The sequence below is a fragment of the Armatimonadota bacterium genome, from assembly GCA_016125185.1.
GTDB lineage: Bacteria > Armatimonadota > Fimbriimonadia > Fimbriimonadales > Fimbriimonadaceae > Fimbriimonas.
Genome location: WGMG01000006.1, coordinates 339,783 through 396,140 on the forward strand (window position 1 = coordinate 339,783; position 56,358 = coordinate 396,140).

General features: G+C 56.0%; 58 protein-coding genes and 1 tRNA gene (2 of these 59 running past the window's edge). 38 read left to right on the top strand and 21 right to left on the bottom strand.

The window, feature by feature from the left end; all coding sequences use genetic code 11:
* Window positions 1–797 carry the start of a DUF1592 domain-containing protein gene (locus GC165_09380; GenBank protein ID MBI1333077.1) on the bottom strand. 1,501 nt of this gene lie to the left of the window's left edge, so the window shows 797 of its 2,298 coding nt (coding positions 1–797); the start codon lies at window positions 795–797; its stop codon lies off the left edge, out of view.
* A gap of 203 nt (window positions 798–1,000) precedes the next feature.
* Here GC165_09380 and GC165_09385 point away from each other — a divergent pair, with 203 nt between their 5' ends.
* On the top strand, window positions 1,001–1,249 hold the full coding sequence (locus GC165_09385) for a hypothetical protein (GenBank protein ID MBI1333078.1): 249 nt from the start codon (window positions 1,001–1,003) through the stop codon (window positions 1,247–1,249).
* On the opposite strand, the gene GC165_09390 is transcribed toward GC165_09385, so the two are convergent.
* From GC165_09390 to sufC, 3 genes are read right to left on the bottom strand one after another with little or no spacing between them, the layout of a single operon-like run.
* The gene (locus tag GC165_09390) at window positions 1,246–1,518 is read right to left on the bottom strand and encodes a hypothetical protein (protein MBI1333079.1); all 273 of its coding nucleotides are present in this window, start codon (window positions 1,516–1,518) and stop codon (window positions 1,246–1,248) included. The genes GC165_09385 and GC165_09390 overlap by 4 nt on opposite strands.
* Window positions 1,518–2,849, bottom strand: a complete 1,332-nt coding sequence (sufD, locus tag GC165_09395) for a Fe-S cluster assembly protein SufD (protein ID MBI1333080.1) — start codon at window positions 2,847–2,849, stop codon at window positions 1,518–1,520. Before sufD ends, GC165_09390 begins: the two co-directional genes overlap by 1 nt.
* Before the next feature lie 17 nt (window positions 2,850–2,866).
* The gene (gene sufC / locus GC165_09400) at window positions 2,867–3,625 is read right to left on the bottom strand and encodes a Fe-S cluster assembly ATPase SufC (protein MBI1333081.1); all 759 of its coding nucleotides are present in this window, start codon (window positions 3,623–3,625) and stop codon (window positions 2,867–2,869) included.
* A gap of 188 nt (window positions 3,626–3,813) precedes the next feature.
* Here sufC and GC165_09405 point away from each other — a divergent pair, with 188 nt between their 5' ends.
* The 8 genes from GC165_09405 (at window position 3,814) to GC165_09440 (ending at window position 9,831) form a co-directional block, all read left to right on the top strand.
* Window positions 3,814–4,251: a hypothetical protein gene (locus GC165_09405; GenBank protein ID MBI1333082.1), complete on the top strand. Its 438-nt coding sequence runs from the start codon at window positions 3,814–3,816 to the stop codon at window positions 4,249–4,251.
* Window positions 4,252–4,443: 192 nt separating this feature from the next.
* Window positions 4,444–4,908, top strand: coding sequence for a winged helix-turn-helix transcriptional regulator (locus GC165_09410; GenBank protein ID MBI1333083.1), 465 nt, complete (start codon window positions 4,444–4,446; stop codon window positions 4,906–4,908).
* 94 nt (window positions 4,909–5,002) lie between these two features.
* The gene (locus GC165_09415; protein ID MBI1333084.1) at window positions 5,003–6,067 is read left to right on the top strand and encodes an aminotransferase class V-fold PLP-dependent enzyme; all 1,065 of its coding nucleotides are present in this window, start codon (window positions 5,003–5,005) and stop codon (window positions 6,065–6,067) included.
* Window positions 6,068–6,435: 368 nt separating this feature from the next.
* Window positions 6,436–7,461, top strand: coding sequence for a sigma-70 family RNA polymerase sigma factor (locus GC165_09420; GenBank protein MBI1333085.1), 1,026 nt, complete (start codon window positions 6,436–6,438; stop codon window positions 7,459–7,461).
* Window positions 7,462–7,730: 269 nt separating this feature from the next.
* Window positions 7,731–8,219, top strand: coding sequence for a sigma-70 family RNA polymerase sigma factor (locus GC165_09425; GenBank protein ID MBI1333086.1), 489 nt, complete (start codon window positions 7,731–7,733; stop codon window positions 8,217–8,219).
* Window positions 8,216–8,653 carry a hypothetical protein gene (locus GC165_09430; GenBank protein MBI1333087.1) on the top strand — a complete coding sequence of 146 codons (438 nt, stop codon included), beginning with the start codon at window positions 8,216–8,218 and terminating at the stop codon, window positions 8,651–8,653. Before GC165_09425 ends, GC165_09430 begins: the two co-directional genes overlap by 4 nt.
* A 46-nt stretch (window positions 8,654–8,699) precedes the next feature.
* Window positions 8,700–9,254 carry a PEP-CTERM sorting domain-containing protein gene (locus tag GC165_09435; protein ID MBI1333088.1) on the top strand — a complete coding sequence of 185 codons (555 nt, stop codon included), beginning with the start codon at window positions 8,700–8,702 and terminating at the stop codon, window positions 9,252–9,254.
* Window positions 9,255–9,360: 106 nt separating this feature from the next.
* Entirely contained in the window at window positions 9,361–9,831 is a 471-nt protein-coding gene (locus tag GC165_09440) for a hypothetical protein (protein ID MBI1333089.1), read from the top strand.
* On the opposite strand, the gene GC165_09445 is transcribed toward GC165_09440, so the two are convergent.
* The 5 genes from GC165_09445 to GC165_09465 form a co-directional block, all read right to left on the bottom strand.
* Window positions 9,828–11,762, bottom strand: coding sequence for a hypothetical protein (locus GC165_09445; GenBank protein ID MBI1333090.1), 1,935 nt, complete (start codon window positions 11,760–11,762; stop codon window positions 9,828–9,830). The two genes, GC165_09440 and GC165_09445, sit on opposite strands and share 4 nt — an antisense overlap.
* Window positions 11,763–11,838: 76 nt before the next feature.
* Complete coding sequence (locus GC165_09450) at window positions 11,839–12,456, bottom strand: hypothetical protein (protein MBI1333091.1); 618 nt, start codon at window positions 12,454–12,456, stop codon at window positions 11,839–11,841.
* Between the two features lie 2 nt (window positions 12,457–12,458).
* Window positions 12,459–13,010 carry a hypothetical protein gene (locus tag GC165_09455; GenBank protein ID MBI1333092.1) on the bottom strand — a complete coding sequence of 184 codons (552 nt, stop codon included), beginning with the start codon at window positions 13,008–13,010 and terminating at the stop codon, window positions 12,459–12,461.
* Between the two features lie 162 nt (window positions 13,011–13,172).
* Entirely contained in the window at window positions 13,173–13,439 is a 267-nt protein-coding gene (locus tag GC165_09460; protein ID MBI1333093.1) for a hypothetical protein, read from the bottom strand.
* A 320-nt stretch (window positions 13,440–13,759) separates the two neighbouring features.
* A complete protein-coding gene (locus GC165_09465) occupies window positions 13,760–14,392 on the bottom strand; it encodes a hypothetical protein (GenBank protein ID MBI1333094.1) in 633 nt (210 codons plus the stop codon).
* Window positions 14,393–14,439: 47 nt separating this feature from the next.
* Here GC165_09465 and GC165_09470 point away from each other — a divergent pair, with 47 nt between their 5' ends.
* The 11 genes from GC165_09470 (at window position 14,440) to queG (ending at window position 26,946) form a co-directional block, all read left to right on the top strand.
* Entirely contained in the window at window positions 14,440–15,414 is a 975-nt protein-coding gene (locus tag GC165_09470) for an NAD-dependent epimerase/dehydratase family protein (protein MBI1333095.1), read from the top strand.
* Entirely contained in the window at window positions 15,411–16,007 is a 597-nt protein-coding gene (locus GC165_09475) for a UbiX family flavin prenyltransferase (protein ID MBI1333096.1), read from the top strand. Before GC165_09470 ends, GC165_09475 begins: the two co-directional genes overlap by 4 nt.
* Window positions 16,008–16,064: 57 nt before the next feature.
* Window positions 16,065–17,636, top strand: coding sequence for a diguanylate cyclase (locus GC165_09480; GenBank protein MBI1333097.1), 1,572 nt, complete (start codon window positions 16,065–16,067; stop codon window positions 17,634–17,636).
* Between the two features lie 93 nt (window positions 17,637–17,729).
* Complete coding sequence (locus GC165_09485) at window positions 17,730–19,349, top strand: diguanylate cyclase (GenBank protein MBI1333098.1); 1,620 nt, start codon at window positions 17,730–17,732, stop codon at window positions 19,347–19,349.
* Between the two features lie 18 nt (window positions 19,350–19,367).
* On the top strand, window positions 19,368–20,246 hold the full coding sequence (locus tag GC165_09490; protein MBI1333099.1) for a TIGR01777 family protein: 879 nt from the start codon (window positions 19,368–19,370) through the stop codon (window positions 20,244–20,246).
* Window positions 20,247–20,306: 60 nt separating this feature from the next.
* A complete protein-coding gene (gene tig / locus GC165_09495; GenBank protein MBI1333100.1) occupies window positions 20,307–21,692 on the top strand; it encodes a trigger factor in 1,386 nt (461 codons plus the stop codon).
* A gap of 147 nt (window positions 21,693–21,839) precedes the next feature.
* Entirely contained in the window at window positions 21,840–22,331 is a 492-nt protein-coding gene (locus tag GC165_09500; GenBank protein MBI1333101.1) for a helix-turn-helix domain-containing protein, read from the top strand.
* Window positions 22,332–22,413: 82 nt separating this feature from the next.
* On the top strand, window positions 22,414–24,306 hold the full coding sequence (locus GC165_09505) for a hypothetical protein (protein MBI1333102.1): 1,893 nt from the start codon (window positions 22,414–22,416) through the stop codon (window positions 24,304–24,306).
* A gap of 236 nt (window positions 24,307–24,542) precedes the next feature.
* Window positions 24,543–25,187, top strand: a complete 645-nt coding sequence (locus GC165_09510; protein ID MBI1333103.1) for a hypothetical protein — start codon at window positions 24,543–24,545, stop codon at window positions 25,185–25,187.
* Window positions 25,112–26,011, top strand: coding sequence for a ribosomal RNA small subunit methyltransferase A (gene rsmA / locus GC165_09515; GenBank protein MBI1333104.1), 900 nt, complete (start codon window positions 25,112–25,114; stop codon window positions 26,009–26,011). The genes GC165_09510 and rsmA overlap by 76 nt, the downstream gene beginning before the upstream one ends.
* Window positions 25,966–26,946, top strand: coding sequence for a tRNA epoxyqueuosine(34) reductase QueG (gene queG, locus GC165_09520; GenBank protein ID MBI1333105.1), 981 nt, complete (start codon window positions 25,966–25,968; stop codon window positions 26,944–26,946). The genes rsmA and queG overlap by 46 nt, the downstream gene beginning before the upstream one ends.
* Here queG and GC165_09525 read toward each other — a convergent pair.
* On the bottom strand, window positions 26,915–28,429 hold the full coding sequence (locus GC165_09525) for a glycosyltransferase (protein MBI1333106.1): 1,515 nt from the start codon (window positions 28,427–28,429) through the stop codon (window positions 26,915–26,917). The two genes, queG and GC165_09525, sit on opposite strands and share 32 nt — an antisense overlap.
* A gap of 79 nt (window positions 28,430–28,508) precedes the next feature.
* Here GC165_09525 and GC165_09530 point away from each other — a divergent pair, with 79 nt between their 5' ends.
* Window positions 28,509–29,255: a hypothetical protein gene (locus tag GC165_09530; protein MBI1333107.1), complete on the top strand. Its 747-nt coding sequence runs from the start codon at window positions 28,509–28,511 to the stop codon at window positions 29,253–29,255.
* Here GC165_09530 and GC165_09535 read toward each other — a convergent pair.
* From GC165_09535 to GC165_09545, 3 genes are all read right to left on the bottom strand, one after another.
* Window positions 29,252–30,304, bottom strand: coding sequence for a response regulator (locus GC165_09535; protein ID MBI1333108.1), 1,053 nt, complete (start codon window positions 30,302–30,304; stop codon window positions 29,252–29,254). The genes GC165_09530 and GC165_09535 overlap by 4 nt on opposite strands.
* A complete protein-coding gene (locus GC165_09540) occupies window positions 30,301–32,727 on the bottom strand; it encodes a response regulator (GenBank protein MBI1333109.1) in 2,427 nt (808 codons plus the stop codon). Before GC165_09540 ends, GC165_09535 begins: the two co-directional genes overlap by 4 nt.
* An 87-nt stretch (window positions 32,728–32,814) precedes the next feature.
* Window positions 32,815–33,999, bottom strand: coding sequence for an acetyl-CoA C-acyltransferase (locus GC165_09545; protein MBI1333110.1), 1,185 nt, complete (start codon window positions 33,997–33,999; stop codon window positions 32,815–32,817).
* Between the two features lie 107 nt (window positions 34,000–34,106).
* Between GC165_09545 and rpoZ the strand changes: the two genes are divergently transcribed.
* The 4 genes from rpoZ to GC165_09565 are packed head-to-tail and all read left to right on the top strand — an operon-like array spanning window position 34,107 to window position 37,271.
* Window positions 34,107–34,625 (top strand): DNA-directed RNA polymerase subunit omega, encoded by a 519-nt coding sequence (gene rpoZ / locus GC165_09550; GenBank protein ID MBI1333111.1) that lies wholly within the window; start codon window positions 34,107–34,109, stop codon window positions 34,623–34,625.
* Window positions 34,626–34,633: 8 nt separating this feature from the next.
* Window positions 34,634–35,752 carry a molecular chaperone DnaJ gene (gene dnaJ / locus GC165_09555; GenBank protein MBI1333112.1) on the top strand — a complete coding sequence of 373 codons (1,119 nt, stop codon included), beginning with the start codon at window positions 34,634–34,636 and terminating at the stop codon, window positions 35,750–35,752.
* Window positions 35,749–36,582 carry a 50S ribosomal protein L11 methyltransferase gene (gene prmA, locus GC165_09560; GenBank protein ID MBI1333113.1) on the top strand — a complete coding sequence of 278 codons (834 nt, stop codon included), beginning with the start codon at window positions 35,749–35,751 and terminating at the stop codon, window positions 36,580–36,582. Before dnaJ ends, prmA begins: the two co-directional genes overlap by 4 nt.
* Window positions 36,579–37,271: an RsmE family RNA methyltransferase gene (locus GC165_09565; GenBank protein MBI1333114.1), complete on the top strand. Its 693-nt coding sequence runs from the start codon at window positions 36,579–36,581 to the stop codon at window positions 37,269–37,271. Before prmA ends, GC165_09565 begins: the two co-directional genes overlap by 4 nt.
* Here the strand turns inward: GC165_09565 and GC165_09570 are convergent.
* A complete protein-coding gene (locus tag GC165_09570) occupies window positions 37,268–38,239 on the bottom strand; it encodes an exonuclease (GenBank protein ID MBI1333115.1) in 972 nt (323 codons plus the stop codon). The two genes, GC165_09565 and GC165_09570, sit on opposite strands and share 4 nt — an antisense overlap.
* Before the next feature lie 44 nt (window positions 38,240–38,283).
* Between GC165_09570 and GC165_09575 the strand changes: the two genes are divergently transcribed.
* The 6 genes from GC165_09575 to GC165_09600 all read left to right on the top strand — a co-directional run bounded on the left by GC165_09575 (window position 38,284) and on the right by GC165_09600 (window position 42,973).
* Window positions 38,284–38,532, top strand: coding sequence for a hypothetical protein (locus tag GC165_09575; protein MBI1333116.1), 249 nt, complete (start codon window positions 38,284–38,286; stop codon window positions 38,530–38,532).
* A 136-nt stretch (window positions 38,533–38,668) separates the two neighbouring features.
* Complete coding sequence (locus tag GC165_09580) at window positions 38,669–39,037, top strand: hypothetical protein (GenBank protein ID MBI1333117.1); 369 nt, start codon at window positions 38,669–38,671, stop codon at window positions 39,035–39,037.
* A complete protein-coding gene (locus tag GC165_09585) occupies window positions 39,038–41,467 on the top strand; it encodes a hypothetical protein (GenBank protein ID MBI1333118.1) in 2,430 nt (809 codons plus the stop codon). It begins immediately after the preceding gene.
* Complete coding sequence (locus tag GC165_09590) at window positions 41,445–41,807, top strand: aspartate 1-decarboxylase (protein ID MBI1333119.1); 363 nt, start codon at window positions 41,445–41,447, stop codon at window positions 41,805–41,807. The genes GC165_09585 and GC165_09590 overlap by 23 nt, the downstream gene beginning before the upstream one ends.
* Before the next feature lie 195 nt (window positions 41,808–42,002).
* Window positions 42,003–42,530 (top strand): 50S ribosomal protein L10, encoded by a 528-nt coding sequence (locus GC165_09595; protein MBI1333120.1) that lies wholly within the window; start codon window positions 42,003–42,005, stop codon window positions 42,528–42,530.
* 59 nt (window positions 42,531–42,589) lie between these two features.
* The gene (locus GC165_09600; GenBank protein MBI1333121.1) at window positions 42,590–42,973 is read left to right on the top strand and encodes a 50S ribosomal protein L7/L12; all 384 of its coding nucleotides are present in this window, start codon (window positions 42,590–42,592) and stop codon (window positions 42,971–42,973) included.
* Between the two features lie 246 nt (window positions 42,974–43,219).
* Here the strand turns inward: GC165_09600 and GC165_09605 are convergent, their stop codons facing one another.
* Window positions 43,220–44,566, bottom strand: coding sequence for a hypothetical protein (locus tag GC165_09605; protein ID MBI1333122.1), 1,347 nt, complete (start codon window positions 44,564–44,566; stop codon window positions 43,220–43,222).
* 92 nt (window positions 44,567–44,658) lie between these two features.
* Between GC165_09605 and GC165_09610 the strand changes: the two genes are divergently transcribed.
* Complete coding sequence (locus GC165_09610) at window positions 44,659–45,594, top strand: hypothetical protein (GenBank protein ID MBI1333123.1); 936 nt, start codon at window positions 44,659–44,661, stop codon at window positions 45,592–45,594.
* Between the two features lie 2 nt (window positions 45,595–45,596).
* Entirely contained in the window at window positions 45,597–45,983 is a 387-nt protein-coding gene (locus GC165_09615) for a hypothetical protein (protein MBI1333124.1), read from the top strand.
* Between the two features lie 19 nt (window positions 45,984–46,002).
* Here the strand turns inward: GC165_09615 and GC165_09620 are convergent, their stop codons facing one another.
* Entirely contained in the window at window positions 46,003–47,313 is a 1,311-nt protein-coding gene (locus GC165_09620) for an aminotransferase class I/II-fold pyridoxal phosphate-dependent enzyme (protein MBI1333125.1), read from the bottom strand.
* 189 nt (window positions 47,314–47,502) lie between these two features.
* Between GC165_09620 and pgk the strand changes: the two genes are divergently transcribed.
* The 3 genes from pgk to GC165_09635 all read left to right on the top strand — a co-directional run bounded on the left by pgk (window position 47,503) and on the right by GC165_09635 (window position 50,248).
* Window positions 47,503–48,681 (top strand): phosphoglycerate kinase, encoded by a 1,179-nt coding sequence (pgk, locus tag GC165_09625; protein MBI1333126.1) that lies wholly within the window; start codon window positions 47,503–47,505, stop codon window positions 48,679–48,681.
* A gap of 50 nt (window positions 48,682–48,731) precedes the next feature.
* On the top strand, window positions 48,732–49,460 hold the full coding sequence (locus tag GC165_09630) for a dienelactone hydrolase family protein (protein ID MBI1333127.1): 729 nt from the start codon (window positions 48,732–48,734) through the stop codon (window positions 49,458–49,460).
* 80 nt (window positions 49,461–49,540) lie between these two features.
* A complete protein-coding gene (locus tag GC165_09635) occupies window positions 49,541–50,248 on the top strand; it encodes a hypothetical protein (GenBank protein MBI1333128.1) in 708 nt (235 codons plus the stop codon).
* Between the two features lie 55 nt (window positions 50,249–50,303).
* On the opposite strand, the gene GC165_09640 is transcribed toward GC165_09635, so the two are convergent.
* A complete protein-coding gene (locus GC165_09640) occupies window positions 50,304–50,792 on the bottom strand; it encodes a hypothetical protein (protein MBI1333129.1) in 489 nt (162 codons plus the stop codon).
* A gap of 121 nt (window positions 50,793–50,913) precedes the next feature.
* A complete protein-coding gene (locus GC165_09645; GenBank protein ID MBI1333130.1) occupies window positions 50,914–52,932 on the bottom strand; it encodes a hypothetical protein in 2,019 nt (672 codons plus the stop codon).
* Window positions 52,933–52,995: 63 nt separating this feature from the next.
* On the opposite strand from GC165_09645, the gene GC165_09650 reads away from it, so the two are divergent.
* Together GC165_09650 and GC165_09655 are read left to right on the top strand one after the other, a co-directional pair.
* Window positions 52,996–53,071: transfer RNA gene (locus GC165_09650), tRNA-Ile, on the top strand.
* A 73-nt stretch (window positions 53,072–53,144) separates the two neighbouring features.
* Complete coding sequence (locus GC165_09655) at window positions 53,145–53,612, top strand: hypothetical protein (GenBank protein ID MBI1333131.1); 468 nt, start codon at window positions 53,145–53,147, stop codon at window positions 53,610–53,612.
* Between the two features lie 50 nt (window positions 53,613–53,662).
* Here the strand turns inward: GC165_09655 and GC165_09660 are convergent, their stop codons facing one another.
* The 3 genes in view from GC165_09660 to GC165_09670 are tightly spaced (at most 53 nt apart) and all read right to left on the bottom strand, a layout consistent with a single transcriptional unit that may run on beyond the window.
* Complete coding sequence (locus GC165_09660; protein MBI1333132.1) at window positions 53,663–55,159, bottom strand: hypothetical protein; 1,497 nt, start codon at window positions 55,157–55,159, stop codon at window positions 53,663–53,665.
* A gap of 53 nt (window positions 55,160–55,212) precedes the next feature.
* Window positions 55,213–56,166: a signal peptidase I gene (gene lepB, locus GC165_09665; protein MBI1333133.1), complete on the bottom strand. Its 954-nt coding sequence runs from the start codon at window positions 56,164–56,166 to the stop codon at window positions 55,213–55,215.
* 10 nt (window positions 56,167–56,176) lie between these two features.
* Window positions 56,177–56,358: the 3' portion of a 50S ribosomal protein L19 gene (locus tag GC165_09670; protein MBI1333134.1), read on the bottom strand. 172 nt of this gene lie beyond the right edge of the window; 182 of the gene's 354 nt are visible here — the last part of the coding sequence; the start codon falls outside the window, past its right edge — the gene reads right to left on this strand; its stop codon occupies window positions 56,177–56,179.

A 56,358-nucleotide genomic window follows, 5' to 3' on the forward strand; every position in this document is an offset into this window, starting at 1 on the left:
AGCTTCAGTTCCAGGCGGGCGTTTTCGGGGCCTGCGTGCATTTCGCCGGCTCGAACCTGGATTCGATACCAGCCGCTCTGCTTAACGGAGAACTTTGTGGAGGCAGTACCGTTGGAGAACATCGACATCATGCCTTCGCGAGCGGTGCCGCCAGAGGTGACGTTGAGAGCCTCGCCGGAGACGGTCTGGATTTTGGTTTTAGGAAGTCGAATGGCGTCCTTGACGACCTTTTCCGAAGCCGAGAGGTACTTCTCCATGAGCAGCGGAGACATGGAGAGGACATCGCCGATGTTATCGAAACCGTAGCCCACGTCGTCGTTGGGGAAGTCGTCTGCGGGTCGGATCGAGACGCCAAGGAGGTCACGGACCGAGTTGTTGTATTCCTCACGATTAAGGCGGCGGAGGGTGACTCGACCGGGGTCGGCAAGGTCGCAGTTCTGTTTGAAAGCGGTGTCGATCCACTCCACCATGCGCTGACGCTGGGCGTCGGATGGCGCTGGCGATTTGGGTGGCGGCATGTGCTTGCTCGCCACATTTTTGGCGATGCGCTGCCAAAGGGCGGGGTCTTTGAGGGCGAGTGTGCCCGTCATGCCTTTCGTCAGGCGAACGCCGCCTGGAGCGTCTTTGTCGTCGTGGCAGTCAACGCAATACTTGTTGACGATCGGTGCGACGTCTTGCTCAAAGCTCGGGACGTGAGTCGCCGGTTTTTTCTTTTGAGCGGGCGACGTGAAGGGAATTGCGACAGCGGCGCAAATGAGTAGCGAAGCTACAGACAGAGTCAGGCTGCCTCGTTGCATGTCCCCAAAAGCATTCTACTGAACCTTTTCGGTTGAGAGTTGCAGAACTGGACCAAAAAGCCCTTTGTTGGAGGCGAGACCATGGTGTATTCGACTCCGAACCTAGCGAAATTACTATAAGTCGTAAGAAATTAGTAATAAAATGCTCTGGCCCTGCTCAATGGAGGAACATTTGCCGAAAGATCAATATTCAAAGGAAGCAAGTGACCTACTGGAAGCGGGACAACGGAGATTGGATCGTTTTTGAGAAGTACGAAGGGGAGCAGAAAGCCCATTATTTTGGGTACGAGTTCTTCCTATTCTTCTCGGAGAATTTTCGCGCCTGGTTCCTGATGTACGACGACACCGGCGAGACCTTGGATGCCGGCGACGTTGAGCGGTGGGACGAGATGCCTTCGGCTGAGCAAATCCGTACCGCCGTCGAGAACTTCCTCGTTTTGAAGATGGCCTAAGGCTTCTTCAACGATTTGATCGCTTCGCCGATCACGATTCCGACTCCAGCTATGAGCCCAATCCAGGCTCCGTTTGCGAGCCCCAATCCGATGCCGAGTTGTTGGCTGTTGTAGGTATGGGGGCCATACATTGCCTCGCGAGCAGGATTGACCAGCAGAACCGAGCAGAAGTCCGGCGCAACGGTGCCAATCAGAACCCCAAAGAGGAAACCCAATCCAATTCCACCGATCACGCAACCGAGGACGATGGCGATGGATCGGGTAGGCATTATGCTAGCTTATCGAATAGTCGAGCTTCGAGGGCTTCGCGGACCGAGTCGATCTCGATCTTCTCGAGGACTTCGGCAGCAAAGGCATAGACGAGTAGAGCTTGCGCTTTCGATTTTTCGACGCCGCGAGCACGAAGGTAGAACAGCGCATCTTCGCGAAGCTGGCCGATGGTCGCGCCGTGGGTGCACTTGACGTCGTCGGCAAAGATTTCGAGCTGAGGCTTGGTGTTCATCGTCGCGGTAGGCGACAAAAGGATGGCCTGATTGGTCTGCTTTGCGTCGGTCTTCTGCGCATCTTCGTAAACGAAGATTTTGCCGTTGAAGACGCCTTCAGCCTTGTCCTTCAAGATCGACTTATAGACCTCGAACGACTGACAATTCGGCATCGCGTGGTCGATTCGAGTATGGTTGTCGATGACCTGGGCACCGACGCCGACATTCGCGCTATTGAGCCACGTTTCGGCGTATTCGCCGTTCACGTAGGCGTTGATGTCATTGCGGGCGACCTCGCCGCCAAAATTGACGTTGTTCGACGTGTAAACCGACTGCGATTCCTGGTGCACGTAGGTGTTGGCAACGTGGATGGTTTCGAGCGACTCGTCTTGGTAGCGGGTGTGCTCTAGCCGGGCCGAGCGGTCCAGTCGGACTTCAGTCACTGGGCAAGTGAAGCCGAATCCGGCCAGCGTGACGTAGCTCTCAATGACCTTCGCTTCCGCGTTCTCGCCAAGAATCACGAGTGAGCGGGGGGCCGAGAAGACGCCTTCTTCGCGGTCAGCGGTGATGAATTGAAGGTGGATCGGCTTCTCGCAAGTCACGCTCTTGGCGATGTGAACGACGGCGATGTCACCCAGGTACGCGGTGTTGAGGGCGACAAAGCGCTCGTCGTTAGTCGAGCCGAGCTTGCCCTGGAGCGTCGCGATCTTGCCGAAGTGAGCTTCAACCGCATCAGAGAGGTCGTCAGGAAGTTCGGAAATCGGTCCGGCGAAAACGCCTTTCGGCAGATGATCGTGGGTTGAAATCTCAGGGGCGTACTGGCCATTCACGAAGCTGACCGTGATGGCGTCGATTTGGCCGAGGGTGAAGTCGGCGAGGTCTTCGCGCTGAGTGTTGGCGCCAAAGCCAAAGCGGAACTTCTTCTCTTCGAGGGCTCGAAGCGATGTGTACTTGAACTCCTCGTCGTGGCGGTTCGGCAAGCCGAATTCTTGATAGGTTCGGATCGCTTGCTCGCGAAGCGGGCCAAACCAAGCGGGCCCCTCGATATCGAGAAGCGACTTGATGTCGGCGTAGCCCGCAACAAACGGATCAGAATTTCGTTCCAAGGAAACCATCATTATGCTTTAGTTTCGCCCTACGCCTTGGCGGCGAGTTCCTCTTTGATGAAGTCGTAACCCTTCTCTTCGAGTTCGAGGGCGAGTTCCTTGCCACCGGACCGAACGATGCGGCCATCGACGAGGACGTGCACGAAGTCGGGAACGATGTAGTCGAGGAGGCGCTGGTAGTGGGTGATCACCAACGTCGCGCGCTCAGGCGAGCGGAGTGTGTTGACGCCGTTGGCGACGATCTTCAGGGCGTCGATGTCGAGGCCAGAATCGGTCTCGTCGAGAACGGACAGCTTAGGATCGAGGACGGCCATCTGGAAGATTTCGTTTCGCTTCTTTTCTCCGCCAGAAAAGCCTTCGTTGACGGATCGGGTGAGCATCGACGCATCGAGCTCCATCAGGGCGGCCTTCTCCTTCACCAAGTTCATGAATTCCTTGGCCGAGATGTCTTCCTGTCCGTGGTACTTGCGGATGGAGTTGACGGCGGAGCGAAGGAAGTAGGTGTTGGTCACGCCCGGAATCTCAACCGGATATTGGAAGGCGAGGAAGAGGCCCTCGGCGGCTCGCTCTTCAGGATCGAGTTCGAGCAGGTCCTTGCCGTCGAAATCGACACTACCTTCGGTGATCTCGTAGTCGTCTTTTCCAGCGAGGACGCTTGCCAGGGTCGACTTGCCGGATCCGTTCGGGCCCATGATTGCGTGGACTTCGCCGGCCTTGATGACCAGGTTCACTCCCTTTAGGATCTCTTTTTCCTCGACCGAGGCGTGCAAATTGGTAATCGTCAGCATAGGGGGACTTTTGTTTCCTACGTTATATTGCGCCGAAAAGTTGACAAAAAAGTCAAGGTGGGCGAGTCCCCTCGATGAACCTCATCTGAAGCGAAAAGATTTGAGACCTAAACTGGTAATAATCGATTTCCCTCGAAGTCAAATTCAGCGTATGATGAGGGCATGTTTGTTTGGGGTTGGATAGAAGAATGATGATGGTTGCGGAAGCCTTACGGCAGGTTATCGAAGGTGACGACTTTGCTTCGCCGCGAGGGCTGCTCCGATCGATCAAGGCGGAAACCGCCGTGATTGTGCCGCTGGGCGCTCCTTACTCGATTGCCACCAATGTGGCTCACGCCAAGATTTGGCAGGAAGCTTGGCTTTGCCGCTTGCGCGGGGTTCAACTGCCAAAGATTGTGATGGGGCAGGACTTTCCTGAGGTTTCGGAGAAAGAATGGGCGGATGTGCGCAAGGAGTTTTGCGATGGCTTGGATCAGGCGTACGAAATTGCCCAGCGCGACCCGTTTACTCACTTTGCGAAGGATGACGAGGCGGCGGTGCGGACCCTGCTTCGTATTGCCGCGCATGGGGCGTACCATGTGGGCCAGGTTGCTTTGCTCAAGCGAATGATTACGGCGAGCAACTGATTTTCGGTCCAGCCTCGGTCTATTTTGCGAAATTGACAGGAATGCCACACGATCTTAGGATCAAGGTCGCGGGTAACGTCGTCCAACTTCGAGGGTGGACCATAATTTGTTAAGATTCGACGATCCCGGCCTTAGGACCTCATTTCTCGACGGTGAGAGACGAAAAGTAAACTTTCTGGAAACCGAAGCGAAATGAAAACACAGCTCGACGAGACCGACATTCAGATTCTGGGCATTTTACAAAAGGATGGGCGGATCACCAACGCCGATTTGGCGAAGGCGGTCGGGCTGAGCGCGCCGAGCGTCCTTCAGCGCGTCCGGATCCTTGAGAAGTCGGGGATCATCAAGAATTACGTGGCCATCCTGGACGCGGAGCGGCTTGGCCGCAAGCTGATCGCATTCGTGAATGTGTCGCTCGCTCTGCACGAGAGTCAGCCGATCGAGCGATTTCGCAAAGCGGTGCAGGAGATTCCCGAGGTTGCCGAGGTTTACAACATCACCGGCGAGTACGACTTCATGCTGAAGGTTCAGGCGCGGGATATGCGCCACTACGAAAGCATTCTTCGAGATAAGATCACCAAGATTCGAGGCATCGGCAAGCTGAACACGTCGATCGTGTTGGGCACATCGAAGCACACAACAGAAATTCCTCTGTAGATTGCAGACTGTCCTTCGCGGGATTGGAAGCCGACTTACGAAATTCAGAGAAGTGTTTCAGTATCGGATGAGCGCAAATATCTCATAATAAGGCATGCATGAGCGGTATTTCGACAATGCGGCAACGACGCCGGTCGATCCTCGGGTTGTGGCAGAAATGCTCCCTTACTTCACCGAGTTTCCGGGCAACGCGGCAACCATCCACCACTATGGCCAGAAGGCCAAGGCGGCCATCGACCTCGCCCGCGAACGCATCGCCGCACTGATCGGAGCCGAAGATCCTTCGCAGGTGACCTTCTGCTCGGGTTCGTCAGAAGGGAACAACTGGGTTCTTTCCAACTTTTATGAGGGTCGCGTAGCGGTCTCGCCGTACGAGCACAGCAGTATCATCAAAATCGCCAAACGCGACGGGTTTACGATCCTGCCTCCTTTTGAGGAGTGTTTGCCCGAGGGGTTCGACATCGTGGCGCTCATGTCAGTGAACAATGAGGTCGGCACGATCTTCGATACCGAGCTCATCCGCACTCGCACCCATAGCAAGAATCTTTTGGTCGATGTAACCCAATCGGCAGGCAAACTTCCGACGACGGTCGGCAACATCGACTACATGTCGGCGAGCGGCCACAAGTTCTATGCGCCCAAGGGTGTGGGCTTCCTCTATCAGAAGGAAGTGAATCTAAAGCCCTATTTGTTGGGTGGCGGACAAGAAATGGGACGACGGGGTAGCACGGCCAATGTTCCGGGCATCGTGGCCCTCGGCGCGGCGGCGGCGATCGCCATGGATGAGTTGGACGAAAGGGTGGCTCACGCGACCCAATTGAAGGCGATTGTGACCGAAGCGATCAGCAAAATTTCGGACACGCAGATCAACGGTCCGGGCGTCAAATCGCCGTACGTTTTGAATGTCAGTTTCAAGGGAATTCAGGGTGAAACTCTGCTTGTCGAACTCGATCAGGCGGGGTATTGTTGCAGTGCCGGGGCGGCGTGCAGCAGCACCAGCAAAGAGCCTTCTTCGGTTTTGATCGCGTTGGGCTTGTCTCCCGAATGGATGCGGGGTACAGTGAGGATCAGTTTTGGTAAGTTCAACACTCCCGAGGCCGCGGCAGACCTCGGTCGAGACATCACGCGAATCGTGGAAAAACTACGGGCTTTGAAATAAAGTCGTTTGAACTTGAAACTTTACGCCGACTAGAGTGCGTCATATAGAATTGCTGCAAAAACCGGTAGGACTTTGGTATTCAGAAGACCCCGGTCTTTTTGGCACGCGTTTAGCTTGACAAATCCTGGAAAAGCGTGATTGAATTAGCCGATCACGGAGTCGCAAGGGCTTGTTCCAGGGAACCGGATATTACAGGCGAAGCTTGCGCGACATTTGGAGTAGATAAAAGTAAGATGCCGATTGAAAATGGATTGCCGACGCAGCCGCGACGAGGCCGAGCGATTACCGTTCGAACACCTGGACGCACCTCAGGGTTTATGGACCCCAATGTTTCTGCGCTCGAAGATCCTACGCTAGATGGCGAAGACATGATGGATGTCGATGCCAGCGACGAAGAGCTTGAAGAGCTTGAGGCCGAGGGTGTCCAAGACGATTCTGAAGAGCTAGAGATGTGGATGCGGCAGACTCGCCGCGCTCAGCTTTTGACGCCGGAGCAGGAAGTTCACCTCGCCGTTCTCGTCATGGCCAAAGAACTGGCCGAGAAAGGAAAGGAGAAGGAGCTTCTGAAGCTTCTTCAGCGCCGAGATATCACGCACCCGGTCGGAAAACCGACGGAGTTGAATCAGTTTATCATCACTCGCGTAGTGAACGAGGGTATCGAGGCGAAGCGCCACCTGATCGAGTCGAACCTTCGACTGGTTGTGTCGATCGCCAAGAAGTACAACGCTCGTGGAATTCCGCTTGCCGACCTGATCCAGGAAGGCAACCTCGGTTTGATCCGCGCGGTTGAGAAATTCGACTGGTCGAAGGGCTTCCGCTTCTCGACTTACGCGACTTGGTGGATTCGACGTGCGATTGCTCGCGCGATCATCAACCAGGGCCGAACGATCCGCATTCCGGTGTACGTGGCCGAACTGATCAACAAGGTTGTGAAGACGGCGTCGCGACTTCAGCAGGAGCTGCAGCGCGAGGCGACCGAGGAAGAGATCAGCCGTGAGGTTGGCCTGTCGGTTGATCGTGTCCGCGAAATGATGCGCGTGGCGGTCGAGCCGATCTCGCTTGAGACTCCGGTCGGTGAGAAGGACAACTCGTCCATCGGCGACTTCGTGCAGAGCCAGAACATGCCGACGCCGGGCGACGTCACTTGGAGCCTTATCCGACGCGAAGAGATCGACGGCATTCTCGGACGACTGACTGGCCGCGAGCGCGACGTGGTTCGCCTACGGTTCGGTCTAGACGATGGCCGCGCCCGAACCTTGGAAGAGGTCGGCGCTGAGTTGAACGTCACCCGCGAGCGAGTTCGACAGATCGAGCTTCGAGCGATGAAGAAGCTTCGCCACATCGGGCAAGAGCTTTCTTCGCAGGGCTTCACGGTTACGTCGAACCCGAACTAAGTTGACATGACAAGGGCCGCGCGAATGCGCGGCCCTTGTCATGTCTGAGGCTTCTGGCTTCAGCTTTGAATCTAGAATTGTTCGACGACACCATTGTTGTGACGTCCTAGGGTGTAAATTCGAGAAAATTGAAAATTTTTCGATCCATCCCAACTTTTCCCGCAAAGCCTGCGACTGATAGTCAGGTGCAAAACTCGGAAACCTTTGGGTTGCGCGAATGGGTGGAGTGGAAAGTTACAGGTCGATCCAAGAAAGAACTGCATGCTGAGATGCCTCCCTTCGAGGAATTGATTCGGACCTATGGAACCGAACTGCGCCGTTTTGTCTATCTGAAGGTCGAAGCCGAAGCGGTGGAAGATGTTCTTCAGGAGGTATGGGTTGCCGCTTGGCAGGGATATTCGGGAGTTCAGAACCCTACTACCATCCGGGCCTGGATCTACGGCATCTGTCTTCACAAATGCCACGACCATTATCGAGATAAGGCGAGGGAGAGTAGCCATGTGGCTATTGCCGGTCTCGAAATCCTGGATCCGGGCCCTTCACCAGAGGGGTTGGCGGTTGATTCGGCACGGGTATCGGCCTTGCTCAAGAATCTGGACGACTCGCAACGCGAGGTTGTCGAACTGTATTACTATGCGCAACTGACGCTGGCCGAGATATCCGAACTTCTGAAGCGAAACATGAACACGGTGAAGTACCAATTCTATCGGGCGCATACGACCCTGCTCGAGGTCGGACGGCGGGAGGAGCTTCTATGAACTGCCAGCAGCGCGAAACGGACCTGCTGATGCTGGTCCATGGCGAAGCCAAGGGATGGGTGAATCTGCGAACCCGCCTGCACATTCTCGGTTGTCGGCGCTGCCGAAGCAAGCTAGCCGAGTTTTACGTTTTGTCACAGGGTCTAGCCAACGATTTGGAGAATCCCCGCTTGGGCTCGCGGCGCATTATTCGGCCATCGTTGGCTGGTTTTGCCGCCGCGATGGTGGGGCTACTCGTGCTTTTGATTGCGGCGGGCGGTTTGGTTACGGTTTGGGTGCGGAGCACGACCGTCACGCCACCCTGTAGCTCGGAGCCGCCCAGCGCAAGGAGGGGACCGATTGCAGTTAACGAAGCGTCACCCGTGATGCCGATGGTCCCGAAGAAGAAGGAAGTTTTGGCACCATCCAACTTTTTTCGCAAAACCTGCGACTGATAGCCCGTGGGAGGGACGCAGTCTCTCCTCGCCATAGGTAGAAACCATGACTCGATCAGTCCTTACTTTGACGGCTTTATTTGCCTTAGCGGCCGCCTCTCTTGCGCAAACGAACGCAGAGGGCTTCATCACCTATACGCAGAACAACTCGCTGTTCACTTACGACATCACGCTCCACAATACGGGCACGACCAATATCGGAACCCTTTGGTATGCCTGGGTGCCGGGCCAGGACTACCTGCCTGTACCGCCTTCCTCAACTTCTAGCCCTTCCGGTTGGACGTTTACGCAGACGACCAGCCTAGGCTTTGGAACTGGTCTACGATGGACGGCTCCGGGAGCCTTGGAGATCGCGCCCGGCGACACAATGTCCGGCTTCGAGTTCACCACGACAACGACCCCAGCCGAGTTGGCGGGGCTGTCGATTTTTGGGGCTCATCCTCCGGTAGGGACAAGCTTTGTGTATGAGCATGCTTTCTCTGGCTTGAACTCGTCGGGTGGCTTTACATCGATTGTGATCAATCCGGTGCCGGAGCCGGCGACCTTCGGTGCGCTTGGACTCGGTGCCTTCTGCCTGGTGCGCCGTCGCCGACGAGGATAAGACTTCAACGTTCCGGTTTGCCCATCGGAACTCCTGCCTCCAAAAAGAAAGGGGCGTTTACTCAGCAGACTATCTGGCCAAACCATTCGGATGATATGCTCACAGCATGATTCCGATCCTGCTGATGGCAGCCTGGCTGCCAACGCCCCAAAACCCTACGGCCAATACCGAGGACGTCAAGAGTGAAGACGCCATCATCAAGGCCGTGTATGACGTCATTTCCGGACCGGCGGGCAAGGCCCGCGATTGGGACCGTTTTCAGTCGCTTTTCGATGCTAAAGGCACCCTTTGCGCCGTGGTGAAGAATCGCCAGGGCAAGAAGGTTGCGATCACGATGACGCCGGACGACTATGTGAAGAATTCGGGTCCGTACTTGGAGAAGAACGGCTTCTTTGAGCGTGAATCGAAGCGAAAGTCGATGCGCTCGGGAGATTTGGTGATGGTGTTCAGCGATTATGAGTCGCGCAACAAGCCTGACGACAAGAAGCCGTTCGAGGTTGGGACGAACTCGCTTCAGTTATTCACCGATGGGACTCGGTGGTATGTTCATTCGATTTTGTGGCAGGGCTCAGACTAACTCGCAGTTTCATCGTGCGGGATGAAGTTGAGGGTGAGGAGGCCCGGTATAGCGAAGAGCAGGGCGGCGAGGAAGACGGTTCGATATCCCTCGCTTGATGCCTGGATGACGCCGCCGATAATGCCGGAGAGGGCAATGAACGTGGCTCCGAGACCGGTACCGATGGCGTAATGAGCGGTTCGGTGGTTGCCGCGTTGGGCGACAGACATCAGGTACACGGCATAGCCAGCGTAGCCGAGACCGTAGCCGAATTGGTCCATGAATTCGACGAAGCCAATGAAGGCCATGTTCGATGGCTGGGCCATGGCGGCGTAGAGGTAGAGGAAGATGGGCAGGTGCATGAGGATGGCGATCACCCAGAAGCCCCGCTTGAGTCCGATTTTGCTCGCGAGGACGCCGCCGACAATGCCGCCAAGGATGATGCCGCCGACGCCGATCGTGCCTTTGATGAAGCCGAACTGAGCGTTGTTGAGGGCGAGGCCGCCTTTGGCGAGATCGTCCTTGAGGAATAAGGCAGACATCTTGGCGACCATCGCCTCGGAGAACCGGTAGAAGGTGAGGAATCCCAGGATAGGGATGACACCGGACTGCCGGAAGAAGCTTGAGAAAGCCTCGCCCATGGCAGTGCCCCGCAGGGATTTTCGAAGAATGATCACGAGAGCGACGGCGATGGGGATGCAAACGAGGACCTGAATGATCTCGGCGGTGAGGCCGGACATATGGACGTCGATGCCGAAGGCCATTGCTTTCATGGGGAGAAGCCAACCTTTCAGGGCCACCGGATTGAGGCTGGCGAGCGTGTTCGCGGCGATTTTCCATGTCCCGCTGAGGGCGAAGTAGGTTGCCGCGTAGAAGCCGAGGATGGCGAGGGTGCGATTGAGGTTTCCCCGGAATTGGCCGAGCTGAGCCTCGTCTGGGCTCTTGTCCTGCGACGGGGCGGGAACGAGGAAGCGAGCCGGGACCATGAGCAGAGCGTAGAGGACGGCGACGGCAAAAAGCGAAATGAACCAGGCGGTTGGCGCGGACATCGCCCGGGTGGCGGGTTGTCCGGTGAACGAGTCGGCGGGATCGCCGGTTGGGTAGCTGGTGAGTTTGGCCGTGCTGTCGGAGGGCTTGTCGGAGATGACCTTGCCGAGTTGGTACAGCCCAAGAGTGACCTGCTTGCCCGCAACTTCCAGTTTGCCGTTCTGAATATTGAACTGATTTTCGACGCCGGGAATCGCGACGGGAGAGCCCTTGTCATCCAAGAGTTTCTGCCCTTGGTCGGTGGTCAATTCGCCTTGGTCGAGGTGGAAAGTGGCGGTCTTGAGGTAGCTCGGCGACTTGTCGGCTGGCCCCTTGACGGAGAAGTAAAGATTGCCCTGAGTCTGAACCGTGACGGGGTTGAACCGCATGAAATACCCGACCAGGAAGGGAACCAACGCCATGCAAATGAGGCGTCCGGCACGGTAGCAGGCGGTCTGAATTCCTGCGAAGGAGGCCTGGACGGTTTTAGGAAAGGCGAGCAGGTAGAAGCCATCGGTGGCGATGTTGGTCATTGCCGAGACAAAGGCGGTTCCCCCGAGGAAGATCAGCGAAACGGTGAACGCCTTTTGGCCGGGGAGCAAGAGGAACGGCGCAAGGGCCAGGCACGCGGTGAGGATCAGTTGACCGAGGAGAATCCACTTACGCTTTTGGGCGCTGAGGTCGACGAGGGGACCCAACAGGAATTGGAGCGACCAAGGCAAGGCGATGATGGACGTCCATGTGGCAATCTGCTCGTTGGGGATGCCAAGGTCCTTGTAGAAGACGGTCGAAAGTTCGGAAATGATGGTGACCGGAATGGCCTGCATCACATACAGCAATGGGACGAACTTCCAGGGATTGTAGGTCTCGACCGGGGCCGGGGTGGTGTCCACGCTTGGCTGAACGACTTCCGTGTCTTCGGACATTGGACCCTGATTGTATCACCGTTTCTTGCGGTGCGAGTGCGAGTGCAACGGTATGGGCAAGGGCAAGGGTATGGACTTATAGCTCCCTTGCCGGATCGATTGGGGTGCGATACCGAGCGTGAGCGTCCAAATACGCGACCACGAATCCGTTGCCGTGAGCAGACGCGAACCCTGAGGTTGTCTTCGGGGCATCTTTGCTCGCCGTCGAGATGCTGTCTCGGAGCCAAGGTACGGTTGATGGCGACGTTACGGCTTTCGAATCCAAAACACGATTTCCGTCGGAAAAGTGGGGAATCTGGCCTTTGAAAGAAAGGCAGTGGACGTAGTCGAGGGTATTGGGTATGCCTTCGAAGAGATTTACTTGAATGCCTTCGCCCTTATCCCTCTCTACCTTCGGACAAATAAATAGCTGACGTTTCTTCAGGTAGGGGTCTAGGGAGTCCATGAATGCGTGCTGGGACTCGGTTGAATCGAAGGTGTAGTACGGTGGGAGCCGGTCGTCATAATCCGACAAATAGAATAACTGGCCGGTACCAATTTGCTTGAGGTTACTCATGCAGACGGACTTGGTTGCTGGATATCCGTGCGTAAAAAGGGTCGGAAGGTAGATTGCGTCCAGACCACCTATGAGAACCAGCACGCCGATGATCTGCCAGGTCACCTTAAACAAGTTCATCTCTTCGCGCGGCTTCATGATCACAAATGGTGCGAGACGTCGAGCACCTTGTCGGCCTTCACATGGCCGTCCAGGTATCCAATGACGAAAATCTCGGCGTGGGGGGAAAAGAGAGCGGGCTTTTCGTCCTTGGTTTTGCCCGAGCCTCGAACCGGGTCACGAACATAGGCAACCGAGGCAGGATTCTCAATGCCGTTGGTGTAGAGAACTCGCCCGCCGTTGCTAAAGTCGGTGACATAGCCTCGTAGGTTCAGCGGATTGACGTAGGACATGACACCAGCCAAGCCTTCCACGTTGCCAGTCGGTGGATTCTTGTCTGCGGGACAGAGAAATGTGTTTTCGTTCTTTGCGTAAACGAGCAACTGCGACTTCAGTCTTCGGCTGGGATGGAGCCGATCTTTGTCGGCATCCGAGAGGGTGTCCCAGTTTGCCGGGAGATCGAAAGTGTAGGCATCTGGCGCACAGTGGTTATTGTCGTCGGCATACATCAACATTGCCAGCGACAGTTGCTTCACTTGACTTATGCAGGACTTGGGGTTTCCGCTCGGAGCCTTCGCAAAAATGGGGACCATTATTATCCCGAATACGAGGAGGACAAGGACAATTGCGATCCAAGTTCCGATCGGTCGGCGCTTGCGAGTTTCGACGACCATCTAGAACTCCGGTGATACGTCCATTGGCCATATTCTGATCTTCATACCACCACCTTAATTCATATCTTACAGAGATTTGTGCTACAAATCTGACGAAAGTTCAACCATCTTTTTGCTTTTCGCGTGGCCATCGAGATAGCCAACCATGAAGTAGTTTCCGTGCGGCGAGAGGAGCTTTTGACTGCCGTTGCTATCGGCAACCAGTACGTCGCGGATGTAGCCGATATTGGCCCCGTTATCCACCAAGGATGAGAGCGAGAGAATCCGATTTCCGCTGGCGAAATCGGGAATGACGCCTTTAAGCGTCAGGCAGTGGGCGTACGCGAAGTCGCTCGAAACAGGTTCCATTGGAATGAGGTTGGGATGCCGAGTCGGATTCAAATGAATCGCTGGGCACTTGAATATTGGGTAATGTTCATCCCCTTTACAGTAGAGCTTCATGCAATCGACATATCGCTCGCTATCGGCGGGACCATCAAAAGAGTAGTAGGGAGGAATTCGGTCGCCGTTGTCCGCGGCGTATTGTGGCAGCGCATAAACCTGTTGCTTGATATTCGATAAGCAACTGAATCTGATGGTGACGTCCTTTGATACTTCGGTTGGGAAGAGAATGAAGAATCCGCCACAAAGGAGAAGGCAAATGAGGAGACCGAAAACAAATTTGCGGTTCATAGGTCTGTGCTTTGGTCGATGACCTTGATCGTTTTGACGTGGCCGTCAATAAAACTGATCGTAAAGGCGCCAACGCCTGTTCTCTTGTGGGGCGAAACGAAGGAAGGTTTCCCACCGATCACTTGGGTGCCGCGAACTGGATCACGAAAGTAGTGGGTTTGAGCGGGCTCCTCAACCTTTTGCGAGTCAAGCGCCCGATTGCCATTTCCATATTTGGGAATCACGGCCATTAGGCTCAAGCAATGGACGTAGGAGTTGACACCGGGCACCCCTTCCATCGATGGATCGTAAGGCTTTTTCGCGTTCGCCTGGTCGTCGTCTTGGGGGCAAAAATTGATCTCGTTATTCTTGCTGTAGGGCGCGATGGTGGCAAAAAAGGAGCGGGTCTTCTCGGGAGACTCGAAGGTATAGTACGGCGGCAAAACGTCCGAATTGTCGGCACCGTACATGATGGTGGACAACGCGAGCTGTCTCATATGGCTCATGCAGGCGGAACGATGGGAGCCTCGGTCTTGGGCAAATACGGGATAGAGGATGGCACCCAAGATGGCGAGACACAGAAGGGCCAAGACCGTTTCGAGTATGATTTGGAACTTCGACTTGCTTCCCCTTTCGCTGAAGATTCTCACAGTCCCACCCTAACGGCATTATACGAAAGCCATTCATAATTGAGAACATGGATATCCTTGTGCTCGGTGGTACTCAGTTCATCGGTAAAGCGATCGTCGAAGAACTGTTGCGCCGCGGCCATCATGTCGCGATCTTCCACCGTGGCAAAACCGGGGCCGGGCTCTTTCCCGAGTGCACCCATATCCTTGGCGACCGTAACACCGACCTCGACCGTGCCGACACGCAAGAGTGGGATGCGGTTATCGATGTTTCGTGCTACACCCCGGACCAAGCTCGATCCGCCGCCAAGTTGAGGACCAAGTACTTCGCGTTCATCTCGACGATCTCGGTGTACGACTTCACGACCGAAAAGCAACCCTACGACGAGCAGACGCCGATGGTGCCGGGGCAGGAGGGCAACGAGGTGACGATGGCGACTTATGGTCCACTCAAGGTTCGATGCGAAGAAGTCTTCGCCGAGGCCTTCGCCGGACGCCTGGGAATCGTTCGTCCGGGCATCGTGTTTGGACCGTACGATCCGACCGGTCGATTTCCATATTGGATCACCCGGTTGGACGAATTTGAAGAGGTGTTGATTCCCGACGTGCGAAGTAATCCTGTTCAAGGCATCGACGTATTCGACCTCGCCGAGTTTACGGTTGAGGTGACGGAGAAGAGCCTGGCGGGGACATGGAACGCGGTTGGTCCCAAGGTGACGTTCGGCGACGTGATCGACGAGATTCGGTCGCAGGTGGGCAAGGAGCATCATCTGGTGCTGGCATCGGTCGAAGAACTCAACGAAAACGAAGTGAAGACGTGGTCGGAACTTCCTCTGACCTTTGAGCCAGGCACACGAGAGTCAGTGTTCAACTTTAACCCTCAGCACGCCTTTGAGGCGGGCCTCAAGCACCGCACGATTCAGGAGACGATTCGTGCGACCTTGGCGTGGACACGCTCGGGCGACTATCCGAAGGACGCTAAGTACGGCATGAGTCGCGAGAAGGAAGTCGCGGTTCTGGAGAAGCTGAAGGCAAAGGCATGAGCACGGGGCGGTTGGTTGTAGCGGTGACAGGAGCGAGTGGGGCGATTTACGCTCGCCGACTCCTGATTCATGCGGCCAAACACTACCAGGAAATCTTTCTGTGCCTCAGCACGCAGGCGATCCAGGTTGCCGAGACAGAACTTGGTGTCACGCTCGATCGAAAGAACTTCCAGACACGCGAATGGCTGGGAGCGGAGTATCCGCAGATTCGGCTCCTCGACGAAAAGAACTTCTTCACGCCACCGGCGAGCGGTTCGTTTCGGCACGACGGGATGGTCATCGTGCCGTGCTCGATGGGTACGGCCGGACGCATCGCGAATGGCATCAGCAATGATTTGGTCACCCGGGCCGCCGATGTCTGCCTGAAAGAAGGGCGCAAGCTCATACTGGTTCCGCGTGAAATGCCGTGGAACCTCATTCACCTTCGGAACATGACGCAATTGGCCGAAGCTGGGGCCACGATTCTGCCTGCTTGCCCGGCTTGGTACACCAGTCCGACCTCGCTTGAGGAACTTGCCGACACAGTCGTCGCGCGCATCCTGCAGAACCTGGGAATCGAGCAAAAAATCCAGGGCGAATGGATGGCCGAGTAGTCGAAATTCGGCCTTCAGAACGGCCCCGTGACCACCGATAATTCGGTAGGCCAACTTATGACTCCCGAGTTCTCAAATGAGGAACAAACCGCTGTTCGGGAAGCACAGCAAATTATCCGCGATGCGGGACGGTCGGCCCCTGCCTTGCTAGAGTCTCTGGCCGAGCGGTATCAGAGTGAAGGGAAGACGGTTTGCGCCTTCGAAGTTCGCCGGATGCAATGCTTTGCACTCATCGGGAATTTGGAGTTTCGGCTGGCGGTGGAGAAGATCGAACTGCTGATGCATGAAGCCGCCGCCGCGGAAATGCCGAGGTTTGTGGGCGTCGGCGAAATGTACCGTGGGTTGGTTTGGCTCGACATCGGCCAGAGTCATCGCGCGATCGAGTGCTTTGACCGTGCGATTCAGATCGGCATCGATACCGAAGACCTCGACCTGATCTATCGGGTTCAGATCAACCTGTCGTTCGCCCAGTCGATGCTGGAGCAGTACGAGGAATCGCTAGAGACGCTGAAGCAAAGCATCCAATTTTCCGATAGTCTGGTGACGAAGAAGCCAGGTGGATCGAAAGCCTACAACATGGCCGCCGCCGAGGTTCAGGTCGCCTACCAGGCTCGGGAGCGTGGTTCGCTGAGCCAGTCTCAAATTCAGGCGGTTCGCCGATCGCTTGATCGGGCAGAGGCGGATTGCAAGGACGAGTTCTATCTCCCAAGGCTGCTGGGCATTTTTCGCGCACTCTTTGTGGGCCTAGACGAAGGCTTTGACAAAGGCATCGAGCAGCTTCGTCAGCTTCGGCCCGAGATTGAGACCGGCGCTTCTGTGCATCTCATCACTTACCTTCTTGGGGAGACCCGGATTTTAGAGGCAGCCGAGCGATGGGAAGAACTCCGGTATTCGGCAACCGAACTGATCGACCGAATGAAAGAATCGGGCTGGCTCGCGGCGATTCGAATTGCCTTGAAGCGGGCGTCGAAGGCGAGCGCCAAACTTGGCGATTACCAAACCGCCTACGAACTCCTCAACGAACTCGTGAGCATTGAGGGCCAATCGGCGGGAAGCAATCGCGACTCGACCAGCGTTTACTTCGAGCAGGAAGTTCTGCGCATGTGCAACCGCGCTTTGGTCGAGCGGAACAAGATTTTGGAGCAGGAGGCGCGGTTCGACCGCCTTTCGGGAATTCTCAATCGCCGGGGCATGGAAGAGGCGTTGGCGGAACTGACTCAGCGCTCGGGACAACATCGGTTGGTGGTGGCGATGCTCGACATCGACTACTTCAAGCGGATCAACGACCAGTTTGGCCATGCAGTTGGGGATCAAGTGATTCAGGAGTTTGCGGCTTGCCTTGCTAACTCGAAGACCAAGCCGTCACGTCTGGGCCGTTGGGGTGGAGAAGAGTTTGTGCTGGTGTACGAAGAAGAGGCGGCGGATCCATCTCAACTGGGTGCGACGCTGATGGATGAGGTTCGACATTATCCGTGGGAGCATGTCCGTTCGGGCATGGCGGTTACGGCCTCTTGCGGCTTGGCGATTTGGAGTCAGGGCGACTCGATCGACCACACGATTCGGGTGGCCGACGACATGATGTACGCCGTCAAACATCAGGGCCGTAATAATTGGCGCTTAGCGGCCTAGGACCTTGAACTTTCAGTCCTAGGACTGGCGTATGAATTATTAGGCGGGCATACGTTTTTGACCCAAAATGCCTGATAATTTTACTGGGTCCATATGACTGTACAAGACCCTCAGGAACAGGAAGCCATTCGGAAGGCAAAGCAGCTCATCCACATCTCGCCCAAAGAGGCGCCACGGTTGCTTGCGTCTCTCGTTAAGTCCTACGAAAAGGAAGGACTAACTGGGTGTGCCTTACAGGCCCGCCGCTACCAGTGCTATGCCCTCATGGGCAATTTGCAATACGAGAGAGCGCGGCGGTGTCTCGAAGTCCTCTTTGTCGAGGCAAATGAAGCCGACGAGAAGCGATTTGTCGGCATCGGTGAGATGTATCTCGGCATCATCGCGACCGAACTGGGTGAAATCGACGTAGCAGCCGAAAGCTTCGACCACGCCATCCGCATCGGTACCGAACTTGAAGATATCGACCTGATTTACCGCGTGCAACTGAACCTGGGTTACGCCCAAATTGTGATGGAAAGGTACGACGAGGCGTTGGCGACGCTCAAATTGACTATCCGGCAATTTGAGAACGGCAACACCCAAACTAATGCCGTCGCATACAAAAACATTGCGCTCGCCACCACTTGGCTGGCCTTCGACGCCGCCGTCAAGGGGCGGTTGACGGACGAACTTCTTTCGGATGCACGACGTTCGATCGAGGCGGCAAGAGCCGCCTGCATTGGCGATTTTCGGTTGGAATCGCTGGTCGCCTTACTGCAGGCTCTTTACGTAGGCATGGCCGAGGGGCCGGAAGTTGGTCTCCGCGAATTGGCGCACGCAAAGGAGTCGGTCTTCCAACGAGCTGCCCTTTCGGTGTCGCTATCGTTCATCGGCGTCGAATGCAATCTTCACGAGCTTGCCAAGGACTGGCCAAATCTGCAGCGCAAGTCGATGCTTCTCCTTCGCACGATGAAGAAGTATCGATCCCTGGCTCAGTATCAAACCTTTGCACGTCAGGCGGCTAGGGCCTATGCCGAGTTGGGGCGGTACAAAACGGCTTACCGGCTGTTGCAGGAGTCTTCGGACTTCCTTTCGACGGTTCGAAGCTCGGTTGGACTGCACAGTGCGCACATTGTCAATTTGCGCTACGACTTGGAGCAACGCGCGTTCGACGAGGTGATCCTGCGAATGCGGAATCAGACCTTGGTGGAGCGCAACAAGGTGTTGGAACATGAGGCCCGATTCGACCGATTATCAGGTGTTCTAAACCGGCGCGGAATTGAAGAGAGCATTTTGGAATACGCTGACGAACGGCTGAGCAGCACGCTCGCCATTGCCCTTCTCGATATCGATTTCTTTAAGCGCATCAACGATGTGTATGGCCATGCGACCGGCGACCGAGTGATCAACGAGTTCGCGACGGTCCTGACCAATTCGGGAAGCCGTCCGCTTCAGGTCGGACGATGGGGTGGCGAGGAGTTTCTTGCGCTCTTCGACATCGAGTCTCCAGACGAGATGGATGCCCTCGGCGAGAAGCTCATCGAGGAGATTCGTCGTCATCCCTGGCAGCGCATTCAGAAGGGCCTCAAGGTGACGGCCTCTTGCGGACTGGCCATGTGGAAGCGCGGACGATCGGTCGACACCGTGACCCGCCTCGCCGACGAGATGATGTACGATGTGAAGCAGAATGGCCGCAACGGTTGGCGGGTCGCGAGCTTCGATCACGCCGCTTAAACGACCTTCTGGAGCCGTTTGAACAAGAAAGTCGTCATCTGCGGAGGAAGCGGGCTGATTGGGCAAGCCCTCGATAAGCGTCTGACCGACTCTGGATACGACGTCGTCACCGTATCTCGCCACCCGAAACTGGGCGAAATTAGTTGGGACGATCTCGGTCGCGCGATCGACGGCGCGACCGCCGTTATCAACCTTTCTGGTCGTCCGATTGCTTGCAAATTCACCGAATCGAACAAGCGAGAGATTCTGAATTCTCGTGTTGAGTCCACGCAAAAGGTTGCTAAGGCGTTCGCGACGTGCACAAACCCTCCTGCCAAGTGGATCAACGCATCGGCGGTTGGATTTTACGGAAATCGCGGCGACGAGACGATGACCGAGGCGAGTTCGCCGGGCTCCGGTTTCGTGGTCGACGTCTGCCGGGCATGGGAGGATGCATGTCTCAAATCGGAAGCAAATTGCGCCAAGACGGTGCTTCGAATCGGCGTGGTGCTTACATCGAACGGGGGAGCGATGAGCAAGCTCATGCCGCTGACGAAAGCCTTTTTGGGCGGAGCGGTGGGGAATGGATTGCAGTGGATGTCTTGGATTGCCCTAAAGGATTTGGTCCGGCTCTTCGAGTGGGTGATTGAGAACGACGCGCCATCCGTCGTCAATGCTTGTGCACCGGAACCGATTCGTAATGGGGACTTTATGGCTTGGCTTCGACGACAGTTGCGTCGGCCGTGGTCGCCGCCGGTGCCGGCATTCATGATGAAGCTGCTTGGGCAGACCGTCGGGCCGGATGCCTCGCTCTTGCTGGATTCCACCCGAGCGATTCCGACGCAGACTGGAGATTTCCAGTTCATGGTTCCGTCGCTCGAAAATGCCCGCTTGGACGATCTCTCAGTCCCTAGCTAGCCGCCCCCTGCATTGGGTAACCTTCTACGTTCATTGACCGCTGATAGCGCATTTATTGCCATGCAAGTAACTCGAGAAGATTTGAATCCCTGTACCGTGCGATTGAGCATCGTTTGCTCAACGGAACAGGTCGCCGACGCCTTCGACCGGGCCCTGAAGACCATTACCAAGGAAGTCCGATTGCCGGGATTCCGCCCTGGCCATGCTCCGAAGCACATGGTTGAAAAGCTGGTCAACGAGCGAGATCTCTATAATCAGGCCGCCGACGAATTGGTTCGCCGCACCTTCCAGAAAGCAGTTGAATCCGAGAAGATTCAGCCCGATCCGGGCGTTCGCCCGTCGATCGAAATGCAGGAACTGGATCGCGACGCCAAGAAGGCAACCTACTCGGCCAAGATTCCGCTTCCCCCTCAGATCGAATTGGTTGAATATAAGGGTCTGGCCGCCACTCGTCCGCCCGTCGGCGTGACCGATGATGAAGTCGAATTTCAGATTACCGAGCTCCGCAAGAAGCAGGGAAGCCGTGAGGCCGTCACCGACCGAACCGCCCAGGAAGGCGACTACGCGGTGGTCAACATCAAGCCTGAAGGCGAATCGAGCGACGGCAAGAATTTCATGGTCGTGCTTGGACAGTCGTTCCCGGATCTCGACAAGGCTCTGACCGGCATGACAGCCGAAGAGATGAAGAGCGTGGATCTCGACGTTCCGGACACCTTCAGCGACAAGGGGCTGGCGGGCAAGAAGATCAAAGCCCAGGTGACCCTCAACTCGCTCAGTGCGATCAAGTTGCCGGAGTTGGACGAAGAGTTCGCCAAATCGGTTCAGACAGACTCGGTGGAGGACCTGAAGGTCCGAATGCGAGACAGCATTGTCGCCGCCAAAGAGCAGATGGTGCGAGACATGCTCCAGGACCAGCTTCTGGAGGACCTGCGAACCAAGTCGAAGATTCAGGTGAGCGACAACATGTGGGAAGCGCTTGCCAACCAGCGGCTGGGCGAAATTCAGCAGCAGCAGGCTCAGCAGGGCAAGTCTCTTGAGCAATATGCGCAAGAGAACGGCATGACCCTCGAAGACTTCGTGAAGGCTTGGCATGAGCAGGCCAAGCTCCATGTAGAGCGAGCGATGGTCGTGCGAGAAATCTTCGCCAAAGAGAAGCTTCAGATTACGAATGAAGAACTGAATAACGAGCTGTTCTTTATGTCGCAGGAGTTCCAGATCGATCCGATGGAACTTCTTGAGTACATGCGCAAGAACGATTCGCTTCAGGAGTTGCACTTCCGCTCGATCTCGCGCAAGGTGACCAACTTCCTCATCGACAACGCAGAGGTTAGCGAAGAAGCCGCCGACACCAAGCCAGCAAAGGCAACCAAGGCGAAGAAGGAAGCTGCGGCTGACGCCGAACCGGCCGCCGAAAAACCTAAGAAGGCTCCAGCCAAGAAGAAGTAGGCAACAAATTGCCCGAGCTAGTTGGCTCGGGCTTTTTTGTGCCTGAAGTGTTCAATATATAAAAATCTATCAAGAATTTGGAATTCGTCGTATACTTGGGAGACCGTGGAGGCCCTTCTGAGTGAATCGAAACAGTGGAAAGCAGTCATGCACCCGCTTCGAATGGCGATTCTGAAGACTTTGGGCGCCAATGAACTAACTAACCAGGAGATCGCGAATGAACTTGGGGTGGCGGCAGGCAAACTCCACTTCCATACTCGGAAGCTGCTCGATGCCGGTCTGATCGAGCTTGCGGGCACCCGCCAGGACGGTCCGCGAACAGAGAAGCTTTATCGACGTACGTTACGGTCGAACTTCCGCATTCCGCAGGTGGAGGACGGAAGCGCGCCACCGCTCCGACACTACATTCAGAACGCCCTTGCGATGTACGAGCAGACGTGGTTGGACTTCGGCGAAAAGGGATTCTCGCAGTACGGTTTTCACCAGGTGTACTACGTGTCCCCCAAGACCTTTGCCGAGCTTCAGGCCGGGGTGATCGAGCTGATGCGCAAAATCGAGGCCGAGAGCATCGAGGACGAGCAGGAGGACACGATGTTTGTTTCGTTGGCCGCGCTCCTGCACGAACTTCCTGCCCGGTGAACTTTGCCTGGCAAATATAACAGGCATTGAGTGTTTCTGCCGCCGGTGGTAGAATTTCGCACCAACCGTTCTGGGGGATTTCTTGCTCAGTCTGTCATTTGTTTTCGCGCTTATCACTAGCCAATCACACCCTCCGGTCGAGCATCGGGGCAAACTGGGGACCTGGTACTGGTCGTCACCTGGAGGCGAGGCGCCATCGGACGACGATGACGCGGGGCAAGAGGTACCGATCCTGGAGAAGGTTGGCGACCCTTACGTGCGGTTGCCACAACGGACTTACTCGGTCCCGGCAAGAGTTCGGCTGTCGTCGCTGACCAGCGTTCAGGTGAACGTCGATGCGCAGGGGCACAACGTCGTGGGCGACGCCGCGAATGAGCCCTCGCTGGCAGTCGATCCGACGAATCGGAACCACATCGCGGTGGGTTGGCGGCAGTTCGACACCGTCACCTCTAACTTCCGTCAAGCCGGCAACGGGTACTCGCTCGATGGCGGAATGTCGTGGAATCCGCACCAGGTTTTCACGCCCGGCACCTTCCGAAGCGATCCAGTTTTGGTTCCCGATGCCAACGGTACGTTTTACTACAACAGCCTACAACAGACCTTTTACACCGACGTCTTTACATCGACGAACGCGGGTCTCGATTACCAATTGGTTGGCCCGGCGAAGGGCGGTGACAAACAGTGGATGACTTGCGACCGGTCGAAGAGCATTGGGCGCGGATTCCTCTACGAGCACTGGAGCACGGCGGGAAACAACTACAACGGGCGACAGTTCAGCCGATCCGTCGATGGTGGCACCACGTGGATGAACCCGATTAACATTCCCGGCTCGCCGATCTGGGGCACGCTCGACGTTGCGGCGAATGGCGACCTGTACCTTTGTGGTCTCTCAAACGGCAATTTTCGATTCAACCGGTCAGTGAACGCGCGCAACGCATCTGTGACTCCAACGTTCGACCGTTCGGTGACGGTCAACCTCGGAGGGGCAATCATTTACGGCTCAACCATCAACCCGGACGGCTTGATGGGGCAGGCATGGATCGCATGCGACAAGACGAATGGACCGTATGCGGGCAATATCTATATGGTGTGTTCGGTGGGTGTGGATACCGCTAATCCATGCCAAGTGAATTTCGTCAAGAGCAGCGACGGCGGCCTGACGTGGACGACTCCACGAACTCTCAACACCGACACCCCCAATGTCGGAGCGAGCCACTGGTTTGGAACTCTGGCCGTGGCTCCGAGTGGGCGCATCGACGTTTGTTGGTTCGATAACCGAGCCAACCCTGCTATTTCTAATTCGGCTCTGTACATCACCTCCAGCTACGATGGCGGTGCGACTTGGACGCCCGAGGTGCAAGCCTCACCAAGCTTCAACCCTAACATCGGTTACCCTAACCAGAACAAGATGGGCGACTATCTTGGAATGGTTTCAGATGGGCAAGGAGCAAACATTGCCTATGCAGCGACCTTTAACGGCGAAGAAGACATTTGGTTCCTGCGAGTGCCGGATGACATCGCCATGCCGACCAACGCTACCGCCATTGCTCCAAGCCCGGGCAAGGTCAAGAGCGGGAGTCTGAGCGACGTTTGGAGCCCGGATGGCAATAGTTACACGATGCTCTCGGCTTCGGATCGAAAGTTCGGCAACATCGCTGCGGCCGAGACTTACTTCGTGCTTCCCACCACCGACGTGGGGAGTATCAAGGTGAAGGTTCGGGGAACGACGACTCGCTCGACTCGGCTGATCGTGTGGCTTTGGAACTGGCAGAAGCAGATATGGGAAGGAAAGCAGACGGCAGACTGGACGGGCGGAAGTGTGAACAATACGACGATCACGTTTGGACCAGGTGTGAATCCGTACGTTTATGGAAATGGGACCGTGCGGTGCCTCGTTCAATCGGTCGATCCTGCTGGCCTCACGCCGTCCCAATTCACGGTCCAATACGATCAAATCCAGTTGCTGTTTGGGTAGGTCATAGTGGGGTGGAAAACCACCTCATGGTGGCGTTTTCGAACATAATTTGGCGGAAATTTGTCCGTTTTGGGTGAATTCAATTGAACCTAGGTCTGATTGCCCTGAGATCGCTACTGGGGTAGACCGATATCAATACTTCGTGTCACAATAACACGTTTCGTCATTATTGTTTGTTTGAGGAAGGTCAAATGAACACCCGAGTGCGTAGCCAAGCTAATAGGAGGTGACCCCGAATGCGCAACTACTCCCATAAGGTGAGTGCAACAATTTTGGCTCTTACGTTCGCAATCGTCGCGAACGCCGGGGGCAGAAAGGATGAAGTAACCAAAACGGTTACTGAAACGTCAGCGATCAAGGCCGACGTTGTTTACGAATTCAGCCGATCGGTTGGAATCGGTCGTATCGTCAAGGCCAAAGATGGCAAAGACGGTTCCATTACCAAGGTCTACAAAGTGACCAAGAAAGACGGAAAGGTCGTCAACAAGGACCTCGTTCGAATCGAAAAAATCGAAGCCGAAAACACCGTCTACCACATCGGAAAAGGTGGATACCAATCCAGTCGTGGAATTTCGTCGTTTAAGAAAGTCAAGGTCTTGAAGATGCAGGCAACGGCCTATGAGCCCGGTCCTTCATCCAACGGAAGATGGGCAGGAAGAACCACGCTTGGCGTGAAACCTGCGTTCGGCATTGTGGCCGTCGATCCCAAGGTTATTCCGTTGGGAACTCTGCTCTACGTTGAAGGTTATGGATTTGCCTACGCCGCCGACACCGGTGGCGCGATCAAGGGCAACCGTATTGACCTCTGCTTCACCACCCAAGCCCAGTGCAATCAATTCGGGCGAAAAGCCGTTACGGTTCACGTCCTGTCTTCCCGGTGAACCTAGCAGACCGCGGAGAGCTTGTCGGCTTTCTCCGCAAGCATGGACTAAAGGCCGACAAAAGTTTGGGGCAGCACTTCTTGTGCGCCCCAAACGTCGTTAAGGCCATCGTTTCCGCTGCCGAACCATTCCAAGGCTGTTTAGAAATCGGCCCTGGTCCCGGAATTCTCACCTCATTTCTCGATCGCCACGCCGAGGCGATGACGGCGATCGAGTTCGACGAACGGATGCTCCCGCTTTTGGCCGACTCGGCACCGACCTGTCAGGTGATTCACGGCGACGCTCTTAAAGTCGATCTGGAACCCGTCTTGATGGCGCTGCCCGAGCCCCGCGTGTTGGTGAGCAACATGCCGTACTACATTACGGGGCCGCTGATCGCGAAGTTCTCCGAGGTTCGACACCTGCTTTCGGGTTTGGTCCTGATGATGCAGAAAGAGGTGGGGGAAAAGATCATCGCCCAACCCAGCAACCGCGAACGGGGTTCGCTTTCGGTTAACGTCCAAGCCCAATTCCACGTCAGCCAAGTGGTGAAGGCTCCTTCGGGGTGCTTCATGCCGCCGCCCAAGGTGGATAGCGTGGTGCTGAAGTTTGTGCCTCGGGCCGACGAATTTCCTGAGGCTTTCCCCAAGGTCGTCAAGGCGGGTTTTATGCAGCCCCGCAAGACTCTGCTCAACAATCTTGGCGCGACCTTTCGCCAGGACCGATCGGCGGTTGCAGCGGTTCTTGCCGAGCATGACTTTCCCGAAACCGCTCGGGCGTTCGAGCTGACCGAAAGCCAATGGATCGACTTGGCCACGAGTATCATGAAGCTCGGATGGCCCTGATCGATGCGACACTAGCCAAGCAGAAAGCGATCGATCTCGGCTTTACGACCGTCGGTGTGACTGCCGCCGAGCCGATTCCCGAAGCAATGGCTACTTACCGAGCATGGCTGGAAGCGGGATATGAGGGCGAGATGGCTTACATGGCCCGTCACGAGGATTTGAAAGCCGACCCAAAGACTCTGCTGCCTTCGGCCCAGTCGGTGGTCGTCGTGACTCTCAACTACTATCAGGACCCGCCCGCTGATGTGAAGATCGCGCGTTATGCCCTCGGTCGGGACTATCACAAGGTTCTTCGGGCGATGCTGAAGGGGCTTCAGACGGAGCTGACGAAGAGCTATCCGGACGCTTCATTTCGTATATGCGTCGATAGCGCACCGATCCTTGAGCGGGCGTACGCCCTTCAGGCGGGGCTCGGCTGGTTTGGCAAGAACACCATGCTCATCGACTCGAAGCGGGGAAGTTGGTTTTTCATCGGCGCGCTCCTGACCTCGATACCGTTCCAACCCGACGAGCCGTCAGTCGGTGGTTGTGGAACCTGCACGAAGTGTATCGATGCTTGCCCGACGGGCGCTATCGTCCGCCTGGGCGAGCGGTGGCAGGTTGATTCGCGTTCCTGCATCAGCTACCAAACCATCGAGAAACGGGGCGAACTCGATCGCGACACCGACGGATGGGTTTTCGGGTGTGACGTCTGCCAGGAAGTGTGTCCGTTCAATCAGCCGCGGAGCAGTCAGCCGCTTCGCGCTGTGACGACGACAAACGTTGGTTTTCTCGACCGCCGCCCTATACCGAAAGCCGAGGTCCTTGCCGAGATCGGCGAAGACCAATGGGATGGCCTGACGCAAGGCTCCGCCATGCGTCGAACAGGCTATGAAGGTTTGAAGCGGAACGCTCGGGCGGCGCTTAGGCCATTACCCGGCCAGCGCGGCGAGTAACCGCCTTCTCGTAAAGCTCGATGTAGCGCTTGGCGCTGTTTCGCCAACCGAAGTCCTGCTTCATGGCTTTCAGCGTCATGTTTCGCCAGCCAGCCGTGCCGTAGAGGTCTTTGGCGCGTTGAACTGCCTCGACCATCTCCTTGCGAGATCGCTGATTGAACACGAAGCCATTGACTCGGTCCTGCACAGTGTCTTTGAGACCGCCAGTGGCGCGCACGATCGGCAGAGTGCCATAGCGCATCGCGATCAACTGACCAAGGCCGCATGGCTCAAACGACGACGGCATGAGGAACGCATCGCAACCCGAATAGATGTGCTGGGCGAGAACCTCGTCAAACGCGTTGAGGAACCGGAACTGGTTGGGATAGCTCTTCTCAATAAAGCGGAAACCTTCGATGATGGCGGGGTCGCCAAGACCTTGTACAACGAGTTGGATCGGCATCTCGAAGAGGTCGTGAGCGGCGCTTAGCAACAGGTCGAAGCCCTTCTGGCTGGAGATGCGACTGATCATGCCGATCAGCGGCGCTCCTTCGATGGGTTCCAACCCAAGTTCGCGCATCAGTTCTTCGCGGCACGCCTGTTTGCAGTCTAGCGATTCCGCTGAGTAGTTGGCGAAGATTCGCGAATCCGTCTTGGGGTTCCAAACATCATAATCCAGGCCGTTCAGGACGCCGAATAGGCGGTCGTTTTCAGCCAAGTAGCGGCTGAGGCCTTCGAGCCCGCAACCGTACTCTTCGGTTTGAATTTCCTGGGCGTAGTTTGGGCTGACGGTGTTGACGATGTCCGAAAACGCCATGCCGGCCTTGAGGAAGTTGACCTGACCCCATGCCTCGACTTGCTCAAAATTATAGAGGTCGTGCGATAGGTCGAGCCAGTCGAGCGACTCGACGCCGAACTCGCCCTGGTAGGCCATGTTGTGAATCGTGAAGACGCTGCCGGTGCGGTCCCAGATCGGGCCCACCTTTTCCTTCAGCATGACGGGCAGGAAGCCCGTGTGCCAGTCGTTTGCGTGGACGACGTTGGGAATCCATTTGATGAGTTCCATCGCCCGAAGAACGGCGGCCACGAAGAAGGCGTGGACTTCGCCGCCGGGCTGATAGAGGCTGGCGCTCGACTTCGACTCGGTAAACCACTCATCGGTCTCGATGAAGTAGTAGATCATTCCCTCGAATTCGAGTTGGTGGAGCGAAGCTTTCTTCGTCCACAGCGGATTCATGGTGACTTGGAAATCTTTGACGACGACCTGGGTCTTCCAGCGAGGATTTTCCGCAATAAGCTGATAGTAGGGAAGAATAACTCGGCAATCGGCGCCCAAGGCTCGAATAGCCTTCGGCAACCCTGCCGCTACATCGGCCAACCCGCCAACCTTGGCGAACGGCGCGACCTCCGCTGATACGTAAAGAACCCTCATTGCGTCAAGCCCGGGCATCAAAGAATGCCACTGAATGAGGTCTTCCATCATAGCTTCCGTAGGCTGCCTCATGTTTTTACCAGATATTTCGATTGCGGGAAGTCGTGCCTAGCATGAAACTATTCCACAGGTGTATGACGTACGACCAGCTATGAAGGGATATATTTGGCTTCTTGCCCCGTTGGCGCTGGTAGGTTGCGGTGATCTTAAAGTTGGTATCAACCTCCATGGGCTAGAGGGCCTAGACCAAAAAAACACGACAGTGGGAAATGGGACAGTCAAGGAAGAAAGTCGAACGGTAGCCGCGTTCGAAAAGGTCGCGGTCGGATCTGCGTTCCAGGTCGAGGCGACAGAAGGGAAGCAAACGCCGCTGACGATCTCGGCTGATAGCAATCTTTTGAGCCACATCAAAACCGAAGTGAGAGACAAAGTTCTTTACGTTGAAATCGATGGCTCTGTTTCGACTAAGCAGCCGATGAAGCTGAAGCTCTCGACGCCGACCCTTAAGGGTTTTGAGGCATCGGGGGCTACAAAGGTCAAAGTTCATCTGGCATCAGCCCACGACTTCGATCTGGGCGACTCTGGCGCATCAGAAGTTTCGGTGGATGGAACTGTTCGCAACCTGACGGCCGATCTTTCGGGTTCGAGTAAAGCCGATATTTCGGGGCGTTCATTCGGGAAAGTCACGCTGACCCTGAGCGGAGCGTCGCAAATGGAACTGGGTGGCCGTGCCGAAGCCCTTAACGCCGATTTGTCGGGTGCGTCGTCTTTGACTGGTGGTCTCAGCGGCAAAAGCGCCCAACTTGAGCTTTCTGGCGCTTCGAATGCTAAGCTCGGAAAGTTTGATGCGATGGCCAAGCAGACGTCGGGGGCGAGTTCCGTGTCCAGCGGTGACTAGGCAACCTGGTTTTCGGGTCGCTCCAGGCACCGCATGAATGCTTCGACGACGTTGGGATCGAACTGAGCTCCCGAGTTTTCGCGGATGGCTTCTAGCGCGGCTTCGGTCGTCCACGCCTGCTTGTAGCTCCGTTCGTGGGTTAGAGCGTCGAAGACGTCGATCACGGCAACGATACGCCCAGATATCGGGATGTCGTTACCTTTCAGCCCACACGGGTAGCCACGGCCGTCCCATCGCTCATGGTGGGAAAACGCAATCTGCTCGGCCATTGCCATCACGGAAGAATTGCTGCCCGAAAGAATCGACGCGCCGATCTCGGTATGTCGTTTCATCATCTCGAATTCCTCGGGAGTTAGCTTGCCCGGCTTGAGGAGTATTTCGTTAGAGATTCCGATCTTGCCGACATCGTAAAGCTGCGCAGCGAGTTGGATGTCGCGGACGAATGCTTCGTCCATTCCCAGTTCGGCGGCGAGAGCCGCCGAGAGAGTCCCGATGCGCTCACGATGGGTCTTGGCGTCTTCTTGAGGACATTCTGAGGGGCTAGCAAGCTTGCCGACAATCTCAAGTTCTTCGCGCTCGCGAAGTCGAAGCCGACTCTTCAACTCGGTTTCCGGCATGTTTCCTTCGACCGCAAGCTTTTTGAGAGCAAGCCTCATGCGGAGCAGGTTTTTGACCCTCATCGCTACTTCGATGGCTTCGAAAGGCTTGGTCAGGAAGTCGTGGGCTCCGAGGTTGATGGATTGTCGCCTGGTGGTGATGGTCGCATCGGCGGTCAGCACCATGATCGGGGTGAAAATCGTTTCTTCGTTTTGTGGCTTCAGCCGCTCAAGAATCTCCAGGCCAGAAATCTTGGGCATTTGGAGATCTAGAGCCAACAGGTCGATTTCGTTGCTGGTGATGTAATCCCAGCCCGCTCGAGGATCGGTGAAGCTGACGACGTTTGAGTAACCCGAGTATTCGAGAATACGCTGCAGCAGCAGAACGTTCGCCGGCTCATCGTCGATGATGCAGATACCGGCTTCAAGAAGATCCGAATCCCGCAGGATCATGCTGCTTTTCTTTCCTCGGAAAAGAGGCTGACCAGACTGTTAACATCAACAGGCTTTGTCACAAATTCGTCGGCTCCGAGGTTCAAAAGCTCCTCGACGACGTGCGGATTGGTCTCTGCGCTCATGATGACGATACGGGTTCCACCGACAGCTTCGTCGCTGCGGAGGCTGCTTAGGACGTCTCGACCGTTGATGTCGGGAAGGTCCAGATCGAGCAGAATCAAGTCTGGTTGGTGGGCACGGGCCATTTCGATGCCAATGCCGCCTTCTTTGGCGCTCAGGAGCGCGACTCCGCTCATTTTCTCGACAACCTTGGAGACATAGCGAAGGTTGACGACGTTATCTTCGACAAGCAGAATTTTGAAGGCGTTTGGATCGATGAATCCGACCTCGCTCGCTTCGTTAGAGTCCTTCGCCTCGGATTCGGACTTGACGATCGACGACTTGCGGAAGTGGATGGCGAAGGTTGAACCTTTGCCGTAGGTGGATTGGACTTCCATGCTGGCACCCATCGCCTCGACGAGGGTCTTCGACAGGGCCAATCCGAGCCCGCTTCCTTCTACCTGCGAGTTATCCGAACCCAGGCGGTCAAACGGCGTAAAGAGGCGGTCGAGATATTGCGATTCGATGCCGATGCCATTGTCGCTGACTTCGAGGATGAGTCCCTCGGCATGGTGATGCGCTCGCACTGTCACGCGGCCGCCAGCCTGGTTGTACTTGATGCCGTTTGAGAGCAGGTTGAGTGCAACTTGCTTCAAGCGTTGACGATCTGACCAAACGTCCGGGCAATTCAGGTCTTCGATCTCTAAGGTGATGCTGTTCTTGGTCGCGATAGGACCCAAGAGGGCGAAGGATTCTTCGATCACTTCGCGCAGGTTCACCTTCTCGACCGAGAGGTTTACCTTTCGGGTTTCGATTCGTGCGATGTCGAGAATGTCGTTGACCAAGTTGAGCAAGTGCCTACCCGCAATGAGGATTTGGCCAACGTTTTCTGCCTGGCGGTCCGAAATGACTTCCATTTCGAGGAGCTGACCGAAGCCGAGGATCGCGTTGAGCGGCGTTCGAAGCTCGTGGCTCATTCGCGAAAGGAATTCGCTCTTTGCCTCGTTGGCTTTCTCGGCTGCCTTCTTCGAAGCCAAAATATGGTCCGTTGCGTGCTTTCGGAGTTCGATATCGTGCGCAGTGACCACAATACCGTTGATTTCCGGTACGTCGGTCATGTTGGAAACCGTCACTTCGTACCAGCGGAATTCGCGATCCTTGTTCTCAAAACGGATTTCGATCGTCGCTTCCTGCATCGAGGTTTCGCGGGCAGCTTCGATGGCTTCCTTGAGGGCCAGCCGATCGTCATGATGGATGAAAAGCCCGATGTCGACGTTGAGGTAGTCGACTTCCTTCCAGCCCAGTTGGCTAGTGATTCGGCCGAGAACGTAGTCTACGGTGCCATTTTCGTCGGTGATCCAAACGATGCGTTGGACCAGACTGCCGATCAAACGTCGCTGTCGATCTCGTCCGCGTCGTCCAGAACGAATCAAAAAGAAGATGATCGTCCAGATACCGGCAATGAGCACAAGCGGAAAATCGAAGGCTTGGCGAGCTTGGGGCAAGTTCCAAATCGTTGAGAGTGGGTAGTCGCTCCAAAGTCGCCAGTCTGAGAACATGTGCGACTGTGCCAACCTTCGAGCCGAAGAGTAAAAATCGTTCGGGACAACCTCACCGTGCATCAGCTTGTCGCGGGTCGCGTCATCCAGGGCGTCCGTTGCACTCTGGGCTATGTACGAAGACGAGTTTGCTTCGACAAGATAGGTGCCTACGGGCAATCGCGAGCGGACCAACGTGGTCGGAATGGTTGACCAAGCGAGTCCAATAATTTTGCCATCGGATGAAATGATTGGCAAGGTCTTGCCGAGACTGCGACCATCGTTGAAGAGCGACATCGAGCCGTACTCCTCAATCGCCTTTGGATTGATGCCGTGGAGGTTGAGATCGGTCAACTGCTTCCAATGGCTCGCCAGGAATTCATCGAAACCGTACGCCTCGAGCGGCTTTTCCGGTCGATCCGTCATGACCGGGATGACGCGATGATCGGAAGGGTCGGTGGATACGAGTCCGTTTCGCTTGTGGTCGAAGAACCAGGCGTGGCCGCCGCTGGTGTTCGGATTATTGACAAAATGGGTTGTGCGCTCGAAGTCGGCATCGAACTGAGCATTTAGCTGAGCTTCGGCGAGACGAAGATTGAGATGAATCTCTTTTCGAGTCTCGTCGCGAAGAAAAAGGACGTTGCCGATGGCCCAGCTAATAACAATAGCCGTAAAAAATGCTCCTATGCCGAGCGGCAATAGGAATACCGTCATATTCGAGCGCAGGAATCGTGCCCAAATCCTTCTGCCAAACGCTCGAAAGTCCTTCGTCCTTGAAACCATTTCGCGCCCCAATAAGGGAGTCCAAGTACTTTATCGGAATCCCAATAGGGCGTCATCACGTTTTATCGAAATTTTGAGGGGAATCTCTTACGGGATTGCTTCAATGAGAACGGCGGTTGCTTCGCCGCCCCCGATACAGGGGGTCGCGATTGCATACTTGCCGCCTCGGCGACGCAGTTCAAACATGGCCGTCATCACAAGGCGTGCCCCGGTCATTCCAATGGGGTGGCCGAGAGCCACGGCACCGCCGTTGACATTCAGTTTTTCATGGGGAATTCCAAGCTTATCGCCACATCCAAGGGCGACCACCGCGAACGCCTCGTTGATCTCGAAAAGGTCGATGTCGCCTACGGTTAATCCGGCTTTGTCGAGCACCTTTTGGATCGCCACCGCTGGGGCCGTAGTGAACTTCACCGGCTCTTGGGCGTGGGTGGCGTAACCCCTTACTTTTGCCAGCGGTTTGATGCCTCGCTTGGTCGCCTCTTCGGACGACATGAGTACGAGTGCGCCGCCGCCGTCGTTAATCGAACTGGCGTTACCGGCGGTTGTCGGTCCCTCCTTGCTGAAGGCTGGGCGTAGGGAAGCGAGTTTGGCGAGGTCGCCGCCGCGCGACGGTTGTTCGTCCTGGGAGAACACGATGGGATCCCCCTTTCGCTGAGGGATTTCAACCGAAACAAGCTCGTCGTTGAACCTTCCCTCGGCTTGCGCAGCCTTGGCGCGAGCAAAGGATTCTGCTGAGAAAGCGTCGAGCTGTTCTCGAGAGTATCCGAGTTCGTTGGCGGTCGAATCTCCGCAGGTGCCCATGTGGCAGTTATTGTAGGGGTCCCAAAGGCCATCATGGATCATCGAATCGATGATGGTGCCGTTGCCCATTCGATATCCGGCGCGGGCTTTGTCCAGCACGTACGGCGCATTGGTCATCGACTCCATTCCGCCCGCCACCACCACGTTCGAGTCGCCAAGCGCGATGGATTGGGAGGCTAACATGACGGCCTTCATGCCCGATCCGCAGACCTTGTTGATAGTCAGGCACGGGACATGGGTAGGCAATCCAGCGTAGATTGACGCTTGGCGGGCCGGAGCTTGACCCATTCCACCGGTTAAGACACAACCCATGATGACTTCGTCCACGTCGTCTGGAGCGATTCCGGCTCTCTCGAGAGCGGCCTTGATGGCGAGAGCGCCGAGGCGCGGAGCAGGGAAGTCGGCGAGAGAACCCTGAAAGCTCGCGATCGGAGTTCGGGCGGCGGAAACAATCACTACGTCGTGCATGTCGATTTCTACTCCTAAGGGTACCCTTCAAGCTCAAAATTGAAACAGAAGGACCTTGTTTTCCGTAGTGCAAATTTGGTATTATTCAAATTCGCGCCTCTTGTCCTATGCTTCCCAATCCTGACATCCTAAACGACTATTCCCTCGGAAAGTTTGTGCTCTCCAATCTGGCCGCCAAGAGAGCCAAGCAACTTCGAGAGGGTGCGTTGCCGTTAGTTCAAATCGAGTCTCGACATCCGCTGACGATCGCTTTGGCCGAGATCGCGGCCGGCAAGATTGAGCCGCGCATGTTCGCGACTGGCGCCGACCTGATTGGGGATACCCTTGACGTTTCTAGCCTTGGCGACGACATTCTGGGCGGCGAGTTCGGAATGCTTCTTCCGGCCCTTGACGAAAACGAGTCGGTGCTCATCGATACCGAAGGCGTCGACGACCACGAGGCGGAGACAGAATCTGACACCGAAAGTTCGGACGACGACGGCGAACTGAGCCTTTCCGACCTTGCCGAGGGCGAGGACGAAGAAGAGACCACGCCCGTCGACAGCGACGAGGACACTTTGTCCTTGAGCGACATTGCCGAAGAAGAAGAAGCGCTGAGCGACGACACGGTTTCTGACGAGGAGTAACTTCCCAGATGGCTCAGCGTGACCCTTACGAGGTTTTGGGGGTTAGCCGCAATGCGAGCGCCGACGAGATCAAGTCGGCCTATCGCCGTTTGGCGCGGCGATACCATCCCGACGTCAATCCCGACGATCCGTCGGCGGAAGAGAAGTTCAAGGAAGCATCGAACGCTTACGAAATTCTGTCCGATTCGGAGAAGAAGGCGCGCTACGACCAGTTCGGGACTACCGACGGCATTCCCCAAGATCCATTCTTCGGCGGCGGTAACGTTGGCGGGTTTGGCGATCTCTTTGAGATGTTCTTTGGCGCCGCCGGCCAAGGCGGCGGACGTCGCCGCACCTCGGCCGTAGACGGCGATGACCTGCGGGCAGACGTTCCGATCACGCTGAAAGAGGTCCTCACGGGAGTTGCAAAAGAAGTCGAAGTTCATCGTAACTCGCAGTGCGACTCGTGCTCTGGAAGCGGCGTGGAAGGCGGCGGTCAGCCCCCGACGTGTACAAGCTGTCAGGGAACCGGCGTCGTAACCGCAGTCAAGAACACGTTCCTCGGCCAGGTTCGAACTCAGACGATGTGCCCAACCTGTTCGGGAACTGGTTTTATGATCACCAACCCGTGCAAGAAGTGCCACGGAAAGGGTGTGCGCCTGACCAAGGAGACGGTCAACATCAATATTCCGGCGGGCGTCGAAACCGGTTCAACCATCCATATGCCCGGTCACGGGAGCGATGGCATCCGGGGCGGACGTCCTGGAGACCTGTACGTCGTGATCCACGTTGCGGAAGACGGTCCGTTTGTTCGGCGGGGGCAGCACCTGCTGACCGGCTACGATATTTCAATCGCTCAGGCGGTTCTTGGCGACGAGGTTTCGATCGATGGCGTCGAAGGCGAACTTGAACTGGAGATTCCGGCCGGTTCGCAACCGGGCCAGCAAGTGGTACTCAAAGGTCAGGGCCTTCCGCCCATCCACGGCGGTAAGCGAGGCGACCTCGTGGTCGAGCTTTCCGTCCAAATTCCGACCAAGATTTCTGAAGCCGAAGCGAAGCTGATTCGCGAGTTTGCCGAGGTCCGCGGCGAGCGCGTCCCTAAGGAAAAGGGCGGCTTCCTCGACGGGATTTTCGGGAAGAAGAAATGAGCTGGGTCCTTGTCAAAGCCATCAAGCACGAGGCACCCGACGACTGGTCGCCAATCATCGACGTTTTCCGCGAGTATGGCATTGAAAATACGCTTGAAGAGAAGACGGCGCTAACCGGTTGCTATGCTGATGTGGACGGCGTGCAGGAGCGAATCGACGGCCTCCGCGAAGCCCTCTCCCCATTTGAAATCGACGAAATCATTACCGAGCCACTGGTCGAGATCGACTGGGAGAACGAGTGGCGAAAGCACTTCAAGCCCCGCCGCATCGGGGAACACTTCGTCGTCAAACCGACTTGGGAAGACTTTGAAAGCCTGCCGGGCGATCACATCATCGTCCTTGATCCGGGGCAGGCATTTGGCACCGGCGATCATCCGACGACCCGCATGTGTCTGACATTCCTCGAAGAACTGGTCGGCCCGAACCACTCGGTCCTCGACCTGGGGTGCGGGAGCGGCATCCTGTCGATTGGCGCGAAGTTCATCGGTGCGGCGAAGGTACTCGCTATCGACATCGAGCCGCTAGCGGTAGAAGTTGCGCGCGAGAATTTCACACTGAATGGTGTTGAAGCAGAGGCAGCCGTTGGGGACGTGACCGAACTGGAGCTTGAATCCGGCTGGGACATCGTCGTCTCGAACATCATCAGCGCGACTTTGATCAATCTGGCCCCCGACGCACACTATGCTTTGAAGCCGGGTGGCAAGTGGATCGTGAGCGGCATCATCGACCAGAATTGGGCCGATGTGCAGAAAGCCGCCAAGACCTGTGGCTTTACGCTTGAGACTTTCCACCAAGAAGACGGCTGGACGGCTGGCGTCTTTAGCAAATGAAGTCGATCCGAGCTCTTCCGAGACTCTTCATTCCCGGAATGGAGATGGGTTCGCCCTTCGAGATTCCTCGACCAGAATTTGAGAAGCTCCACAACGTCCTACGCTTACGGAGCGGCGCGGAGATCGGCGTCATGCCGAACGACGGGTCGTTCTGGTTGTGCAAGCTCGACGGCCGCACGGCGGTTCCCATCGAAAAGCACGAGCCTCCAACCGAACCGGAACTGAGAATCACGATTCTTCAAGGATTGCCCAAAGGCGACAAGGTCGACGATATTATTCGCTCCTGCACGGAGATCGGCATAGCCGCCTTCGTGCTCTTTCCAGCCGATCGATCGGTGGTTCGCTGGGAAGCCAAGAAACTCGACGACAAAATGCGGCGAGTTCAGGCGGTGGCGCGCGAAGCGGCGGAAACGTCGTTTCGGATGCGAATCCCGACCGTCGAATACGTTCAGAACCTCGATGAGGCGTTGGCGAAGCGAACCGACATCGTGGCGTTGAGTGAACTGGAGAGCGTCTCGACGCCCCTTCTGGCGGCCGGATCGACGATTTCGTTGGTGGTTGGGCCCGAAGGTGGATGGGCCCCGCGTGAGGTCGAGAAGCTATCGCCCTACGCCTGTACGTTGGGACCAAGAGTGCTCCGCACCGAACACGCTGGCTTCGCCGCTGCCTCTCGGCTGTTGATCAGCTAAGCTTTCGGTGCGCCGAAGACCGCGGCCTTCATTCGGTCGTAGGCGATTTGCGAAAGTGTTTCCAGATTGACGACATCCTCGCGGTTGTAGGCGATGAGGGTCTTCAGAGCGCCTTCGTCGCCTCCTCGCTCGTATCGCCGCCACAGTGTGATCGCATCCCGCCCATTGAGGCCGTCGGTGTCGTCACCACGGGCGATTCCCAGTTCCTTTTCGATCTTCTTGAGTCCGCCCCGGAAGCCAATCTCGCGTAGAGTGGGGCAGAGATCGAGGTGAATTTGATCTAGAGGTATGCGGGGATACCGCTTCAAGATCATCGGCACGTCGAAGCCAGCGCCGAAGAACGTCACCATCATTCCGAAATCCGAAATCCGGTCACGGAAGCTTTCGAGGTCGTGTCCCTTCACGTAGCATTCAAACTGAACCCCATCATAGATGCCGATGGTTGTGATGGCATCGCCCGATCGTCCGCCGTCGGTTTCAATGTCGAGGTACACGCAAGTATCGCGAAAGTCGGGCCAGGCCCGCCAAGCTTGACTCAGGCCGAGGCCCTTAGCAAAGAATTGATGTTCGCGGTTCTCGAGCGCCTCGAACGATTTATTGAGGACCATGCGCACGATATCGCGCGAGGCTGCGCCAAACGGAAGGTCGTTGAGGCCATTAAGGGCATCGGTCCACGTCAGGCATCCACGATCCCATAGGGCGCGCTCCATCTGCGCGCCTATCCCAGGGACATGAATGAACGTGTTTTGAAGCAACGGAACTAGCCGCCGCCGTTGATGTGGACCTTCGGCGGGACGAAATTGTCGTTTCGGGCTGGGATCGAGAACTGCATTCCGCCCGTGCCCCAGTACATCTGCTGCTTGCCTTTGATCGTAAAGGTGCCAGTGTTCTGGTTCTTGTCGAACTCGCCGTAGAGTCGGCAGATGCCGCGGCCGACCCAATTCATCTTGAGGTCCTGGCCGAACCATTGAATCGCGCGGAACTTACCGTCCAGTGTCACCGTGCCCTGGCCGTGGAACACTACGCGGTCGCGCTTCTTATTGTCATATTCGACGCGAAGGCCGGTAGAAGCGGCGACGGGCGCAGCGCCCTCGTAGCCGACAACCAAGCAGGAGCCCTTAAAAGTCATCTTGATCTTGCCAGACGACTTGTCGTCGCCGGCACTCGTAATCTTAAAGGCACCGATGTTGGTCTGCATATCGACCTCACCGGTTTCCTGCGGAGCTTGCGCAAGGCTTGGGACAACGCTGACCAGCGCTAGACAGCAAAAGCTTAGGACCTTCGAATTCATTTTCTGTTCTCTAGTATGGCGAATTTCGTGCCGTACGGGAAACTTAGCATAGCGAAAACCGTATAAACAATTGGCGCTCGGCGTTTCGGGTACCTTAAATCCAACGATGAAAGCCTCCGCTGTCGTTCCCATAGTTGTGTCGTTTTTAGCGATCGGCATGGCGATGGCGTTCTTCCAAAAGAATGCGACGCCTTATATCACGGTGGCTGAAGCCCGCAAATTGAGCGGCGACCGCTTGAACCTCGGCGTCGAAATCGATAAGTCGACCATCCAACGGGATTTTAAGGACCATACGATGGAGTTCGATGGCCACGATCGCAACGGCGAGAAGATTCATATCAAGCACGTGGGCGACTTCGTGGACCTTTCGAAAGCTACCCGCGTGACCTGCATCGGCAAGTTGGAAGGGAACGAGTTCATCTCCCAGCAAATGCTCGTGAAGTGTCCGAGCAAATACGAAGAAGAAAAGAAATAAATGGATTCGCACCCTGCGCTTAACCTGCCGGATGCCCCGCAGTGGGCGATGTTTCTCGGACAATTCGGCAAGATCAGCGTGTACATGGTTCTCATCGCCTGTACCTTGGCGCTGGTCCTGTCGCTCTTGGATAATCCAAAGACGGCTCAGCTCCGACGCAACGCCTTTTACCTGGCCTGCATCGGCTTCTTCGCGGTTTTCATTTCCCTAGCGACCCTCTTCGTCAAAGACCAATTTCAGTTCCAATACGTCTTCAATCACTCCTCGAAGGACAATCCGATTTCCTATAAGATCGCGAGCGTGTGGACGGCCCAGCAGGGCTCGTTCCTGCTTTGGGCAGTGTACGGGAGTCTTTTCGGACTGTTGACGGTTGCGAAAACCAAGTCCTACGAGCGTTGGTACACCGTCGCTTACATGGTGTTTCTGGGTTCGCTGGCCGGAATTCTGGCCTACGACAGCCCCTTCAACATCTTTCCCGACCTCATCGCGAATGGCAAAACGATGATCCCGCCGGAAGGCTCGGGCATGGTTCCTGGACTCCAGAACTACTGGGTCGTCATCCACCCGCCGATCATCTTCCTCGGCTTCGGAAGCCTGACGGTGCCGTTCGCTTACGGTGTCGCCGCGATGCTGTCGGGCAACGCAACCGACTGGATCAAGCAATGCCGCGCACCAGTGCTCTTTGGTCTGAGCGTGCTCGGTTTGGGCATCTCGCTCGGTGGATTGTGGGCGTATGAAACCCAGGGTTGGGGCGGCTTCTGGGCGTGGGACCCGGTCGAGAACGTCTCGCTCGTGCCGTGGCTGTTCATGGTTGCTTTGTCGCACGGCATCATTGTGCAAAGCGCGAAGGGAATTTGGAAGTCGGCCAACCTCTTCCTTTCCGGCCTTCCGTTCGTGAGCTTTGTTTACGGAACGTTTTTGACGCGAAGCGGCCTGCTCGACAAGGTTTCGGTCCACTCTTTCGCCTCGATGGACGGAACCGCTCGCTCCATCCTGAAATACTTCCTTTGGGGTCTGGTCATCGCCTTCGCGGTTCTATTTGCGATGAAAGGCACGAAGATCGGCAAGTCGGATGAAGCCAAGCCGGCGGCAGACACGCCGGGCTACAACCGTGCCAGCTTCTACCAACTCGGAACCCTCAGCCTCTGCCTGATGGCGTTTGTCATCTCCATCGGCATGTCGTGGCCGGTCATCACTGCTCTTCGGGGCGGACAAGGTGCCGCGGTCGAAGCCGGTGTCTATCACAAGTCGGTCTTTTGGTTCTTCGGCGCGGTGATGCTAGCGATGGCCATCGCCCCGTTCGTGTCCTGGAAGAAGGAACAACTGAAGTCGATCCTGGGTCGGTTTTGGACATTGGGTAGCATTTCGCTCGGCCTAGTTGGCGTGTTCCTACTCCTGCCCAAGCTTTCACCTGACTGGGGAATCCGCATCGAGCCAGGTGCGACCGCCGATGGATTCTGGAAGGGAAGCACGATTCCACTTCAGTTCACTATCGCCGTTCTGCTCTTCTTCTGCACCTTCGTGGCGATCACCAACATGTGGCGCGCCGTCGAGCTAGCCCGAAAATCCAAGCTCGGCATTGGACCATTTATCGCCCACTTCGGTATTGCCGTCATGCTCAGCGGGCTGATTATTTCCAAGGGGCTGGAGCGCACCGACAAGACCGTGGTTCGCGAGGGCGAACCGTCGACGGCGTTGGGCTACAAGATCGCCTTTAAGGACTACAACCCAGACAAGTATTACGACCGATCCAACGTGGTGAAGTTCGACGTGATCGACCCAGAAGGGAAGCAACACGAGATCGACCCGAACCTGTATTACTATCAATCGGGCGACCAGGACGAAGCCCAAACGTGGCCGTACATCGAGCGAAGTTGGAGCCACGACATGTACTTCTTCATGCAGAAGCCGGAGGTCGAATTCTTCGATACGCCCATCACGCTCAAGCCGGGCGAAAAGAAGGTGGTCGGCAAGGACATGACGATTGAGTACACCAACCTGACGCACAAGGGGCAGTTGGGAGCGATGGGGGTTCAGTTCCTTGCCAACGTCAAGGTGTCTTACGCGGCCAACTCGCACTCGGCGATTCGCACCTATGAAGCTAGCCCGTCCCTCAAAATGACGGAGAACGGTCTTCAGCCGGACTTGCCTGTCCTCAGCCCCGACTTTCGCATCGCGATGACGGCGATGAACGCCAACGACAAGTCGGTCAATATCCAGCTTTTCTGGGCTCCGCCGCTCTATCCCATCCAGATTTTCTACAAGCCGCTCACATGCCTGGTTTGGATCGGAACGGGCATCTTCACCATTGGCGGCTTGCTTTCGGCGTTCTATCGAAGAATGGTCGTAAAGGCTCCTGAGGGTGAATTTGTGGAAGAAACTGCCAAAATGACTGGTAAGGACGGAAATGCGCCTCTCGCAACTGCTTAAGGCAAAACTTCATCACGCTCGGATTACCTACTGTAACCCGGACTACGTCGGCTCGATCGAAATCGGGCGCGATCTCATGGAAGCGGTTGGGCTTCAGGACGGCGAATTGGTTCACATTTGGGAAGTGGACGGCACTTCTCGAATCCAGACTTACGCCTTTGCCGGTCCGCGCGGGACCATCGGCATCAACGGCGGCGCAGCGCACTTTTTTACGACTGGCGAGCGAGTGATCATCGCGGCTTTTGATTTGACCGACGAACCGATCGTCCCAAAGATCGTGTTGCTGGGTGAGAACAACGAGATCGTGCGCGACATGACGCCGTTCAGCGTTTTGGGTTAGGGCCATCAACTCGCCCAAATATTCTGGGTATACTTTGCGAGTTCTCTGAAGACAGCAGGTGGAAACTTAAAGTTCCGGCAAGCCGGAACGCCAGCCGAGGGGTGAAATGACGGTTCTTCGAACCCGATTCGATGGCACTCGCCATCCTCTTCTGCACGTTTCCCTTCCGTCCTCGTGAGATCAAGTGCAGATATTATGCCCACAGCAGAAAAGGCACAAGTGATCGAGCAGGCGAAGGAGTGGTACTCCAAGTCGGCAGGCATTATCTTTGCAGACTACCGCGGTCTATCCGTGAAAGAGATGCAGGGACTTCGCAGCAACCTCCGCAAGACGGGTGGCGAAATCCATGTCATCAAAAACACGCTGTTTAGAATCGCGGCAGGCGAAGATGTCAATGCTTTCCCGGATGAGTTCCACAACGGCACAACCGCATACGCGTACGTTTTTGAAGACGAAGCGGGTTGCGCCAAGACACTGCTTGATTTTGCTAAGTCCAGTAAGAAGCTCGTCGTAAAAGGCGGCTACTTTGGCGGCAAAACAATGACGGCAAACCAGGTCGAGGCGCTTTCTAAGCTGCCCCCGCGAGATGTTCTTATCGCGCAGGTCATCGGCACTATTGCTGCTCCGCTCAGTCAACTCGCATCGACAGTCGAAGCGATCTATGCGCAACCAATTCGCACGATCTACGCTGTCGCCGACAAGGCCAATGGAGAAGCCGCTTAAGCAGTCAACCGAATCTCGTAAGGATTCCCCGACAATTTTAAGAAACAAAAGAAAGAGAAATGGCTACCACCATCGAAACAATCGTTGAAAGTATTAGCGGTCTGACCGCAATCGAGCTCAGTGAGCTCAAGACCGCCCTCGAGGACAAGTTCGGCGTTACCGCCGCTGCTCCGGCTATGGGCATGATGATGGCCGCTCCGGCCGCTGGCCCTGCCGCCGAAGTCGAAGAGAAGACCAGCTTTGACGTCATCCTGGCTGCTGCCGGCGATGCCAAGCTGAACGTCATCAAGGTCGTCCGCGAACTGACGGGCCTCGGCCTCAAGGAAGCCAAGGACCTCGTCGACGGCGCCCCGCAGCCGGTCAAGCAGGGCGTTGGCAAGGACGAAGCCGAAGCGATCAAGAAGCAGATCGAAGAAGCCGGCGGTAAGGTCGAAGTTAAGTAACGGAGATCGGGGCTCAGAATTCAGAGCTCAGCGAAGAAGCCTCTCGGAATTTCCGAGGGGCTTTTGCTTTTGGCTAAGGGGCATGACTACTTATTTGCCGGAACCCAATCCCCGGTTCGCGATCAATGCTTGAACCTGTTGAAAGCCGTCGCTCACCGGCCCCTTCGCCATTCGAAATAGATCGAAGAGGCAAGCGGTCTGGTCGAAGCCAAGCGGTCGACTCAGGCTATATGGCCAAAAAACAAGTTAGAGGCGCTTCAGCTCTACGATCTTTGTTTGACCGTGATGGTCAAGATTGAAGAAGAGATCTCCGGCCTCGTCCAATGCAATGAAAGGTAATGATCGCTCCTCAGAATAGTAAGATACCTCTCGGACACCTAAGCTCTTGAACGTACTTTCGAGATCATAGGCTTTACCTTGGGAAATCAAGACCAAAGAATACTTATACGGATATCTCTGACCTACCTTAGTTGCATCGTTCCGGCCCACCGAAAGAATGATTTCTCCACGAGAATTAGCCGAAACAACATTGAAGGTCACGATATTCTCCGGAATAGGCAATTCGGTAAATTGACCGTCGGCATATTGCCACAATTTCGACTTCCAATCGTTGGCGTCACGAAAGACGATACGGGACTTTGACACCGCCAGTTCTGGCGCCAAAATATCTCTCGGTAGGTCCGTGGTTCGAACCTGACCATCCTTGATCAGGCAAATTCGAGCGCAAGGATTGACCATCGAGAAATCTTTTTGGACGACGACCGTGCCTAGACCGGTGGATTGTTGAAGAGAAGAATATGTGTTGCGAATCGAGCTGATTTCGGTCAGCGATTGGCCTTTATAGCTAAATGCCTCGGTCTTGTCGCTGACCCAAAAAAATCCGTCATCGGTTACAAAGCCAGTAGGTTGTTCCCCAATACGCCAAGCCTTGAGAGATTCAGACTGCACAGAAGAGGATTTTGAGTCATAGATGCTTCTACCATCAGATTCCACTGAATAGGCTTCCTTGGCGCCAGTTATGCGTACAACCTTGCCGGAGGCGGTTAAATGAATATCCAAGGCCGGAAGACAGGCGTCAGTCTTTCCATTTTGGTGATAGACCTTGTCGGTTCGGCCAACAGGGTTGCTCGTGACCGAGTACCTTCCGTTGTCGAGTTCCTTCACTATCTTGGCTGGCACGGAACCGTAGCTTGCCATGAGCATGTCACCGTCTTCTGACACGTCGCGAATCCAGCCATTGCCGAAATCAATTCGCCGAAACTTAAGTTCGGAAGGATCGCCGGTTTGAAGGTAAGGACCCGGAAGGACACCTAGTGTCCCATGCACGTAATCCTCATAGCCGTTCGCCAACTGTGAATTGAGCCGATGATTTCGATAAGCCGCGTATCCAAAATAAGCCGCGATCGCGACAATTGCCGCTGAGATAACTTGTAGCGCTCTGGATATCAGTGGATGCACGGCTGGCTTATTATACGCGCGACTTATTACCAGATCTTCGTAGCCGTTGGCCTCCAAGGTAGATTTCCAATAGCTTGAAGTTTGTGACAAAGAGGGTTTATAGGGCAGTGTCGATAGGGCCTTGGAATCGGGCATTTCAGGCTTACGCCGATCACTTGACGCGACTCAAGGGTATCTTGCCTGACCACGTGATTTAGCTTGCCGACCCCGCTCTCCTAGACGACGGATTGTTACTCTTCGTCGACCATGATCGTAAGGCCAAGACATTAAAACTCACCATGCGATGCGGGAATTTCCAGGTCGGATATTACAATGTGGAAGTCACGTATGAAGGAGCGCGTCTAACCTCCAGAAGCAACTTGGTTCTTAACCAGATCGCCCAGACAACACGCGGTGAGCATGATTTTATGCACGACATACACTTTCACGAAGTGGCCGCTTTGAAGGGTGGGCGAATATGCCACCGCTACCTCTTCAATCCTGGGATCCAATTTGCGATCATGTGTAGGTCGTTGACATGGATAAGAGACCCGCGAGATGACCGACAGTTTAAGAGCCGTGCCAAATCGATACCCAAACGGACCGACGGCGAGCATAAGCCCTTAGCGGTAGACATGGGCAACTGGGATTTGTCGGCCCGAAGTATTTATCATGTACACTTCCGCGTTGGCATCATGAGCGAGCGAGAAATTGTCGAAAACGTCCTCAAAGCGTTGACCCACCACCACGGCTTGGAGGGAAGACTCGTAGATCAGTTCGTTGGGTTTGTCATCGGGGCTCATTCAAATCCTGAGTGGCTAGAGGATCATGAGATATGGTCGTTCGACCTAAGAGAAAGTGGCCAGAATGTGTTCCAAAGGTTTGGGGATCAAGGTCGGATCTCTCAAGTCGTGAAGTATCGCCTCAAAGATAATGAGAGCGCTTTGACTGAGGCGTCCGACTTCCTCGAATTCCTCCATTTTTGCGCTCGGGTCAGACTGTCTTGCCCTAAAGAGCTTGGAACGTCCATTGCCCTGGCGACAAGATATGTCGTCAAAAGTGAACTAAGCACTTTGGCCGATGGAATGAGCATCGCCGAGTTTAAGGAACATCAATTGCTGTTGCTGACTTCTCTGGGGCCGATCCTAACGGCTTACGATGCAATGCTGATAGATTGGGCTTGATAATGACGTACAACATCCTCCTGCTAAAGGACATTTTGATTGTCACCGACCACTTGGACATGCGATTCGCGGGACAATCCGAAGCACCCGGTCAGTACGAATATTCTTTGAATTACATCGGTAAGGTCGCGAGCCGTTCGGCTGTCGGTTTCGCCAGAGTATTTGGAAGCTTTGCCGTAGCTGTTTCGGCCGGTTTGGTCCATACGGAAACCGGTTTGACGGCGAGAAAGCTTATTGCGGATCGGGTTGAATGCTCTGACGAAATGAAAGTGGACCTATTGAGAACGATGGGCATTTACATTACTGCTTTGCGAACGCTCAGCGAGTTTTCGCCAAACGGTTCGTCCGACTTGATCACAGATAGCGAGGGGAAAGCCAACGATCGATAGTTGGCATTCCCCTAAGTCGCTACGAAGCCGTTAATGCTCGATCCAGATCGGCGATGAGGTCGTCAATATTCTCCAGACCTACACTCAACCGAATGAAGTCGGGCGTGACGCCGGTCGCGAGTTGCTCGTCTGGGTTCAACTGCTGGTGCGTTGTCGAGGCGGGATGGATCACCAGCGATTTCGCATCGCCGATATTCGCCAACAGAGAAAACACCGAAAGCTGATCGATGAACTTCAGCGCGGCGTCGTAGCCGCCCTTGATGCCGAATCCGACCAGCGCGCCGTATAGGCCGCGGTAGTGGTACTTCTTCGCCGTCTCGTGGTCTTTGTGCGTGGTCAGGCCAGGGTAGGTGACCCAGGTCACGTTTGGATGCTTGCTCAGGAACTCGGCGACTTTCGCCGCGTTGCTCGAATGCCGCTCCATCCGCAACGGAAGCGTTTCCACTCCTTGCAGGATCGCCCATGCGTTGAAAGGCGAGAGCGCCGCACCGGTATCGCGCAAGCCCTGAACCCGGGCCTTAATGCCGAACGCCACGTTGCCAAGACCGGGGAAGTTACCGAAGACCTCCCAGAACTTGAGGCCGTGGTAGGAAGGATCGGGTTCAGTGAAGTTGGCGAACCGACCGTTGCCCCAGTCGAAGTTGCCACCATCGACGATTACGCCGCCAATCGAAGTACCATGCCCACCGAGGAACTTGGTGGCCGAGTGAATGACGATGTTCGCTCCGAGCTTCAGCGGCTGAATGAGGAATGGCGTAGGCGTGGTGTTATCGACCACGACAGGAATGCCGTGCTTCTTGGCAATCTCCGAAACGGTCTCGAACGGGAAAGTGTCCAGCTTGGGGTTGCCGACGGTCTCGCCGTAGATGGCCTTCGTCTTGTCCGTAATGGCGGCTTCCAGCGCCGCTGCGTCCGTCAGGTCGACGAACTTTACCGTGATGCCCCACTTGGGGAAGGTGTAGTGAAAAAGGTTGTAGGTCCCGCCGTATAGCGAGTTCGACGAAATGATCTCGTCACCCTGCTCGGCGATGGTGGTCAGAGCGAGAGTGATCGCCGCTTGGCCCGAAGCCGTCGCGAGCCCAGCCGTGCCGCCTTCGAGGGCCGCCACCCGCTGCTCCAACACGTCGGTGGTTGGATTCATGATTCGCGTATAGACGTTGCCGAACTCTTGGAGGGCAAAGAGTCGCGCGGCGTGTGAGGTGTCGTCGAAGACGTAGCTAGTGGTCTGATAGATCGGCACCGCCCGCGATTTTGTGGTCGGGTCGACATTTTGACCGGCGTGAAGCGCGAGGGTTTCGAAAGATGGTGTGGTGTTCGTAGTCGTACTCATGCATGTATTCTGTGCTTGAGGTGGAGCGAAAGTCTGCCTGGAATTACAACTTCTATTCATTCATTAGGAGGAAAGCTCCGACGGCCTTTCGATAGTCAAGGCAAGAGGCGATTCTTTCTCGCAACCCCAATCAAAACGGATAAGCCGAATCGACGGCAAACTGCCGACCGCTGACTGTAAACTAGCAAAATGACTGCCCCCAGCATCCGGGATTTTGACTTTGCCGGAAAAAAGGTCCTCGTTCGTTGCGACTTCAATGTCCCCCTCGAAAACGGGCAGATCACCGATGACCGCCGCATCAGCGAGGCGATGCCGACCATCCAATACCTGCTGGAAAAAGGAGCCGCCGTCATCCTGTGCAGTCACCTTGGGCGGCCCAAGGGCGGACCAGCGCCCGAGTTCTCGCTGAAGCCGGTGGCCAACCGCCTGTCCGCCTTTCTCTATAAGGAAGTTCGGCTCCTTCCCGATTGCGTCGGGCCGGAAGTCGAAGCCGCTTGCCAGGCGCTCAAGCCCGGCGACGTCGTTCTGCTGGAGAACGTCCGCTTCCACGCCGAGGAAGAGAAGAACGATCCTGCCTTTGCCAAACAGCTCGCCTCGCTCGCCGATTTCTACGTCAACGACGCCTTTGGCACTGCCCACCGGGCTCATGCTTCGACCGCCGGAGTCGCCGACTATCTGCCGAGCGCGGCTGGATTCTTGATCGACAAGGAGATCGAGTACCTCGGCAAAGCCGTTAATGAACCGAAGCGCCCGCTCGTCGCCGTCATGGGCGGCAGTAAGGTCCACGACAAGATCGCCCTCATCGACAACATGCTCCCGAAGGTGGATCGCCTTCTGATCGGCGGTGGCATGGTGTTCACCTTCCTGAAGGCGCAGGGCAAAGAGATCGGCAAGTCCCTTCTGGATGCGGAAAGCGTCGACTACGCTGCGGGTTTGCTGAAAAACAACCCCGACAAGATTCTCCTGCCAACCGACGTTGTGGTGGCCCCCGAGTTCAAGGCGGACTCGCCCGCCACCATCGTGTCTGTCGATGCGATCCCCAGTGATCAGCTTGGACTCGACATTGGCCCGACTTCCTCGGCGGCGTTTGCCGAGGTGATCCACTCGGCGGGAACCGTCATTTGGAATGGACCGATGGGCGTTTTCGAGATGGACGCCTTTGCCAACGGCACCAAGGCGGTGGCCCAAGCGATGGCCGAGTCGAGCGCGTTGACGATCGTCGGGGGCGGCGACAGCGCGGCTGCGGTCGAGAAATTTGGTTTTGCCGATAAGATGAGCCACGTCTCCACCGGTGGTGGGGCGTCGCTTGAGTTCTTAGAAGGAAAACAGCTTCCCGGCATCGCGGCTCTTGGAAAGATGAACGGCTAAGGGTCCAAAAGTCACGGCAAACTGCCGACAGCTGACTGTAAACTGACGGCATGATCACCGCCCTTGCCGCTTTCGTTCTCGGCGACGTCCTCGGCCACAAGCTCGAATACAAAGTCGGCAACGACTCCTTCGTCGGGTACGTTGCCAAAGCCGCGCACTTCAACTCGTCCAAGCCCGTTATCTACGTCGTCCAAGATTGGAACGGTGTCGATGCCCACGAGGAAGAGGTGGTGGAAAAGCTCGCTCACCAGGGCTACACTGCCTTCGCCATCGACATCTACGGCAAAGGCGTCCGACCGCATTCGGTCGAAACCTGCTCTGCCGAGTCGGGCAAGTATTACGAGGACTCGGCCCTCTTCATGAAGCGCATTCAGGATGGCATCAAGGCGTTTCCGACCAAGGGCAAGAAGTTCCTCGTTGGCTACTGCTTCGGCGGTAGCGGAGTGCTTGAGTTTGCTCGTCGCAATCTGGGCGCTTACGGAGTCGTGTCGTTCCACGGTGGACTCGCCAGTCTCAGCCCAAAGCCGGCCAAGAAGATCAACGCCCGTGTGCTCGTGCTCCACGGGGCGGACGATCCCTTCAATGATCCGAAGGATGTCGAGGCTTGCAAGAAGGAGTTCAAGGTCGCCAAATCGTTCAAGTTCGTGTCGTATCCCGGCGTCGTCCACGCCTTCACGGTGAAGGATATGGGCTTCCAAGTCGAAGGTGCGAAGTATGACAAGAACGCCGACGAGAAGAGCTGGATTGAGTTGCTGAAGTTCTTGATGGCGAACGCTTAACACAGGGCAGAGGGCTCGCTTCGCTAGGGCACAGGGCAAGCGAAGCGAGCCCCCGCCCTGGTTCGGTGTATAGTGAAACCATGATCGTTTCACTCGCATTTGTGCTGGGTCAGCAACTCGGCAAAGCCATCGAATACAAGATCGGCGACGAGCCGTTCGAGGGCTACGGAGCCCACGTTCGGGACTCGAAAGCGACCATCTACGTCATCCAGGATTGGGACGGCGTCAATGAGCACGAAATCAACGTTGTGGAGAAGCTGGCGGCAGCAGGTTACTCGGCCTTTGCCATCGACATTTATGGCAAGGACCACCGGCCGACCAGCGCCCAAGCCAACGGCGCGGAAGCCCGCAAATATTATTCCGATCCAAAGCTTTACATGGACCGAATCCTAGAAGGCGAAAAGGTCTTCAAGCCGGAAGGGAAGAAATTCTTCATCGGGTACTGCTTTGGCGGCAGCGGTGTGCTTGAGTTTGCCCGGCGAAACCTCGGTGCCGATGGCATCGTTGCCTTCCATGGCGGCCTGAAGCCGCTCGACCCGAGCGAGAAGGAAACGAAGATCGACTCCGATGTCCTGGTTCTCAACGGTGCGGACGACCCAGGCTCTCCTCCCGCCGTTCGCGATGCGCTGGCCGAGGAGTTCAAGGTCGCCAAGTCATTCCAGCAAATCAACTATGAGGGCGCGGTTCACGCATTCACGGTCAAAGCCGCCGGTCCGCGCTACAACGAGAAAGCCGACAAGGCCAGTTGGGGCGAGTTGATGGGCTTCCTTAAGAAGTATGTGAAGTAGTCGGCAGTCGACAGAAGGTTCTGCCGACTGCTAACTGGAAGCTGTGGACTCGCCGTTAGCTCATCCAGTGGACTTCGTGGTCGCCGTTCAGAATCTGAACCAGGTTCACTTGGCCGTCGTGGTAGCTCATGTGCAGAGCCGACCAGCTACAAAGGTGAGCCTTCGTGACTTCCATGCCCCATGGAGCCGTGATCTTGGTCATCCAGTCGTCCGTCGAAACGCCTTCGATGGCCGAGCAGACGTCAGCGACGCTGGCGTCCAGCTTAGCTTTGGCGATGTCCTTCGAGCTGATCGACGCGGCGAACGCATCTCGCTCTTCCGGCGTAGGGAAGCCTTTCGATTCGCCGCGCAGAAGCGAAGCGACGAGGTGGTTGAAGCCGATGACCTCTGCGGTCATGGCCAGGACCGATCGCGACTTTCCTTCCTGCGTACAGGTGCAGATGTCGTCGGTGCTGGCTTCGATGTCGCGCCCGTAAAGGTAGCCGCACTCCTGGACGATGCCAGTCAAAACGGAGGCAACAGCGTTGTTGGTAGTAGTTTCCATAGTTTTTTCTCCAAGACGCACCCAATGCAAACAGTGCGTAATGCCGGAAAGTTCACCAGGGTAGGGCACCTCAAGTCAAGGGGCGCGCATTAAGGATCAGACCAAAGTTCCGAAACCGGCGCTACATCCGCTCGGGCGCGCTCACGCCCAATAGCTGGAGCGTGGTTTGCAACGCCTTTCGCGTGGCTCGGCAGAGGTCCAGTCGCGCATTGGTAAGGTCTGGTTGATCCTCCTGAATCACCCGGCAACCATCGTAGAAATGGTGGAACGAGCGCGCCAGTTCGATCGCATAAGTCGCCAAGCGGTGGACTCCGTAGTCTTCGCTGGCGCGTCTGACCTCGTCCGGCAGATCGACAATCTTTTTGATCAACGCCTTCTCACGATCGTGGGTCAAGAGTCCGCTGTTAGACTGCTGACCGCCAACTGCCGTTTGCTGACTCTTGGCGAGAATCGAACAGATTCGCGCGTGGGCGTACTGTACGTAGAACACCGGGTTCTCGTCGCTCTGTTTTTCGGCGAGGTCGAGGTCGAAGTCGAAGGTCGTATCGTGGCTTCGCATCAGGTAGAAGAATCGTGCCACGTCTTTGCCCGCCGATAGTTGGTCGGACTCTGAGCCCTCTGGCTTCAGCTTGACGCCAATCTCGCGCATCAGGTCGATGAGTGCGTAGATATTTCCGTCGCGTTTGCGCATTGGCGCCGGCTTGCCATCCTTCAAGAATCGAACGAGTTGGTAGATTTGAATCTCAAGCTTTGCCCTCGCTTGGGCAAGTGCCTTTTCGCAGGCCTCTTTTTCGCTGGAGTCGCGATAGAGTTTGGCTTGAACCGGGTCTTCTAGCGGTTCACCAACGATCGGCTTTTCCATCATCATGGCCGCCACGACGGCGGTGAGTCGCCCGATGTAGCCGTGGTGGTCGGGGCCAAGGATGGTGATGAGCTTGTCGGCACCGGCTGGGCGATTGAACTTGTCCTTGTGGTACGCAACGTCGCTTGCGATGTAAGTAAGGCGGCCGTCGCGACGGCGCACGACGCGGTCCATGTCATCGCCGAGCTTGGTCGAGCGGAGCCAGAGGGTCTCCCCACTGTTCCCCTCCTCACCCGGAGAGGCATCTGGGTTGGGTGCCTCTAATGGGTCAGGGTCGGCAATCGAGCCCTCCATCGACGGCGCGGCAAGCGGCATGATGGTCGGTACCAGGTCGTCGAGGTTGGGTTCTTCGCCGTGCTCGTCTTCGTTCTCCATCGCGGCGGTTTGCGACTCGAACAAGACGTCTTCGATCTTGAATCCCTTCGCCAGCTTCAATTTGGCTCGGGTCGGCAAGTAGTCAGCAATGCCTTTCTCGATCATGCCCGCGATTTCGGTCTCGACGTGGCCGTTATCGTGAAGCGATTGCTCCGAATACCAGGTGTCGTACTCTACGCCAAAGGCCGACAAAGCCTCTCGCTGGGCATCGAGCATCAGGTCTTGCGTCTGCTGTTGGTACCAGGTGATCTCGCGGCCCTTCTCAGAGACCTTCGCAGCCACGTCGTAAACGTAGTCGCCTTTGTAGCCGTTGTCGGGTACGGGGCGACCTTCGACAATAGCCTTCACCGACTCGGCAAATAGCGCCATTTGCGTGCTGCTCACGCCGTCGTTGATGTAGTACTCGCGGTGGATGGTGTGCCCCACCGCCTCCAAAACGTTGCACAGTGTAGAACCGTAAGCGGCACCTCGTCCCGAGCCGATGGTGATCGGCCCGTTCGGGTTGACCGAAACGAATTCGACGTTGATCTTGAGCGGGTTGGGCGTCCGCGAAGCTGATTCAAGCTTGAAACCATCCTGCAAGACCGTCGGTACGTAGCCAGCCACAAAGGAAGGCTCCAAACGTAGGTTAATGAACCCCGGACCGGCGACATCGACGGCGGTCAGGACAGAACCGTACCTTTCCAACAGCTTGGCCGCCAGCATCTCGCCGATCGCGCGGGGGTTCTGGCCCGCCGCTTTCGACGCGACCAGCGCGAAATTGCATGCAAAGTCGCCGTGGTCGGCATTCTTCGGGTCGGCGATTTCGACGGGGATGCTGAGAACTTCGGCAGGAAGCCGCCCCTCCCCGATGAGCTCGGAGATGACGACGACGAAAAGTTCGGAAAGCTTCGTTCTTAGCAAGCCACCTAGTTTACTAGAGTGCGGTATCTTGTAGGTTGTCTCGACCACCACGGGAGTACATGTGGGCCTGTAGCTCAGTGGTCAGAGCGGACGGCTCATAACCGTTTGGTCGGGGGTTCAAACCCCCCCGGGCCCACCATTTCTACCTCTCAGTTGGCAGTTGTTAGCCGACAGAATGTTCCCAAAAAGTCAAACGGGCATATAATGGCCTTATGTGGCCCTTGGGCACCGGAGGAGGCTTCAAGTTTGTCCGGGAGGGAAACGGCAAGGCAGAATTTGCCATCTTGGCTTTTGCTGGCCTGGTCTTTGTTGGCCTCCAAGGCTACGTCATCGGAGTGGCTTTCATCTTGGCCGCTATTTTTTGGTATTGGGTTCGAAATTACGGTCAGACCAAGGAAGTCCCCAACTCTTACCAGTCCGACGAATTCAAGCCCTTCTTTGTCGGCAAGATGAATCAGAACGTTGAGTCCGAAAGGCGTGAGCCCAATTGGTTAACGAAAAGCATGACGATTGGCGAAGCTCGGTCTACCTTCGCCGCGTTAATTATCTTTGACTTACTACTGTTCAGATTGGGGATCGTCGAAGCGGTTGTCGATCATAGCTACAAGCTGATCATCGTCTGCATTCTGATTCTGGTTGGGGCGATGCGGTTCCTTTCCGAGTTCACGAGTACGATTTAGTCGCTATTTTTCAGGAGGGTCGGTCACTCTTCCTCGAGCAACATGGCTGACTAGTAGCCAGCCTCTGCCTTTGCCCAGAGGGCTTCCTGGTGAAGCAGATTTTCTCGAATCGCTTTGGGCTCGCCGGAAGCGTTTTCGTCGGCTTTGACCGTCCATCGCTTGCCGTCCATAGAGAGCTTCAGACCGGCCAACTTCAGGACTTCTTCGGCGGGTAGCTCGCCCGGCTTCATGACCCATTGGTCGTAGAGTGCACCGAGATCCTTGCCTCCAAACTTGACTAGTTGGCGGCGAATTTCGCCGTTGGGAAACGCCTTCCCGCCTCTGCAGATGGACCAGAGACCCTTTTCCACGTCATCCAAGGAGCGACGCCCCTTGCTCTTTGTGCGAATCTCGATATCAAAGAGAAGGCCCAGGGTCCATCCGGTTGGATAGTAGTTGACCTTGTAGCCACTACTCATCGAGTTGACGGCGTCGGGGGTACGGTAGCCGGAATCCCAAGGGCTGACGTTGAATCGTTCTGCATTCGAGCGAACCGCCGAGATTTCGCCTCCGATCTCATTCAGAAGGTCTTGGGACGATCCGTATCCGGCACGGTAGGGAAGCATAAACGCATAGTAGTCAGTGACGCCCTCTAGCCACCATAGGTCGCCTGCAGCCGGGAGCCGGGTGTAATCGAACGGACCAAGAACCTGGGATCGGATTCGTTTAACGTTCCACAAGTGGAAGAACTCGTGAGCCATGCCCCCCATCGCCCCTGGGCCAAGGCCGGTGCTCAAGAATATCTGGGTGGAAGAGGCGTGTTCGACGCCACCGCCACCATCTTTCATCATCGACGTCGCACTGATATGCCAAACGTAGCGTTCGAAGGGAGCTCCGCCAAAGAATCGAGTTTCGATTTCGCTAATAAACTTGGCCATGGCGACGGTCTTTTTCCGGTCGATCTGATCCCGGGCGGGCCCGCGGAACGCCATCGTGTACTTCTTGTTTCCAACGGTGTAGGTCTCTTCGACGAATTTCCCCAAGGTCACTGGGCAGTCGGCCAATTCGTCGTAGTTAGCGGCTGAGAATCCTTGCTTCTGCTCATGAAGGCTCGTCGCGATCTGCCATCCGCTTGGCATATCGAATCGCACGTTACAAGGAGCCTCTTTGCGATCGGCCATGTAGAGATACATCGTCGGCCCGCTGTAGTGAATGCAGTCGGCATCGCCGCTGAACATGCCGAGGCGTTGCGAAGATTGATCGGTTGGGCGGTCGTAGGAGACGATGATCTGCTTGGCATGACCAGAATCGATGGTCCATGTGTCGCGATCATGTTCGACCGATAGCGACTCTCCTGACTCACTCTTCGCCGAAACTGTGTCTAGCGTCTTCCAATAATTTTCGAGAACATAGAGTCCCGGCGACCAACTCGGGAGCTGGAGGCGAACTTTCGATTGTCCCGGTATCGCGTCGAATCGCATCTCGATGTGCACGTTCTCAAGGTTTGGAGAAGGGGTGACGACGTAGTCGATAGGATGCGATACGACTAACGCTAGACAATTTAACATTAAATGAATTGTAAGCGGTTGAAGCGCTAAGAGGCAAGTACTGGGCAAGAAGGTTACTTCTTAAGGAAGTCGGCCATTTCGGCACCCGGAGCGGGCTTTTCGCCGTTGTCCACATAACCGATCTTGCCGATGCGAGAGAAGGGAAGCCAGATGAATTCGGCGCGGCCGACGATCGAGGATCGCGGCACCAAGCCCCAGCCTCGGCTATCGAACGATCCGTTTCGGTTGTCGCCCATGAAGAAGTAATAGCCTTCGGGAATTCGCTCGGCGGGGAGGGCGCGAACCTTCGGCCACTCGGTCTCATCGTTGATCTGGTACTTCGCGGCGACGCTGTACGTGCGGCCCACCGCGTTTGCATCGAACTCGCTGTAGTTCAGCGGAATGATCTCGCCTTTGTACTTCACCAACTTCCAGTTCGACTTCGGCGCCTGGTCGCGCTCGGCTCCCTGTAGAATTCGAAATAGCGTGTTGTCGGGATTTGTCGCCTGGGTGTACTGCTTGTAAGGCTCCCACAGCGGCTTGTCGTTGATATAGACCTGACCTTGGCGAATCTCGACCTTGTCACCGGGTAAACCGATCAGGCGCTTGACGAAGTCGACATTGACGGTGCCATCGGCATCCAACTGGTCGGGGTAACACGCCTGGACCGGTGGTCGGAAAACGACGATGTCGCCGCGCTTCGGCTCGGTGTAGCGGTAAATCAGCTTGTTCAGACCGATGAAGTCGCCGACCAAATTAGTGGGGACCATCGAACCGCTGGGGATCTGAAAGGTCTGAAAGAAGTATGGTCGGATGACCATGAAAATGAAAATCGCGGCGTAGATGAGGGCGTCGAAAAGTTCGCCCACACCGCCAAGGAACCTCCACACGAAGGCGCGAGCCTCGCGTGGAGTGTCCTTGATGAATTTGTAGGATGCCAATCGATAGACCGTCAGAATCAGCGCGAAAATGAGGATTTCACTCAGCGGTGTTCGCGCGATGTGGTCGATCAGTTTTTGGCTATCCATTCGTTGCTAGTTACTTGCGTCGCTCTTTAATTCGGGCGTCCTTACCAACCTTGTCTCGCAGGTAGTACAGCTTTGCGCGTCGGACCTTACCGCGTCGAGTGACTTCGAACTTTGCAACGTTGGGCGAGTGGACTGGGAACGTTCGTTCCACACCAACGCCGCTCGTAACTTTGCGAAGAGTGATCGTTTTGG

What these genes read in the sequence shown, in the direction of transcription:
- GC165_09390 (MBI1333079.1), bottom strand. Translation starts at nt 1,518, where the DNA reads ATGCCTACCCGATCCATCGCCATCGTCCTCGGTTGCGTGATCGGTGGA.
- sufD (MBI1333080.1), bottom strand. Translation starts at nt 2,849, where the DNA reads ATGATGGTTTCCTTGGAACGAAATTCTGATCCGTTTGTTGCGGGCTAC.
- sufC (MBI1333081.1), bottom strand. Translation starts at nt 3,625, where the DNA reads ATGCTGACGATTACCAATTTGCACGCCTCGGTCGAGGAAAAAGAGATC.
- GC165_09405 (MBI1333082.1), top strand. Translation starts at nt 3,814, where the DNA reads ATGATGATGGTTGCGGAAGCCTTACGGCAGGTTATCGAAGGTGACGAC.
- GC165_09410 (MBI1333083.1), top strand. Translation starts at nt 4,444, where the DNA reads ATGAAAACACAGCTCGACGAGACCGACATTCAGATTCTGGGCATTTTA.
- GC165_09415 (MBI1333084.1), top strand. Translation starts at nt 5,003, where the DNA reads ATGCATGAGCGGTATTTCGACAATGCGGCAACGACGCCGGTCGATCCT.
- GC165_09420 (MBI1333085.1), top strand. Translation starts at nt 6,436, where the DNA reads ATGATGGATGTCGATGCCAGCGACGAAGAGCTTGAAGAGCTTGAGGCC.
- GC165_09425 (MBI1333086.1), top strand. Translation starts at nt 7,731, where the DNA reads ATGCCTCCCTTCGAGGAATTGATTCGGACCTATGGAACCGAACTGCGC.
- GC165_09430 (MBI1333087.1), top strand. Translation starts at nt 8,216, where the DNA reads ATGAACTGCCAGCAGCGCGAAACGGACCTGCTGATGCTGGTCCATGGC.
- GC165_09435 (MBI1333088.1), top strand. Translation starts at nt 8,700, where the DNA reads ATGACTCGATCAGTCCTTACTTTGACGGCTTTATTTGCCTTAGCGGCC.
- GC165_09440 (MBI1333089.1), top strand. Translation starts at nt 9,361, where the DNA reads ATGATTCCGATCCTGCTGATGGCAGCCTGGCTGCCAACGCCCCAAAAC.
- GC165_09445 (MBI1333090.1), bottom strand. Translation starts at nt 11,762, where the DNA reads ATGTCCGAAGACACGGAAGTCGTTCAGCCAAGCGTGGACACCACCCCG.
- GC165_09450 (MBI1333091.1), bottom strand. Translation starts at nt 12,456, where the DNA reads ATGAAGCCGCGCGAAGAGATGAACTTGTTTAAGGTGACCTGGCAGATC.
- GC165_09455 (MBI1333092.1), bottom strand. Translation starts at nt 13,010, where the DNA reads ATGGTCCCCATTTTTGCGAAGGCTCCGAGCGGAAACCCCAAGTCCTGC.
- GC165_09460 (MBI1333093.1), bottom strand. Translation starts at nt 13,439, where the DNA reads ATGGAACCTGTTTCGAGCGACTTCGCGTACGCCCACTGCCTGACGCTT.
- GC165_09470 (MBI1333095.1), top strand. Translation starts at nt 14,440, where the DNA reads ATGGATATCCTTGTGCTCGGTGGTACTCAGTTCATCGGTAAAGCGATC.
- GC165_09475 (MBI1333096.1), top strand. Translation starts at nt 15,411, where the DNA reads ATGAGCACGGGGCGGTTGGTTGTAGCGGTGACAGGAGCGAGTGGGGCG.
- GC165_09480 (MBI1333097.1), top strand. Translation starts at nt 16,065, where the DNA reads ATGACTCCCGAGTTCTCAAATGAGGAACAAACCGCTGTTCGGGAAGCA.
- GC165_09485 (MBI1333098.1), top strand. Translation starts at nt 17,730, where the DNA reads ATGACTGTACAAGACCCTCAGGAACAGGAAGCCATTCGGAAGGCAAAG.
- tig (MBI1333100.1), top strand. Translation starts at nt 20,307, where the DNA reads ATGCAAGTAACTCGAGAAGATTTGAATCCCTGTACCGTGCGATTGAGC.
- GC165_09500 (MBI1333101.1), top strand. Translation starts at nt 21,840, where the DNA reads ATGCACCCGCTTCGAATGGCGATTCTGAAGACTTTGGGCGCCAATGAA.
- GC165_09510 (MBI1333103.1), top strand. Translation starts at nt 24,543, where the DNA reads ATGCGCAACTACTCCCATAAGGTGAGTGCAACAATTTTGGCTCTTACG.
- queG (MBI1333105.1), top strand. Translation starts at nt 25,966, where the DNA reads ATGGATCGACTTGGCCACGAGTATCATGAAGCTCGGATGGCCCTGATC.
- GC165_09525 (MBI1333106.1), bottom strand. Translation starts at nt 28,429, where the DNA reads ATGAGGCAGCCTACGGAAGCTATGATGGAAGACCTCATTCAGTGGCAT.
- GC165_09530 (MBI1333107.1), top strand. Translation starts at nt 28,509, where the DNA reads ATGAAGGGATATATTTGGCTTCTTGCCCCGTTGGCGCTGGTAGGTTGC.
- GC165_09535 (MBI1333108.1), bottom strand. Translation starts at nt 30,304, where the DNA reads ATGATCCTGCGGGATTCGGATCTTCTTGAAGCCGGTATCTGCATCATC.
- GC165_09540 (MBI1333109.1), bottom strand. Translation starts at nt 32,727, where the DNA reads ATGGTTTCAAGGACGAAGGACTTTCGAGCGTTTGGCAGAAGGATTTGG.
- GC165_09545 (MBI1333110.1), bottom strand. Translation starts at nt 33,999, where the DNA reads ATGCACGACGTAGTGATTGTTTCCGCCGCCCGAACTCCGATCGCGAGC.
- rpoZ (MBI1333111.1), top strand. Translation starts at nt 34,107, where the DNA reads ATGCTTCCCAATCCTGACATCCTAAACGACTATTCCCTCGGAAAGTTT.
- dnaJ (MBI1333112.1), top strand. Translation starts at nt 34,634, where the DNA reads ATGGCTCAGCGTGACCCTTACGAGGTTTTGGGGGTTAGCCGCAATGCG.
- prmA (MBI1333113.1), top strand. Translation starts at nt 35,749, where the DNA reads ATGAGCTGGGTCCTTGTCAAAGCCATCAAGCACGAGGCACCCGACGAC.
- GC165_09565 (MBI1333114.1), top strand. Translation starts at nt 36,579, where the DNA reads ATGAAGTCGATCCGAGCTCTTCCGAGACTCTTCATTCCCGGAATGGAG.
- GC165_09570 (MBI1333115.1), bottom strand. Translation starts at nt 38,239, where the DNA reads ATGGTTCGGCCAGGACCTCAAGATGAATTGGGTCGGCCGCGGCATCTG.
- GC165_09580 (MBI1333117.1), top strand. Translation starts at nt 38,669, where the DNA reads ATGAAAGCCTCCGCTGTCGTTCCCATAGTTGTGTCGTTTTTAGCGATC.
- GC165_09585 (MBI1333118.1), top strand. Translation starts at nt 39,038, where the DNA reads ATGGATTCGCACCCTGCGCTTAACCTGCCGGATGCCCCGCAGTGGGCG.
- GC165_09590 (MBI1333119.1), top strand. Translation starts at nt 41,445, where the DNA reads ATGCGCCTCTCGCAACTGCTTAAGGCAAAACTTCATCACGCTCGGATT.
- GC165_09595 (MBI1333120.1), top strand. Translation starts at nt 42,003, where the DNA reads ATGCCCACAGCAGAAAAGGCACAAGTGATCGAGCAGGCGAAGGAGTGG.
- GC165_09600 (MBI1333121.1), top strand. Translation starts at nt 42,590, where the DNA reads ATGGCTACCACCATCGAAACAATCGTTGAAAGTATTAGCGGTCTGACC.
- GC165_09605 (MBI1333122.1), bottom strand. Translation starts at nt 44,566, where the DNA reads ATGCCCGATTCCAAGGCCCTATCGACACTGCCCTATAAACCCTCTTTG.
- GC165_09615 (MBI1333124.1), top strand. Translation starts at nt 45,597, where the DNA reads ATGACGTACAACATCCTCCTGCTAAAGGACATTTTGATTGTCACCGAC.
- GC165_09620 (MBI1333125.1), bottom strand. Translation starts at nt 47,313, where the DNA reads ATGAGTACGACTACGAACACCACACCATCTTTCGAAACCCTCGCGCTT.
- pgk (MBI1333126.1), top strand. Translation starts at nt 47,503, where the DNA reads ATGACTGCCCCCAGCATCCGGGATTTTGACTTTGCCGGAAAAAAGGTC.
- GC165_09630 (MBI1333127.1), top strand. Translation starts at nt 48,732, where the DNA reads ATGATCACCGCCCTTGCCGCTTTCGTTCTCGGCGACGTCCTCGGCCAC.
- GC165_09635 (MBI1333128.1), top strand. Translation starts at nt 49,541, where the DNA reads ATGATCGTTTCACTCGCATTTGTGCTGGGTCAGCAACTCGGCAAAGCC.
- GC165_09640 (MBI1333129.1), bottom strand. Translation starts at nt 50,792, where the DNA reads ATGGAAACTACTACCAACAACGCTGTTGCCTCCGTTTTGACTGGCATC.
- GC165_09655 (MBI1333131.1), top strand. Translation starts at nt 53,145, where the DNA reads ATGTGGCCCTTGGGCACCGGAGGAGGCTTCAAGTTTGTCCGGGAGGGA.
- GC165_09660 (MBI1333132.1), bottom strand. Translation starts at nt 55,159, where the DNA reads ATGTTAAATTGTCTAGCGTTAGTCGTATCGCATCCTATCGACTACGTC.
- lepB (MBI1333133.1), bottom strand. Translation starts at nt 56,166, where the DNA reads ATGGATAGCCAAAAACTGATCGACCACATCGCGCGAACACCGCTGAGT.